Below are 56,622 nucleotides of genomic sequence, written 5' to 3'. Positions count from 1 at the left end.
GCAGTCCGCTGACGTCGGCGCCCAGCACCACACCGTCGGCCTGCATGTCGGCCGCACAATCGCAATGAATGACGAATCGTGAACCGGGCTCTACCGCGGTCACCGACACTCCGGTGTGGAAACGCACACCCCGGTCCTCAAGATAGGATCGCAGCGGGTTCCACAGCGCCGCATCGAAATTGGCGTTCGCCACATCGAAGACAATGCCCTCGCTGGAACCCAGGAAGTAGATGTGAAACATCGTGGCGAGTTCGGCGGCCGACAGCGCGGCGGGTTCGGCGAAGAAGCTGCGGGAGAACACCTCGAAAGCCAGATGTTGGGCGGCGTCGGGAAAATTGATCTCACCCAGAAACGTTTGGGCGTCGATGTGGTCAAGGAGCCGGTAGATGTCGGGCACCGACACCGCCGCCAGCGGCGCCGCGGCCCGTGCGTTGAGCCGGGCCAGGTCGCGCAGCCGAAACGTCGGACTGCGCAGCGCGAACGCCAGCGCGTTCAACGGCGGAGTTTTGGGCAGGCCGCGGAACGTGTCGCATCGGCCGTGCGCGTCGACCAGCGGGTAGTCCGCTAACGGTTGCAACATGCCCAGCCCACGATCGATGCGGCGCAACAGGTTTCGCAGGTTGTAGTACTGGCGAAAGAACGCGTGGAAGCCGCGGTTCATCGCCACCGGGGTGCCGTCCTGGAGTGTTTCGGTCCACCCGCCCACACGTCCGCCCAGATAGGGTTGTCGCTCGATGACGTCGACCGTAACCCCGCGCTCGGCCAAGCCGGTGGCCGCGGCCAGGCCCGCGATGCCCGCGCCGACGACCACGGCTCGGGGCCGTCTGGGCAAGGCGGACGCATCGGCCACGCCCGCTGGCGCGGGATGCGTGACACGGCGCCGATCAGTCATCGCGGCGCCTCCGCGAGAAATGTGTGCACCATGTGCCGTTGCCAGCCCGGCATGGTTTTGCTGCGTACCGCACTGAAGCCGTTGTCGCGCAGCCTTTTCTGAAAGGAAGTCGCGCCGTCGAAGTCGTTGACGCTGCGCCGCAGGTAGCGGTACAGACTTCCGTCTCCACTGGCCAGCCGGCCCGCGGGGATGACCACGGCCCAACACAACAGGTTCCATGCCGCTGTGGCGAGCGGTGAGTCGCGCACCGAGTATTCGTGCACCGCCAACAATCCACCGGGCCGCAGCAGCCCACGCAATGCGCGTAGCCCGACGTCCGGGTCGGCCAGGTTGCGCAGCAGGTAGGCGGCGAAAATGGCGTCGAATGGGCCCTCGATGCCGGCCGCGCCGGGATCTTCGACACGGCCGAGCACGAACCGCACTGTGGCCGGCCACGGCTTGCCAGCTGCCTGCGCCAACATGCCCGCCGACGCGTCGACCGCGACGATCCGGGCGTGCGGGGCGACCGCCAGCAGGGCGGCGGTGGATGCCCCCGTCCCGCAGCCGGCGTCGAGCACCCGCAGTCCCCGGCCATCGTCGGGTAAGCGCATGCGGCGCACCGATATGCGCAGCTGCTCGTGATAGCCCGGACTGGCCGCGACAAGTTTGTCGTACACCGTGGCGGAGGTGTCGAATGCAGCCGGCACGTCGGCATGCGCCAGCTTGCGGAACCGGCAGGTCACGAGGCGTCCTGCCGGTCGCGCCGCCGCTGGTGTTCCCACAGCAGCAGCACCGCGGTCACCAGCGCGAAGCCAAAAATGAAGTCCTCGACCGGAATATCGAAGACAAACCTGATGCCGCTGGTCTGTCGCTCGTCGTAGCTGACGATCGGGGCGCTGCGCTTGGTCAGCCAGCCGTCCACCGGAATCTGAAAGCCCAGCACGATCGCCAGCGAAATCCAATACGCCGGCCGGCGAAACAATCCGGTGTGCAGCGCCGCGAACTCCAGCGCACACACCGCGGCCACCGATGCGACAGCGGGCAGCGTGTATCCCAGGCCGCTCATGACCGCCGCGCTGATCTGGTCCGGATTCGGCGCAGCCGGCCCAGGATCGCGCCGACCGCGTTGTAGGTAAGTAGGCCGCACAGCGGGATGACGACGAAGAACAACACCTCCTCGATCGGAATGCGCCCGGGCAGCACAACGCCCGTGGTGAAACGCGGGCTGTAGGTCCACACATGGGCGGCGATGGCCGCCAGATCCCACGCCACGAACGCGGCCGCGACCGGCAGCACCGCGGCCAGCATCCGCCGGGGCTGCCGGTACACGCCGGCGCCGAATATCTCCAGCGGCGCGGTGAGGGCCAGGCAGCAGCCCAGCACGACGACATATTGCCAGCGGTCCATGGTTAGTCTTGACCCCCGCGCGGCCGCGCCGCCCAGGCCTGCAGCAAGCCCACGCCGGCCACCCGCAGCCGGCGCGCGGTGCCGACGGTAGCGCGCCGGCTGAACACGGCGAAGTCGATGTCTTCGATGCGTTTCAGTATCTCCGAGTACAACGTCAGGGCCACCGCCACACAGGGGCGCGATCGCGGCTGCAGCATCGCGATGCCGCGGCGGGCATAGTCGTAAACCTTTCGGGTGAGCGCCTGCTGCTCGACCAGCGCCGCCCGCACTTTGGGGTCGGTGCGCCGGTGGGTGTGGCACCACATGAGCACGTCGCGGTCGACCTGGTGGGCGGCCAGCTCGTCGGCGGGCAGATAGATCCGCCCCCGCTGCAGATCCTCATCGATGTCACGCAGAAAGTTGGTGAGCTGAAACGCTTTTCCCAGCGCTGCAGCGTAGGGGGCGGCTTCTTCGCGCGGAGCGACGGTGCCGAGGACCGGCAGCAGCTGCAGCCCGATCACCTCGGCCGAGCCGTGCACGTAGCGATCCAGCGCTTCCCGGTCGGGATAGTCGGTAACGGTGAGATCCATCCGCATCGAGGCCAGGAAATCGTCGAACAGCTGCCACGGGATTGCGTAGGCGCGGGCGGTATGCACCACCGCCGTCAACGCCGGGTCGTCTCCGATCCGGTGGCCGTCTTTGAGCCGGTCGGACAACCGAGCGGCCAGAGACTGCAGTCGCCGGGCGCGCTCGGTGGTGCTCAGGCCCGGGTCGAAATCGTCGAGGATGTCGTCGGCCTGCCGGGCAAACCCGTACAGCGCGTGCACCGCGGGCCGCTGATCGGGGGCCAGCAGCCTGGTCGCCAGGAAGAAGGTGCGGCCATAGCGCGCGTTGAGGTGGCGGCAGTGCCGATACGCGGCCCGCAGCGCGGGGTCGCGCACACCGGCGGCGTCGAGTTCGGAACCGATCATCGCGGCCGGCCCGGGATGCGGGCACCGGTGGGCCGGGTGGCCGCCCCGGTGATCCGGTCAGCGGCCAGCCGCCCGGACAGCAGCGCGGTGGGCACACCCACGCCGGGCACGGTCGACGATCCCGCCAGCACGACGTTCTCGACGCCGCGCACGGTGTTGGCCGGACGGAACGGTCCGGTCTGGGTGAATGTGTGCGCCAGCGCGAACGGGGTGCCCGCAGCCATCCCTTCGCGCGCCCAATCGGCGGGAGTCATGACGTGGAGCACTTCCGCGTCGGCCCCAAGTTGGGGCAGCCGATCGGTCACGGTGGCGATCAGCCCGTCGGTGTAGGCCCGCCGGGTGGCGTCCCAATCGACCGTCCCGACGGCGGTGTTGGGGGCCGGCGCCAGGATGTAGAGCAGGTCGCGGCCGGCCGGGGCCAAGGCGGGATCTCCGGCGCTAAGCCGGCTGACCAGCAGCGAGGGGTCGGTCATCGGGTGGCCGTCGTCGATGATGTCTCGAAATGTCTGTTCCCAAGCGTGGCCGAAAAGGATTGTGTGCAGGGCGGTTTCCGGCTTCGCTGCGCGGCATCCGACATGCGCGACAACCGCCGACGGCGCGGGCCGCAGCGCCAGCAGGCGCCGTGGCATTCGACCCAGCAGCCGGTAGGTGTCGGGTAGTTCGGTGGTCAGCACCAGCGCGTCGCACCCGATCCGCTCACCGGTATCGGTGCGCAGCGCAACCACCCGTCCCGCACGGCGTTCCAAGGCGCATGCTGTTGCACCGTAACGGAATTCGACGCCGGCATTCGCCGCCGCCGCGGCCAGCGCGTCCGGCAACGCCCGCACTCCGCCGCGCGGAAAGTACACCCCGGCGACGGTGTCCATGTAGGCGATGACGGCATACACCGCCAGCGCACGCTGCGGAGGCACCCCGGCGTAGAGGGCCTGAAAGGTGAATATGCGCCGCAGTCGCTCGTCGGTGATGAACCGGCGCACCATCGTGTCCCAGCGACGGAAGCCCCCGATCGCGGCCAGTCGTGCCAGCTGCGGGGTGACCAGCGACAACGGCGAGTCGAAGTTCGCGGCGATAAAGCTGTCGAACTCGACTCGATACAGCCGGGTGAGCCAGTCCCGCAACCGCCGGTAGCCGCGGGCCTGATCCGGGCCGGCGAACCGCTCGATCTCGGCGGTCATCGCGGCAGCATCACAGTGCACGTCCAGGCGTGCGCCGTCGGCGAAGACCGCCCGGTAAGCGGGACGTACCGGGCGCAGCTCCAGCCGGTCGGCCGTGGACTCGCCCACGGCCGCGAATACATCGTCGATGACCTCCGGCATGGTCAGCACCGTCGGTCCGGTGTCGAGGCGGTAGCCGTCGATGTCTTTGCGGCCCGCCCGGCCGCCGGGAACGTCGGCGCGTTCGACCAGGGTTACCGCACGGCCCCGACCGGCGAGATGGAGAGCGGCCGACAGCCCGGCCAGACCAGCTCCCACCACCACGACGTGGTCCGTTGCGCCCGCGACCGTGCGCATCATGCCGCCCGCTGCGAGCATGCCACGGCCATGTTGGCCAACGCGTCGCGCACGGAGTGGTCGATCCGGTCGCTGCCGAGCAATTCCAGCGCGGCGGCGACCCGCTCAGCGATCATCTGCTCGATCAACTCCACTGCGCCGGTGGCCGCGATCAGTGTGCGCCACTGGTCGACGCCGCTCTGGTCAAGCTCATCAGAGCCCATCAATTCCGACAACCGGCGCCGTAACCCGTTGTCCGCCAGCTGATAGGCGGCCGCCACGACGGTGGTGGCCTTGCGCTCCAACAGATCGGCGCCCGCGGGCTTACCGGTAACCCGCGGCGAGCCATAGATACCGAGCAGGTCGTCTCGCATCTGAAAGGCCTCTCCCACCGCCTCACCGTAGCCGCTTAGCAGCGTGAGCACATCGTCATCGCAGCCGGCCAGGACGGCCCCGATTTCCAGCGGCCAGCGCACCGTGTAGTTGCCTGACTTGCGGCGCGCGACGTCGAGCACCTCGACCAGGCTGGGCAGGCTCGCCGCGTCGTTGACGATGTCGCCGAGCTGCCCGACCGCGAGCTCGGTCCGCATGGTGTCGTAGCGCGGCCAAGCGCGGTCGAGCGCATCGAGAGCCAGTCCGCTTCCCCGCAGCATCTGCTCGGCCCATACCAGGCACAGATCGCCGAGCAGCATCGCAGCCGACTCCCCGAACCGACGCGACGACCCGGATAACCCGCGGTCACGATGCCACCGGGCGAATTGCACGTGCGCCGAGGCCCGGCCGCGGCGCACTGGCGAATCGTCCATCACGTCGTCTTGCAGCAGCGCGAAGGCGTGCAGCAGCTCGAAGCTGGCGGCCGCCCGCAGCGCCGCGGCGTCGGCGTCGGCCCCACACAGCCAGCCCAGCAAGGCAAAGGTCGAGCGCACGCACTTGCCGCCATCGAAAAATCCCTGCACTATCCCGGCGGCAATGTCGGCACCTGGCCCGCGCAGGTCGACCGCGCAGCGGGTGGCGACGAAACCGGCCACCGACGCCAGCACGGTGTCGCGGACGCCGGCGCGCCAGGTCTCGAAGCCGGCGTGGCCGTCGCTGTGCGCGCACCCCAAAGTGGGTAACGCGAGCATTCGTTCGTCAACGGTGTTCAACGCGCGCCCTCCGGCCCGGCTGCGGCGCAGGTGGCTGCCGGGCCGCAGCTTCTAAGCCGAGTTGCCTCACGGCTGTCGGGGCAGGCGGTTTCCGATGTCGACCACATGCATCGATTGTGCATCGTTTATCTCGGGAGCCGACCGCGGCCCGGCTGGAGGCGGCCGGATGAACCCGTTCCCGCGGCGAGGCGGTAGCGCTGCGCGCGAGCTGGCGAACGTGTCACAGTTGAGTCGAGGACCACGCTGACCCGGGCAACCCCATGAGATTTCTGCACCGCGCCGTCGTCGTCTTTGCGGCCGCTGCCCATTTCGCCTACCTGGTCTACGTGCCGAGCGGAGGATTTTTGGCGTTGCGCTGGCCGCGCACCATCTGGCTGCACCTGGCGGCCGTGCTATGGGGGGTGGCCGTGGTCAGATGGGCCGCCCCGTGCCCGTTGACGTGGCTGGAGAATGTGGCCCGCGAGAAGGCGCAGATGCGTCGGCTGGGCCCGGGCGGATTCATCGACCATTACGTCGAAGGAGTGCTCTACCCGGCCGACGCGACCTGGAGCCTGCAGTTGCTGGCATTCTCAGCGGCCGGCGTGTCCTGGCTGGTATTCGCCCGTGCCGCGGACACGCGCCGAGTGTCGCGGCGCGCCAAGTGCTGACCGTCATCCGGCCCGGAGCCGTCGGTCGAGCTACTGCGCGGTGACCGGCTGGCTGAGCAGACGGCTCTCGATGAGATCGGCGCCGCGGGCGACGCCGCCCGTGGCGGCGAAACCGGCGGCCACCCGCCGCGCCCCGTCGGTCATCGTCATCGCCTTGTACATGCTGGCCCGCAGCCGCGGCGCGGTCAGCTTTTTCGCCGGCAAGCGGGTTCCGCATCCTGCCATTTCGACACGTCGGGCCACCTCGGCCTGATCGCGCGCGAACGGCACGACGCACACCGGAACGCCGCAGTCGAGCGCCTTCTGGGTGGTTCCCATCCCGCCGTGGGTGATCGCGCAGACGGCCCGGGCGAGCACCGCGCGGTGGGAGACGAATCGGCACACGGTGGCGTTCGGTGTTTTCGGCAAGCCCTCGGGTATGCCGGCCGGGAAGGTGGCGACCACATGGACCGGTTCACCGGCCAACGCCTCTAGGGCGGTCCTTGCCAGCACGGTATCGGCCTGCCGGATCGACGATGTGGAAACCAACACAAGGGGCTGTTCGATTCGTGACAGCCACGCCGGAGCGGCCGGCGGTGCCGGCTCGAACGCGCACGCGCCGATCAGATGCACGGTGTCGCCCCAGCCGGGGTGCGGGTATTCCAGCGGCTCGCCACCGACGGCCAGCAGCAGCGGTGCCCGACGCAGAAACTTGTCGACCGACCGGACCGGCGGCGCGCCCAGCCGCGTGCGGATGGCGTTGATCCGCGGCAGGATCCGGCGGTCGAACACGTGCGCCACCACAGGGCGCACGGCGGCGTCGCGGACACGGCCCAGCATGCCGGGCCATGGCCGCAAGCCTGGACCGAACGGTGGCACGCCGGGCGAGCGAAGGAACGGTGTGAAAGGCGAAAAGACAGCCCAGGGAAGGTTTTTCGCGTCAGCGAACGACATCGCGCCCCAGCAGTTGGCGTCCACGATCACCACGTCCGGGCGCACCAGCTCGACCGCCACGCGCACGTCGTCGACCTCGAGCGCTGCGCGCCGACAGAAAACGTCGATCGACATCTGCAACACGTCGAGCGCATTGCGTGTGGTCCAATCCCGTCCCACGATTGCCTCGATGCGCGGGTCAACGGCGTGCGCCTTGACGCCAATCCGCCGCGCCTCGGCGACCCCGGCTGCCATTGTCCGAAGGTGAACCTGGTGGCCGCGCGCGACCAGTTCCGACAGCAGTGCGCACAACGGGAACAGGTGACCCAGCGACGGGGAGCCGTACGCGAGGATGACCGACATTTCGTATCCCGAAACCCGTGTGCGTTTACCCGCTGCCTTGGCCCCAGCGCCCAATGTCGGCGTCGTCCAGCAGGGGAACCTGGGCGGCGGCCCACGGGCTCAGCGGCCAGGAGAGCTCGGCCGCCGCGCGCAACTCGGACCACAAGACCCAGCGCCAGTCCATCACCTCGTCGGCCGCCGGCTGCACCGCTCCGTGCGCGCGGGCGCAAAACACAGGACACAGTTCGTTTTCGACGGTGCCGTCGGTTGCGATGGCGCGATAGCGAAAGCGCGGCAGCACGCACTGCACGTGGTCGATGTGCAACCCCAACTCATGACGGGCGCGGCGCCGCACCGCCTCCGGCAGCGGTTCGTCGGGCAGTGGATGGCCGCAGCACGAGTTCGTCCACACGCCGGGCCAGGTGGGTTTTGTCAATGCTCGTCGGGTCAGCAGGACCCGTCCGCGGCGATCGAACAGGTAACAGGAGAAACCCAGGTGAAGCGGGGTCGACCGGTGATGTACGGCCGCCTTGGGCAGGGTTCCGACCGGCCGGGCGTCGTCGTCGACCAGGACGACGAGTTCTTCGTGTGACGGCGGCGAACTATCGAGCACACCATCAGGCTTACCCGACCGATGCACAGCCGATGCAGAAAGGGTCGAAGAGGGCATCGGATCAGCTGTCTGGGCAAGCCGGGGCCATCGCGGCGGGGTCGGTGTGAGTGGTCAGTTTTTGCACCGCATCACGAAGCGATTTTGGTCGCACCGTCGCCGGTGGCAGGCGCACCGAGTCCCACCCGGGTCCGGCGGCCATCACCTGCGGCGTCGCGTTGCCGACCGTCCTGATCATGGCCGCATCCGCGGTGCCGGCGGTTTGCGACCAGATCACCACCGCCCTCGGCGGTGAGCTACGCGCCAGCGCGTCGATCACCGCCTCGACCGGGACCGCCGCCCCCAGCATCAACACCCCGCGGCCGCGCTCACACAACGCGGCACGAAGTGCTTCCAGAGGCAGGGCATGGGTTTCGTTGGCGGTGCAGGCCAAGATCACCGAGGTCGGGGTCCCGGTGGGCGGCATGGGTATCTGCTGGAACGAGCGCGCAACCGCCCACGACAGCATGTGTTCGATGTCGATGCACTTCTCGCCCTCGCGTTGGCGGCTTTCGATGACCGCGAAGACCGGCCGCACCAGCAAGTCCCAGGTGTCAAGCACCCCGTAGTGGCGCAGATGACGCTCGATGATCAGCGCAGCGTTGACCGCGTCGAGCCCGAATGCGGCGGCCAACAGCGGAGCCGTCTCGGCATAGCCGGGTGTCGCCGACGCCATCGCGGTCCGCGCCGCGCTTTGCGGGCTGGCGCCCTGGTCGATCAGCGTTCGCATGTGGCGCAACATCTGAAGGTCGGTGTCGCTGTAAAGGCGATGGGCACCCGGTCGGTGCTCGGCCGGACCGATGCCGTAGCGGTGGGTCCAGCTGCGCAGTGTCGCGGTCGGCACCCCGAGCAACTGTGCGGCCGCGCGCACGGTGTATCTCGGCCGGGCTTGGTCGCCGGACTGCGGACCGCGTTCGGCAACGGCCGGCCCGTCTGCGGTCATCGCAGCCGACCAGCCGGAACGCAGCTGCCCGCGGCTCGTTCCCGGTGTGCTTCGATTCACGCGCCCTCACAGCCCCCGGACAGTCACCGACGTGCACTGCCTTGACGCGGCCAGGATAGGCGCTGGGGTGTCAGGGCCGCCGGTTTCTCCCGATCTGGGCGCCGGTGTGCGATCCGCGGCGGCCGGTGCTCCGAATGTTCAGAAAGAGCGCACCGGTTTGACGACGAGGGGTGACCGGTGCGCCTGTCGACCACGGTGCCCGCGCCGACTGCCGTGCGCGGACGGCCTGTCCGACCGGCGCGGCGCGGGCGCATTGGTCGATTCCCGGCGCGGGGCTATGACGGCGGCGCCGCCCAGGGGCGGGTCCAGGGCATCGCGGCCTGACCGTCGGCGGTGGGCTTGACCGCCAGAATCTGGTCGACGCCCATCCGGCCCTGCTCGAATGCCAGCGCGCCGCCCACCAGATACAGCCGCCACGCCCGGGCCGCCTGCTCGCCCAGCAGGGCGACGAACTGGTCGTACTGCTCGTCTAATGTTTCGATCCAGTGCCGTGCGGTGCGCGCATAGTGTTCGCGCATGGCCTCGACGTCGCGCACCTCGAAGCCTGCGTTCTGCAGATAGCTCAGCGTGTGTGCCAGCGGGCGCATGTGCATGTCGGGTGCGATGTAGCGCTCGATGAACGGCCCACCGCCCGGCGCGGCATCGCTGCGCCGCGACATCTGCTGCAGCAGGAGCCGCCCGGTCGGCTTGAGCGCCCGAAACAGCATGCGCGCATATTCCGGGTATTGCTGTTCGCCGACATGCTCGCCCATCTCGACCGAGCTGACCGCATCGAAAGACTCGCGGGTAGCAGCCGCCGCGTCGAAATCGCGGTAGTCCGCCAGCCGCACCTCGGCGTTGTCCACTCGGCTTTCGGCCAGCCGGCCGGCGATGAAGTCCCGTTGCTGCCGCGACAGCGTAATACCGGTGGCGTGCACACCGTAATGCACCGCCGCATAACAGATCAGCGAACCCCAGCCGCAGCCGACGTCGAGCAGCCGCATGCCTGGGCGGAGATCCAGCTTGCGGCAGATCAGATCCAGTTTCGCGGTCTGCGCCTCGTCGAGTGACTGTCCGTCGTGGGTGAAATACGCCGACGAGTAGGTCATCTGCTCGTCCAGCAGCAACCGGTAGAACTCGTTGGACAGGTCGTAGTGGTGGGCGATCGCCGCGCGGTCCCGCGTCCGGGAGTGTCGCCGACCGGTCAGCCGAGCCTCAGCAGCGGGCGGGGCGGGCGGCGGTCCGATCACGCCCAAGCTTGCCGCGGCGAACACTGCTCTTATCTTGGTCCGCAACGAGATTCGCGTCCTACGGTGCCGCCCGTTCTGCCGCCGGGCGCTGGCCCAGGCCAGTCGGAAGCCGTCGGCGAGGTCGCCGTCGACGTCGACGTCACCGGACACGTACGCCCGCGCGAGACCCAATTCCCCTGGTGCCCAGAGCAACCTGCGCAGCGCACGGCGTGAGCGGATGACCAGCACAGGCGCGCTGGACGGTCCGGCCTCGCTGTTGTCCCACGCCCGGATCCGCACCGGTAGCGTGAATCCGACGACATCGCAGAACAACTCCGCTAAGCGGTCGGCGATCACGACAGCGCGAATCCGGGCAGGTTTCATGCACCGCCTACATGCCGGGTGGCATCAGCACGGTGTCGATCATGTACACCGTCGCGTTGGCGGTGGGCACTCCGCCGCAGACCAGCCCGGCATTGTTGATCCTCAAATTGTTGCCCTGACCGGTCACCGTCACATTGCCGCCCTGCAGCGTCTTGTGGGTACCGGGAATCTTGGCGGGGCTCAGCTGGCCCTGCACCACGTGGTAGGTCAGGATGCTTTTCAGCAAGTCCGCGTTGGTCTTCAGCTCGTCGATGGTCGACGAGGGCAGCTTGTTGAACGCGTCATCGGTCGGCGCGAACACGGTGTACTGACCGTTGTTGAGGGTGTCGACCAGGTTGACCTGCGGGTTGAGCTGGCCGGAGACCGCCGCGGTCAGCGTGGTCAGCTCCGGGTTGTTCGACGCCGCGGTCGCGACCGGGTCCTGCGACATGCCTTCCACCGACGCGGGACCGCTGGGATGCAGCGCCGCGTAGTCCGCGCATCCCGGGCCGACCAGATCGGCTGCCGCCGCGGTCGGCGACGTGGACACCGCGAGACCCACCATCGTGGCCGCAGCAACACCGGTTGCTGCCAGCGCCTTGTGTGCGATTTTCATTGCCTTCGCTCCTTCGGTGACTCTCCTGTTGACACCAAGACATGGGTACTTCGGAGCCGACCGCCTGTTGGACGGGTCACAGATGTCGCGGATTGCTTTCAGCCGTAGGTGAAGGAGTACACCTGCAGGCCTTTGGTGAGGCGCACCTCGAGTGTTCCAGCTGTCACTCGGTCGCCAGTGACGATCTGATGCGACGTCGGGGCTCCGCTGATCGGCAGCGCCGTCGACTTCCCGTCGCGGATCACCGTGACCGTCCCGGTGCCGCCCGCGACGAGGTAGACGTCCTTGGCGTGGTAGTTGAGTTCGATGCTCGAGTCGTCGCTTCGGGCGGTGGCGCCCTGATAGTCCAGTGACCAGGGGCCACTTAGCGCGAAGCTGTCCGCGGGCAGGCTCGGCGGATAGCTGAATGTGGCGGTGCCCTCGTCATACATCCCGCCGCCGGCGTAGTTGACCACCTTGCCGACCCCGAGGTACGTCTCAGGGGTGGTGTGCTGCTTGGGGGTGAGATCGGGTGAGTCGACCGCCGGGGGCAGCTTGGCCCCGGGATCGGCGTCGGTGAGCAGTTGCCTGATGAGCCGCTCGGTGACGTCGTAGTCGCCCTCGCCGAACTTGATATGCCGCACCACTCCGTGCGCGTCGATCAGGTACTCCGCCGGCCAATACCTGTTGCGGTAGTTGGTCCAGGTGGAGTAGCCGTTGTCCAGCGCGATCGGGTAGGTGATGCCCAAGTCGGCGGCGCCCTTTTCGACGTTGGCGGTGACCTTTTCGAACGCGTACTCGGGGGTGTGCACGCCGATCACCTCGAAACCGCGGCCAGTGTCTTTGTAGGCCCGATACCAGCCCTCGACGTGCGGGATGGCACGTTGGCAGTTGATGCACGAATACGCCCAAAAGTCGATGAGCACCACCTTGCCGCGCAGCGAGCGCAGGTCGACGGGTTTGTTGCCGGGCGTGTTCAGCCATGCGGCGATGTTTTTGAGATCGGGTGCCGGGCCGCAGTTTTCCAGCTGTGAGGCCCCGTTGCTGCAGTTCGACAGCTGCCTGTTCTGGTCGGTGACAATCCCACCCAGATTGAGCTTCTGCCGGACCTGCTCACCGCCGCCGACCTTTTCCTGCAGGGAGTTGGTGTAGTCGGGAATCGCCCGCTGCAGCGCCGCGGGCAGGTTCAAGACCAACGCAACAGCGAGCAGGATCGTCACGACTCCTGCGGCGACACGAATCTCACGCTGACGTCGCCGAAAAGCACTGATCCGTTGCGCTATTCGCTGTCCGGCCAGGGCGAAGAACAGCAACGGCACCGCGGTGCCCACCGCGAACGCCACGGTAAGCACGACGACTCCCACGCCGATGCTCGCGGTGGCCCCGGCGACCACGATCGCGGCCAGCACCGGGCCCGCGCACGGCACATAGAGCACACCGAGCGCCAAACCCAGCCCGAAGCCGTTGCGGCGGGTAGCGATACGTATTTGGGGTATGCGGGTGAACGGGCGCTCCAGCAGCTGTTCGAACCCGGGGAAGATCAGGCCCAACCCGATCGCCACCAACGCCGCCAACGCGACCCAGCGAATCGCGTCTTGCGGCAGGTGCAGCAGCGACAGCAATGCCGAGCCGAGCAGGGTAACCAGGCTGAAGCTCAGCACCAGTCCACCGATCACCAGGTAGGGCCGCAGCGTTTCCGACAGTGATCGCTTCGCTGCGACGACGACGGCGCCACCGGAATCCGGCGCCGGCGCGGGGTCGTCGGGGGCGCTATGCGCGCCGGCGAAAAAGATCACCGGCAAGACCGGGAGGATGCACGGTGAGATACCAGTGATCAGGCCGCCGACGAAGCCGATCAGCGCGAGGGTGAACATACCCGGTATTCGCTGCCGCATCGGCCGCGGATGGGTGGACAAAGCGGCGGATCGGTTGGGCCGCAACAGCATGCACGGCAGTCCGGCAAACCGGACTGCCGTGCATGACGGCCGGGTGCTTACTGGGCGGGCGGCATCAACACCGTGTCGATCATGTACACCGTCGCGTTGGCGGTGTGGACCCCGCCGCAGACCAGTCCCGCGTTGTTGACTTTGAGGTCGTTGCCCTGACCGGCCACCGTCACGTCAGCGCCTTGGAGGGTCTTGTGTGTGCCGTCGACCTTTGCCGGGCTCAGCTGGCCCTGCACCACGTGGTAGGTCAGGATGTTTTTCAGCATCTGCGAGTCGGTCTTGAGCTGGTCGATCGTGCCCGCCGGGAGCTTGTTGAAGGCGTCGTTGGTCGGGGCGAACACCGTGTATTGGCCGTTGTTGAGGGTGTCGACCAGGTTCACGTTCGGATTCAGCTGGCCCGAGAGCGCCGACGTCAGCGTCGAAAGCATCGGGTTGTTCGACGCCGCCGTGGCGACCGGGTCTTGCGCCATGCCGGCCACCGAGGCCGGGCCGCTGGGGTGCAGCGCCGCATAGTCCGAGCACCCGGGACCGACCAGGTCGGCCGCCGGGTCCGCCATCGCCGACGACGTCGCGGGTGCAGCCGTGCTGGTGGCAGGTTTCATGCTTGTGGTCTGCTCCGACTCGGACTTGTGGCTTGAGCAAGCCGCGAAGCCCACGATGGCGGTGGCCGCAAGGCCGGCCGCCGCGAGTGTCTTGGTCGAAATGTTCGTCATCGGGTTGTCACTCCTGCGTCACGGACGGCCTGCTGTCGCCGCCCTTCTGGTCGGACGTGGGGTATTCGGAGCGACCACGATGACGGATGGGTGCCGGGTCCCACTAGGGTGGGCACGGTGAGTTCTCACTACGATGTCGTCGTTCTCGGAGCGGGCCCCGGCGGCTACGTCGCGGCCATTCGTGCCGCGCAACTGGGGCTGAACACCGCAGTTGTCGAACCGAAGTACTGGGGAGGGGTGTGCCTCAACGTCGGCTGCATCCCGTCCAAGTCGCTATTGCGCAACGCCGAACTCGCCCACATTGTCACCAAGCAAGCCAAAACCTTCGGGATCAGCGGCGAGGTGAGCCTCGACTACGGCATCGCCTACGAGCGCAGCCGCAAGGTCGCCGAGGGCCGCGTGGCCGGCGTCCACTTCTTGATGAAAAAGAACAAGATCACCGAGATTCACGGCTACGGCAGCTTCGTCGACGCCAACACCGTTGCGGTCAAGCTCAACGATGGCGGCACCGAAACGGTCACCTTCGACAACGCGATCATCGCCACCGGCAGCAGCACCCGACTGGTGCCGGGCACATCGCTCTCGCGAAACGTCGTCACGTACGAAGAGCTGATCATGACGCGGGAGTTACCCAAATCGATCGTCATCGCCGGGGCCGGCGCGATCGGGATGGAGTTCGGCTACGTACTGTCCAACTACGGTGTCGAGGTGACCATCGTCGAGTTTCTGCCGCGGGCGCTGCCGAACGAAGACGCCGACGTGTCCAAAGAAATCGAAAAGCAGTTCAAGAAACTCGGGGTCAAGATCCTCACCGGGACCAAGGTCGAGGGCATCGACGACAACGGCACCCAGGTGAGCGTCACGGTCAGCCAGGACGGCCGACCTCAAGAGCTCATCGCCGAAAAAGTGTTGCAGGCCATCGGCTTTGCACCCAACGTCGAGGGCTACGGACTGGAGAAGGCCGGCGTGGCGCTGACCGACGGCAAAGCTATCGGTATCAACGACAACATGCGCACCAGCGTGGGCCACATCTACGCGATCGGCGACGTGACCGGTAAGGCAATGCTGGCCCACGTTGCCGAGGCACAGGGCGTAGTCGCAGCCGAAACCATCGGCGGCGCAGAGACTTTCACGCTCGGCGACTATCGTATGCTGCCGCGCGCCACCTTCTGCCAGCCGCAGGTTGCCAGCTTCGGGCTCACCGAGCAGCAGGCGCGTGACGAGGGCTACGACGTCACGGTTGCCAAGTTCCCGTTCACCGCCAACGGAAAAGCCCATGGGCTGGGCGACCCGAGCGGCTTCGTCAAGCTCGTCGCCGACGCCCGCTACGGCGAATTGCTCGGTGGGCATCTCATCGGCCACGACGTGTCCGAGCTGCTGCCCGAGCTCACCTTGGCGCAAAAGTGGGACCTGACGGCAAATGAGTTGGCGCGCAACGTCCACACCCATCCGACCATGTCGGAGGCACTGCAGGAGTGCTTCCACGGTCTGGTCGGCCACATGATCAACTTCTGATGCTGCTGCTGGGCGACGGGCCGCACCACGGCGCGACGATTCTCGGCGCCGTCGCCGGGGTGATCGTGGGCTACATCGGCTGGCTGGTAGCGATTTCGGTCGGCGCTGCCACCACGACGGTGAGCCGTTGGAGCGCGGTGGTGCTGATTTTGTCGGTCGCGGTGGCGGTGTGCTCCGGGTGGTGGGGCTTGCGGCTGCGTCGGCGACGACGTTACCCGTGGGCGGCGTTCGCGTTTGCACTGCCGGTTCTTCCTGTCGTGCTGACGTTGGGTGTGCTCAGCGCGACCTATCTGTGATCCGGGTGGTCCAGCGGAAGTTCGAGGGCTGGCGAAAAAGGCGCCGTATTAGCTTTCCAGCAACATCGAAGCGCGGAGTAGCATTCACCGCCTGCAAACCGGAAAACCCTAGCCAGGAGCGTGCTTACCGATGGCCGCAGTCGATCGAGTCAAAGAGTCGAAACGCGCGCTGGAGGACATCGCCGACGGTGACGATGTCGACCCACGGCGACTGCGATCGCGCGCCCGGTTGCTGGACGCCGCGACGTCGCTGTTGGTCAGCGGTGGTGTGGAAGCGGTCACTGTGGAGGCGGTCACGCGCTTGTCAAAGGTGGCGCGCACGACGCTGTACCGGCACTTCACGAGCTCTACGCACCTGTTGGCGGCGGCGTTCGAGCGGTTGCTGCCCCAGGTGACGCCGCCCCCGCCGTCCGGGGACCTGCGTCAACAGCTGATCGAACTGCTGAACCGTCAGGCCGCGCTGATCGACGAGGCACCCCTGCACCTGACCGCGCTGGCCTGGCTCGCGCTAGGGCCCGGCGATCCGGACAGTGACCGCCGCAAGCCCCTGGCCGGCCTCAGTACACGCGTCATCGAGCAGTACCGGCAACCTTTTGATGCGCTGTTGACCAGCCCCGAGGCCCGCGTCGAACTCGACGATCTCGACATCACCCTGGCCATCATCCAGTTGGTCGGCCCCATCGTTTTCGCCAAGCTCACCGGCATGAAAGTACTTACGCCCCAGGACCGCATCCGCATGGTGGACGATTTCCTGCATGCCCATCGCCGGCAGCGCAGGCAAGGTCGCCCGCGGGCCCGACGCTAGCCACGGGCAGAATCGAGACTAGTAGTATCGGAGCGATACCACTAGTGTCGTTTTGATGCAGCGAAGCGAGCGGCCATGACCGAACAGCGCACACGCCCGGACGGTGCTTGCCCCTCGCGCCGACCGCAAGATAAGCCGCGCCGCCCCGGCGAGCGCGCCGGGGAATACAGTGCCGCGCTCGGCGCGCTGGCACGGTTCACCCTCGACCACAAGGCGGTAGTCATCGGCGCATGGATCGTGCTCGCCGCCGCCTTGGCCCTGCTTTTTCCGCAGCTGGAGACGGTGGTCAAGCAACAATCGGTTGACATGATCCCGCGCGATGTAGCGTCTTTGCGGGCGCTCGACAAAATGAGCGCGGCGTTCGGCGAGCGCGGGTCGAAGACAATGATCGTCGTCGCGATGGAAGATCCCGCGGGTTTGACCCGGTCGGCACGCGCTCGCTACGACACTCTGGTTCTCCGTCTGCGCGCCGACACCCAACACGTGTTGATGGTCCACGATCTGCTGGCTGACCCGGTCACCGCGGCCCAAGCGGTCAGCCGTGACGGCAAAGCGTGGTACCTGCCGGTGGGCATCGCTGGCACACTAGGGGATCCGACCGCGGCCGATTCGGTGCAGGCGGTCCGCGACATCGCCGCCCGAGCATTCGGCGACTCGCCGACACTGGTGCGTGTGACCGGCCCCCCGGCCACCTTCAGCGACCAAATCGCAGCCGCGGAAAAGGATCTCCTCGTTATCTCGATTGCCACGGCAGCATTGATCGCCGGCGTTCTACTAGCGGTATACCGTTCAGTGTTTACCGCCTTACTGCCACTGCTGGTTATTGCATTGAGCCTAGCTGTAGGTCGCGGTGTGCTATCGGCGCTGGGCGAGCTGGGTATGCCGGTGTCGCAGTTCACCATCGCGTTCATGACCGTGATTCTGTTGGGCGCGGGAACCGACTACACGGTGTTCTTGATCAGCCGCTACCACGAGCAGCGCCGGCAGGGCGTGGCCACACAAACCGCGATCATCAACGCGACCGCGACCATTGGGCGGGTAATCCTGGCGTCCGCGGCGACCGTCGCATTCGCTTTCTTGGCAATGATTTTCGCGCGTCTGCCGGTATTCGCAGCATTGGGTCCGGCTTGCGCAGTCGCGGTTTTCGTCGGCTTTTTGGCTACTGTGACACTACTTCCCCCGGTGCTGGCGCTGGCGGCCCAACGGGGCATCGGCGAGCCCAAACCGGATCGGACTCGTCGTTACTGGAACCGCGTAGCGGTGGTAGTGGTACGTCGGCCGGCGCCCTTGCTGGTCGCCAGCCTGGCCATCTTGCTGGCCTTGGGCTCGCTGGTGGCGACCATGCGCATCAGTTACGACGACCGCAAAGGCCAGACCGGTGCCAGCGCTAGCAACGAGGGGTATCGCCTGCTGGACAGGCACTTTCGCAAGGACGTTATTATCACAGAGTTTTTAGTCGTCACCTCGCCAAGGGATTTGCGGACTGGCAAAGGGCTGGCCGACCTTGACCAGATGGCTTCTCGGGTAGCCCAGCTACCAGGCGTGACCAAGGTATCCGGTATTACCCGACCGAACGGGACTCGCCTCGAGCAAGCGCAATTGTCCTGGCAGAATAGCCAGATCGGCGACAAGATGGCGGGAGCGGTCGCCGACGGGCAAGCCCACAAGGACGACCTTGCCGAATTGACGAACGGCGCTGATCAGCTCGCCACCGGATTGTCCCGGCTGGATACCACGTTGCAAGCCGCGCTCACGCCGTTGACCGTCGCGCTCACGCCAGCCCAGCGCGCAGGGCAATCCGTACAGCGGGTGCGACCGCTATTGAGCCAGCTGGGTGTCGCTGCACCCGCCATCGACCAGGCACTGCGCTCTGGACCGGGGCTGCGACCGCTGGCTGAGCAGGCCAAGACGGCGATCAGTGCCATTGATCCCCTGGCGAGCGCGCTCCACACCGCACCATGGTGCGCCGCTACACCGCAATGCGGGCAGCTCCGCGACCACATCCAGGCTCTTGTCACGTTGCGCGATGTTGGATTTTTCGATGAAATCGAAAGCCTTGCAGATCAATTGAGTCAGGATGGAAGTGTCGCTGCCATAGTGGCCGACGTTCAGAACGCCCTAGAATCACTTGATTCAGCCTTCGGTACATTGGGTGGCCCAACCGATTTCGCTGGCAGCATCCGTCGGCTCCAAAACGGCATCAGCCAGCTCGCATCTGGGGCACAAGGACTGGCGACCGGGGTGCACGCCCTCGCGGACAGCAACATCCAACTACTATCCGGGATGAGCCAAATTGCCGCGCAGCTGCAAAACGCCGCTCGCGTCAGCGCCGGATCGGATTCGTCGACTGGATTTTACCTACCGGCTAGCGTTTTCGAAAACCGCCAATTCAGCGACATCGCGCGCCAATTTCTGTCACCTGACGGCAAAACCGCCCGCTTCGCGATCGAATCCACCTGCGACCCATACAGCGGTGAAGCGATGACGCTCGCTCATACGATCACCGAGGTCGCCAACGCGGCGCGCCCCAACACCTCACTAGCCGACGCCAGTGTGGCCATTGCGGGCTTTCCCGCTGTCAACGCCGACATCCAACACCTACTGTCAGCGGACTTCCACCAACTTGGTGCCGCAACCCTCGTCATCGTCGGTGTCATCCTGATCCTGCTGCTGCGCGCCGTGCTCGCTCCGATCTACCTGCTGGGCACCGTCGTGCTCAACTACGCGGCTGCACTCGGCATTGGGGTGCTTTTCTTCCAGTACGGGTTGGGGCAGCAGATCGCCTGGCCCGTGCCCCTGCTGGCATTCATCATTTTGGTGGCCGTCGGCGCGGACTACAACATGTTGCTGGTTTCCCGGCTGCGCGACGAATCAGCCCGCAACATCCGCGTGGGGGTGCTGCGAACCGTGGCCACGACCGGCTCGGTGATCACCTCAGCCGGGCTGATTTTCGCCGCCAGCATGTTTGGACTCATGGCCGGTTCGATCGCGATCATGCTTCAGGCAGGACTGATCATCGGATGTGGCCTCTTGCTGGACACCTTTGTGGTGCGCACGCTCACCGTGCCGGCGATCGCCACCCTGTTACGCGAAGCCAGTTGGTGGCCAAATCGCCCTTGATCCAGTCGGAATCCAGTACTCCTGCGTGGCATCCGGTAGCAAACTCCCGAGGCCAGTCGACAACATCGATGCTGGCGGTACCGACGCCCCGACCTACCTGTGCTCCGGGTGGTCCAGCGGAAGCTCGAGGGCGGACATCGTCGCCGCCAGCCCGTCGTATTGTGCTGCAAGCAAGCAGAATTCGATGATCTCACGACGGTCAAGATGAGCCGACAGCTCTCGCCAGGTTTGATCGCTGATCGAGCGGTGAAGGACGAATTCGTCGGTGGCCTTGAGCAATGCTTGCTGTCGCGCGGTGAGCCGACCGGACGTCGCGGGCCAGTTGAAGATCGCCTCTTGCGTCTGGGTGTCCAGCCCGCGCCGGCGGGCCATGTTGCGGTGATGCTGCAGTTCGTATTCACAGGAGCGCAGATGCGCGACGCGCAGGATCACCAGTTCGGTGTCGGCGCGTGGTAACCGTCCGCGCAGCAGCCCACCCGAATACGGCAGCCACAGCCAGAACAGCCGTTTGTGCTGACCGAGCGTGGTGAACAGGTGCATTTCCGGAGCGCCGACGGTGCGCGCACCGAATTTGGCCAGCACCCAATTGATCAGCCCGAGCTCGCGCACACCCCCCGACGGGATGCGGCCCACCTGCGCCGTCACGCCGGTTTCACCAGGTAGGGAGACACCGTGCTGCGGTGTTCGTCGAGGTCGAGTGCGCGGCCCAGCGCCGGGAAAGCCCGCTGGGGGCAGTTGTCGCGTTCGCAGACGCGGCAGCCCGCACCGATCGGAGTGGCGGCATCCCCAGACAAGTCCAGTCCTTCCGAGTAGACCAGTCGGTGGGCGTGCCGAAGTTCGCAGCCCAGCCCGATCGCGAACGTTTTGCCGGGCTGACCATATCGTGACGCCCGCCGCTCCACGGTGCGGGCCACCCACATGTAGTTGCGGCCGTCGGGCATCTGGGCGATCTGCACCAAGATCTTGCCGGGGTTGGCGAAGGTTTCGTAGACGTTCCACAGCGGGCAGGTGCCGCCGCTGGACGAGAAGTGAAAGCCGGTGGCGGACTGGCGTTTTGACATGTTCCCCGCTCGGTCGACGCGGACGAACGAGAACGGCACGCCACGCATCGACGGCCGCTGCAGGGTCGAAAGCCGATGGCAGATGGTCTCGTAGCTCACACCGTAGAACGCCGAGAGCCGTTCGATGTCGTAGCGGAAGTTCTCGGCGACATCGTGAAACTGCCGATACGGTAACACGGTCGCGGCCGCGAAGTAGTTGGCCAGCCCAAGCCTGGCCAGCTTACGGGACTCCTCGGAGGTGAACTTGCCTTCTTCGACCATGGCATCGATCAGCTCACCGAATTCCAGGTAGGCCAATTCGGCGGCCATCTTGAACACCTGCTGGCCGGGCGACAGGTGGCTGCTGATCTCCAGGGTTTTGGTCTGCGGGTCGTAACGGTGCAACACGGTGTCGCCGAGGTCGATGCGCTTGTTGATGTGCACACCGTGCACATCGGTGAGTCGGCGAGCCAGCTCACGGCCCAGATCGCCGCGGTGCATGCGCATCGCAATGGTGAGGTCCTCGGCGGCGGTGTCGAGCTCGTGCAGGTAATTCTGGCGCTGGTAGAAGTAGTCGCGAACCTCTTCGTGCGGCATGGTGAGTAGCCCGCTGCCGCTGCCGTCGAAGTAGCGCTCCTCGGTCGCGGCCGCCAGTTGCGCGGTGGTGATCCGGTAGCGCCGGTGCAGGTTGACCATCGCGCGGGCCAGCTTCGGGTGGGCACCGACCATTTCGGCGACCTCGGTCATGTCGACGTCGACATCCAGGTCGCGGTCCAATGTCACCTCACGCAATTCGGCCAGCAGCCGGGTGTCGTCCTGGGAGGCGAAGAAGGTCGCGTCCACCCCGAACACCTCGGTGATCCGCAGCAGCACCGCCACCGTCAGCGGCCGTACGTCGTGTTCGATCTGGTTGAGGTAGCTCGGGGAAATGTCGAGCATCTGGGCCAACGCGGCCTGACTGAAGCCGCGCTCCTTGCGCAGCTGACGAACCCGTGAGCCGACAAACGTCTTGGTCACGAGGGTCAGCGTACCGGGTTGCGAAGTTTGGGTTCGCAGACTTGGCACGGCTGGCGTCGATTGGTGCGGAGCCTGCGCGTTTGACATGATTCGCAGGAGTCATTCAGGGGGAGCACACAGGGGAGTCATGCGTTGAGCCTGGACAAAGTGATGATGCCGGTGCCGGACGGCCATCCTGCCGTCTTCGAACGGGAATGGCCGCTGCGGGTCGCCGACATCGACCGCGACGGCCGGCTGCGCCTGGATGCGGCCGCCCGCCACATCCAGGACATCGGCCAGGACCATTTGCGGGAATTGGGCTTTGAGGAAACGCATCCGCTCTGGATCGTCCGCCGCACCATGGTGGACCTGATCAGGCCGATTAGGTTTCAAGACATGCTGCGGCTGCGGCGGTGGTGCTCCGGCACATCCAACCGCTGGTGTGAGATGCGGGTTCGCATCGATGGGCGCAAGGGCGGGTTGATCGAGTCGGAGGCGTTCTGGATCAACATCAACCGTGATACCCAGATGCCCGCGCGTATCGCCGACGACTTTTTGGCCGGCCTGCGCCGCACCACCGACGTTGACCGGTTGCGCTGGAAGCCCTATCTGACGGCGGAAAGCCGCGACGACGCGCTGGAGATCCACGAGTATCCGGTCCGCTTCACCGACATCGACCTGTTCGATCACATGAACAACGCGGTGTACTGGAGCGTGGTCGAGGACTACCTGTCTGGCTATCCCGAGATGCTCAATGCCCCGTTGCGGGTGACCATCGAGCACGATGCGCCGGTGGCGTTGGGCGACAAGCTGGAAATCATGTCGCACGTGCATCCGCCCGGTTCGACCGACCAGTTCGGTCCCGCAATGCGCGATCGCACTGTTACAACGCTCACATACGTCGTCGGCGACGAGGTCAAAGCGATCGCATCGCTCTTCGCTTTGTAGCCCGGCGTGGCGATCGGCCCCGTCGATCAACAAGTGGGTTGACCTGCGGCGTTGTGTTACCGACGGGTAGCTACGGTACTGCGCTCCCGCAGCTTAGCTTCGCAAAATTTGCCAAAACGGGGCGTGGCCGTGGCTGAAGTTGGCATCTGTAAGCGGTGGACCAGCGAAGCTAAGGTATGCCATCGTCGGCTTAACACACCCATGAAGCCGCTGACGGGTTAGCAATCCTGATAAACCGAGGCCTGTCAGCGATCGCATAGAAGGAGCCGTTTGGATGTCGACCGTTGGCGCGCCCCGAAGCGCGGAGCAGATTCAGCACGACTGGGACACCAATCCGCGTTGGAAGGACGTCACCAGGACCTACACCGCTGCCGATGTGGTGGCTTTGCAGGGCAGCGTGGTCGAAGAGCACACGCTGGCTCGCCGCGGCGCCGAGGTGCTCTGGGAGCTGCTGCACGACCTTGAGTGGGTCAACGCGCTGGGCGCGCTGACCGGCAACCAGGCCGTGCAACAGGTGCGTGCCGGCCTGAAGGCGATCTACCTGTCCGGGTGGCAGGTTGCCGGTGATGCGAACCTGGCCGCGCAGACCTATCCCGACCAGAGCCTGTACCCGGCGAATTCGGTGCCGCAAATCGTGCGCCGGATCAACAACGCGCTGCAGCGCGCCGACCAGATCGCGAAGGTCGAGGGCGACAAGTCGGTGGAGAACTGGCTCGCACCGATCGTCGCCGACGCCGAAGCCGGCTTTGGTGGTGCGCTGAACGTCTTCGAGCTGCAGAAGGCGATGATTGCCGCCGGCGCGGCGGGCACCCACTGGGAAGACCAATTGGCGTCGGAGAAAAAGTGCGGGCACCTCGGCGGCAAGGTGCTGATCCCGACCCAGCAGCACATCCGCACGTTGACGGCGGCGCGACTGGCCGCCGACGTCAGCGATGTCCCCACGGTGATCATCGCGCGCACCGACGCCGAGGCGGCCACGCTGATCACCTCCGACATCGACGAGCGCGACCGGCCGTTCATCACCGGTGAGCGCACCCGAGAGGGCTTCTACCGCACGAAGAACGGCATCGAGCCGTGCATCGCGCGGGCCAAGGCCTACGCGCCGTTCGCCGACCTGATCTGGATGGAGACCGGCACTCCCGACTTGGAGCTCGCCAAGCAGTTCGCCGACGCGGTCAAGGCCGAATTCCCCGACCAGATGCTGGCCTACAACTGCTCACCGTCGTTCAACTGGCGCAAGCACCTCGACGACTCGACCATCGCCAAGTTCCAAAAAGAGCTTGCCGCAATGGGATTCAAGTTCCAGTTCATCACGCTGGCCGGTTTCCACGCGCTCAACTACTCGATGTTCGATCTGGCTTACGGTTACGCCCGCAACCAGATGAGCGCCTACGTGGAGCTGCAGGAGCGCGAGTTCGCCGCCGAGGAGCGCGGTTACACCGCGACCAAGCATCAGCGCGAGGTCGGTGCCGGTTACTTCGACCGCGTCGCGACCACCGTCGACCCGAACTCGTCGACGACCGCCCTGACCGGCTCGACCGAAGAAGGCCAGTTCCACTGACCTGTCGCGCCGAGCGGGTAACCGGGGCGGATTTTCGGCCGATCATTCGCCATGACTGCACGTTCGGCGTACAGGCGCGAGTTGACAGCGGCAGCCTCGCCCAGCCATGTTGGGCGAGGCTGCTGCAATGAGAAGGAGTGACGTGGCGATCGAACGGGTAGGTGTCATCGGTGCCGGACAGATGGGTGCCGGAATCGCCGAAGTATCGGCGCGCGCTGGGGTTGACGTACTGGTCTTCGAAACCACCGAGGCGCTCGTCACCGCTGGCCGCAACCGCATCGTGAAATCGCTGGAACGTGGTGTCAGCGCGGGCAAGATCACCGAGCGCGAGCGCGACGGCGCGATCAACAATCTCACCTTCACCACCAATCTCAAAGACTTCGCCGACCGGCAATTGGTGGTCGAGGCCGTCATCGAAGACGAGGCCGTCAAGGCCGACATCTTCGCCGAACTCGACCGGATCCTCACCGATCCCAGCGCGGTGCTGGCATCCAACACGTCCAGCATCCCGATCATGAAGCTCGCCGCGGCGACCAAGAACCCTCAGCGAGTCTTGGGCCTGCATTTCTTCAACCCGGTCCCGGTGTTGCCGTTGGTCGAGTTGGTGTGCACGCTCGTCACCGACGAACAGGCCGCCGCCCGCACCGAGGAATTCGCCAGCGCGGTGCTGGGCAAGCAGGTGGTGCGCTGCTCCGACCGCTCCGGCTTCGTGGTGAACGCGCTGTTGGTGCCGTTTTTGTTGTCCGCGATCCGGATGGTCGAGAACAAGTTCGCCACCGTCGAAGACGTCGACAAGGCGGTGGTCGCCGGGCTCTCGCACCCGATGGGCCCGCTGCGGCTCGCGGACCTGGTCGGCCTGGACACCCTGAAGCTGATCGCGGACAAGATGTTTGAGGAGTTCAAGGAGCAGCAGTACGCGTCGCCGCCACTGTTGGTGCGCATGGTCGAAGCCGGTCTGCTCGGCAAGAAGTCCGGTCAGGGCTTTTACTCGTATTAGGTTCGCCCGCCTGGAACCCGGTGTTGCTTAGGCGGCTTTCTTCTCCATGGTGAATTGGCAGACGTCGGTGTAGCCGTCGCGGAACAGCTCCCGGCAACCGGTCAGGTACTTCATGTAACGCTGGTAGACCTCTTCACCTTGCAGCGCGATGGCTTGGTCCTTGTGCGCTTCGAGTTGCTTTGCCCAGGTGTCGAGGGTCCGCACATAGTTCGAGCCGATGCGGTGGTGGCGGGTGATGGTGAAACCGGCCGCGGTGGCGTATTGGTCGACGATCGAGATCATCGGCAGCCGGCCCCCGGGGAAGATCTCGGTCAAGATGAAGTTGATGAAGCGCATCAGCGACATGGTCACCTGCAGGTTGCGCTGCTTGGCCTCTTCTTCGCTGGGGACCACGATCGTGTGCAAGAGCATCACGCCGTCGTCGGGCAGCACGTTGTAACACATCTTGAAGAAGTCGGTGTAGCGGTCAAAGCGGCCGATGCCGTCGGCGAAGTGCTCGAAGGCACCCAGCGACACGATGCGGTCCACCGGCTCATCGAACTGCTCCCAGCCCTGCAGCCGTACCTCTTTGCGCCGCGGGCTGTCCATCTCGGCGAACTTTTGCTCGTTGTGGGCCACCTGGTTTTCCGAGAGCGTCAAGCCGATCACGTTGACGTCGTATTTCTCGATCGCGCGTCGCATCGTGGACCCCCAGCCGCAACCGATGTCCAGCAGGGTCATGCCCGGCCGCAGCCCCAGCTTGCCCAACGCCAGATCGACCTTGGCCATCTGGGCCTCTTCCAGCGTCATGTCGTCGCGCTCGAAGTAGGCGCAGCTGTACGTCATCGTCGGGTCGAGCCAGAGCCGGAAGAAGTCGTTGGACCGGTCGTAGTGCGACTGGATGTGCTCGACGTTCGGCTTTAGTTCGGTGGTTCCCGGTTTACTGCCCATAGGCGCCGACGATATACGCCGATGCTTGCCGCCTGCAATCACCGAGCACCGGTTATCACTGCCGCTTAAGTTGTGCCCCAGCACAATCGCTGCGTTTAGGCTTGGTTGGTACTGGTCCTGGGTAACCGGGTAAATGGGATGAGCCGTCGACGAAAGGAAGCAGGCAAACGTTATGGCGGCGCTCTCGACCGGAAATGGTTTTCCCGATGTGGTTGTCACCGGCGTCGCGATGTCCACCGCGCTGGCCACGGACGCCGACAGCACATGGAAAAAGCTGCTGGACGGACAGAGCGGGATCCGCAAGCTCGACGATCCGTTCGTCGAGCAGTTCAACCTGCCGGTGCGCATTGGCGGGCATCTGCTCGAGGATTTCGACCAGGAGCTGACGCGCGTCGAATTGCGGCGGATGCTGTTCCTGCAGAAGATCTCCGTGGTGCTGGGCCGCCGCGTCTGGGCGAACGCCGGTTCGCCCGAGGTCGACACCAACCGGTTGATGGTCGCCATCGGCACCGGGATGGGTTCGACCGAGGAGATGGTCTTCGGCTACGACGACATCCGCGCCCGAGGCCTGAAGGCCGTTAACCCGGTGGGCGTGCTGATGTGCATGCCCAACTCGGGAAGTGCCTGGGTCGGGCTGGAACGCGGCGCCAAAGCCGGGGTCATCACACCGGTGTCGGCGGACGCCTCCGGCGCCGAGGCCATTGCCCTGGCCTGGCGCAACCTCGTCCTTGGGGAAGCGGACATCGCGATCTGCGGCGGCATCGAGACCAGAATCGAGGCGATCCCCATCGCGGCGTTTGCGTCGATGGGCTTGCTCTCGGCCAACAACGATAACCCGGCCGGTGCGTGTCGTCCCTTCGACAAAGACCGCGACGGCTTCGTGTTCGGCGAAGCGGGCGCAATGCTGGTCGTCGAGACGGAGGCACACGCGAAGGCCCGCGGGGCCACAATTCTCGGCCGGCTGATGGGCGCCGGCATCACATCGGACGGCTACCACGTCGTGGCGCCCGATCCTCGAGGTGAGCGCGCCGGGCATGCCATGACCCGGGCGATCGAGCTGGCAGGGCTGGCAGCCGCCGACATCGACCACGTCAATGCCCACGCCGCCGGGACCGTCGTCGGCGACCTCGCCGAAAGCAAGGCGATCAACAACGCATTGGGCTCCCACCGGCCTGCGGTCTACGCGCCCAAGGCCGCACTGGGTCAGTCGATTGGCGCGGTGGGTGCGGTGGAGGCGATTCTGACCGTGTTGACGCTACGGGACGGCATCATCCCGCCGACGCTGAACGTGCGCCATCTCGACCCCGAGATCGATCTGGATGTGGTCGCCGGAGAACCGCGAGTGGGTGACTACCGGTACGCGATCAGCAATTCGTTCGGCTTCGGCGGCCTCAACGTCGCCCTGGTGTTCGGCAAATACTGATGGCGGACCGGCAAATGAGCATCGCTATCGACGCCGGTGACCCGTGCGCAGGGCATTGCCCCAGGTTGTGGCCGCGGCAGTACGTAGTCGTATCCTCTATTGCACAGACGTCACCTGAAGTTTCGGGCCCGACGTCTAATTTGTGACCGCTTCACCAGTGCTCAGCAGGACGAACAGTGACTAAGACACCGAGTGAAACGCAAACAACGCAAACATTGACGCCCCCGTTTGAAGACGTACAAGCGCACTACGATCTGTCAGACGAATTCTTCCGGCTATTCCAGGACCCCACTCAGACCTACAGCTGCGCCTACTTCGAGCGCGACGACATGACGCTGGAAGAGGCGCAGATCGCCAAGATCGACCTGGCGTTGGACAAGCTGGGCCTTAAGCCCGGCATGACGCTGCTCGACGTCGGTTGCGGCTGGGGCTCCACGATGCGACGCGCGATCGAGAAATACGACGTCGACGTGATCGGGCTGACGCTGTCGAAAAACCAGTGGGCCCATGTGACACGGCTGTTCGACGCGATGGACAGCCCGCGCAGCAGACGAGTGCTACTGCAGGGCTGGGAGCAGTTCGACGAGCCGGTGGACCGGATTGTGAGCATCGAAGCGTTCGAGGCCTTCGGGAAATCCCGGTGGGCGCCGTTCTTCGAAACGGCATATCGGGTAATGCCCGCCGACGGCCGGATGGTTTTGGAGACCATATTCACTCATCCGCCGAGCTATTGGGTGCCGAATGGGATCAAAATCACGATGAGCGACCTGCGGTTCTGGAAGTTTATCGATCGAGAGATATTCCCCGGCGGCGCATTGCCTGCGGCTGAGGACGTCGTCGAATACTCACACAAAGCTGGATTTTCGACCGAAGATATCCAGCTGATGAATCCGCACTATGTCCGCACACTGGACATCTGGGCGGCGAATCTCCAGGCCCACAAGGACGAGGCCATCGCAGTGCAGTCCGAAGAGGTCTACAACCGCTACATGCACTACCTGACCGGCTGCGCGCAGCTGTTCCGCAAGGGCATCACCGAAGTCGGACAGTTCACGCTGACCAAGGCAGCTGACGGCCAAGCGGGCGGTTGATCGCGGGCCGCCGACGAGGCAGGCGCGACGGCGCCGCGCGGGGCACGAAACTCAGCAGCCTATTTCGCGCTATTTCGCACAGGTGAACTGGCAGACGTCGGTGTAGCCGTCGCGGAACAGCTGCGCGCAGCCGGTCAAATACTTCAGGTAGCGGTCGTACACCTCGTGCGACTGAACAGCGATCGCTCGCTCCTTGTTGGCCTGCAACGCGGCCGCCCACAGGTCGAGAGTGCGCGCATAGTGCGGCTGCAGCGACTGAACCCGGGTGATCTCGAATCCAGCCGTGCGGGCATGTTCTTCGACGGTCGGTTTCGACGGCAGCCAGCCACCGGGAAAGATTTCGTCCAGGATGAATTTGGCGAACTGGACCACTTCCCGGGTCAACGCCAAGCCCATTTTCCTGCCCTCCGAAAAGGTGGGACGCGTGATGGTATGCAGCAGCATCACGCCGCCTGCCGGCAACGCGTCGTAGGCCATCTTGAAAAAGCGGGTGTAGCGCTGGTGGCCGAAGTGTTCGAACGCACCGATCGACACGATCCGGTCGACGGGATCGTGGAATTTTTCCCAGCCTTCGACCAACACCCGGCGGGAGCGCGAGGTGGGCATCTGGTCGAACATCTGCCGGACGTGGGCGGCCTGGTTTTCCGACAAGGTCAGACCCACGACGTTGACGTCGTATTTCTCGACGGCCCGCCGCAGCGTGGCACCCCAGCCGCAGCCGATGTCGAGCAACGTCATCCCGGGTTCCAGACGCAATTTGTCAAGCGCCAGGTCGATCTTGGCGATCTGCGCCTGTTCCAGCGTCATGTCATCGCGCTGGAAGTACGCACAGCTGTACGTCTGGGTGCGGTCCAAGAACAGGCGAAAGAAATCGTCGGAAAGGTCATAGTGGGCCTGCACATCCTCGAAAAACGGCGTCAGCGGCACGGACATACGCGGTGTGCGCCTTTCTGCAGTGGCGAGGATTCACGGTGCTTGCCCAACGCACCGCAATGGCCCTGATGGCTTCGTTGGATGGTACTGACTGCGCGTCGTGGCTAGCGCGTCGACGCGGCCCGCATGCGAGGACCCCGATTCCTTCGGCAACGTCGCTAGACCGCAGCCAGTGTAGCGCCCAGGGCAAGGCCAACGACCAGCAAGCCACCCGCCTGGCGGACATGCACCCAGGCCAGCGCGGCATACCACAGCGGCCAGACCGGATAGTCCGCGGGCGGCTGCTCCGGCGGCGGACGGCGAAAATGGGGCCATACCTTTACCAACCGCGGCAGCGCCGCGCCCACCAGCAATGCCGGCCACGGCATCGCGCCGACGCCGACCGCCACCGTGACCAGAACATAGAAGCCGACCATCATGGCGAGCGTGGCAACGCGGGCGCGGGCAGCACCCAGCAGCACCGGCAGCGTGTGGATGCCCAGCGGCTGGTCGTAGGGAATCTTGTCAATGTGCTTGCCCATCAACACCGTTGTGCACAGCAGCCCGTAGGGCAGCGAAGCCAGCAACACCGCCCAGCCCACCGCACCCACCGCCGAGTAGTAGGTGCCGCACACCATCAGCGGCCCCCAGACGACGAAGACGTCCGGCTCTCCGAGGCCGCGCTTCTTCAGCCGCAGCGGCGGCGCGGTGTAAGCGACGCTCAGCACAAACCCGGTGAGCGCAAAGGCGATTACCGGCCAGCCGCGAACCAACGTCAACACGACCAGAATCGCCAAATCCGCCAGGTTGACGGCGACGATCGCAGTCAGCAGTTTCCCACGGGTGACCAGTCCGGAAAGCACCGGATGCGGGGCGTAAAGCGCCCGCGGATAACTTGCGCTGTCAGTACCGACCTGCGTGTCGTACAGGTCGTTCATCAGGTTATTAGCTATGTGCGCCAACGTGATTCCCGTGATCGCCAGCACCAGCCAGCGCCAGTCCAGCCCCGGCTTGCCGACCGCCAGCAACGCGGCGACCAAACCCGCAAACAGTGTCATGGGCAGCACCGCCGCCCGGGTGACGACGATCCATCGCGTGATGGCGTCGACTGGCCCGTACGCGGGCGGGTTGGTGGTGCGCAGGGCGTACACCCACGACTTCAGCCGCGACCGGGAAATCAGCTCAGGCATCGGCGTTTTCGCGGCGCGGCGGCACAATCGGCGCCGGATGCGGTTGGGCGTTGAACTTCTCCAGTGAGCCTCCGGCTTCCACAATCCCGCACAGCGCGCTCCAACTGAGCATGGTGAGGTAGTCGATCAGCTCCTCCTTGCTCATCCGCGGATCGGAAATCCACGAGTGGGTGGCCAGTTGCACGCCGCCGACGATCATGTAGGCCCACGGTTCCACGCCCCCGGTGTCCATCCCGACCTCTTGCATCCGGCGACGCAGCATGACCGACAGCATGCGGGCGATGATGCGCTCGGAGTCGGCGATCACCTTGTTTTTGCTGGGTGAACTGTTGGCCATCACGAACCGGTAGGGTTCGGGCTCGGCGGAGACCGTATCGACGTAGACCCGGATGATCTCCCGGGTCAGGTCGAAGCCATCCATGTTGGCCGACAACGCCGCGGCCATGTTGGGTATCAGCGTGGTCTGCGCGAAGCGCATCATCACCGCGCTGGTCAGATCGTTCTTGTCGACGAAGTAGCGGTACAGCACGGTTTTGGAGACACCGATCTCGGCGGCGATCTCGTCCATGCTCAGGAACCGGCCGTGCCGGCGAATCGCTTCGATGGTGCCGTCGATGAGCTCGTTGCGGCGCTCAACCTTGTGCCGGTGCCAGCGCCGTTTCCGACCATCAGTCTTCACGGTCCCAGCCGGGACATGCTCTGCCACTATCGCGGATTCCCATTCCCTAGACGCCTCGATACTACGGGTTTCGAGACCGCGTTTCCCGCGCTATCCGGCATGTCGCACCAGGCGCAGTCACAGTAACTGGACGCCGACGGCTGGATCGTTCCCAGCTCCCGCCCGGACCGATAGCGGATGATGGTGTGGTGGCAGCGCAACCGCATCGGCCGGACCTGCCGCCGGACCCGGCGGCATTGCCGGCTCCGGCACGCCGGGCTGGTGTTTCCTTCGCTGAATCGTTCGTCGCCGCCGACCCGCAGGCCGATGCGGCGCGGCGGCGGGCGCTGCGCCGGATGAAGGTGGTGGCGCTGAGTTTCCTGGCCGGTGCCAGCATGGTGTTTGTCGGCTGCCGGTGGGCGCAAGCCGACGGTGTGGCCGCCGCCTGGGTCGGCTACGTCCGGGCAGCCGCTGAGGCGGGCATGGTCGGCGCGCTGGCCGACTGGTTCGCCGTCACCGCGCTGTTCAAGCATCCGCTGGGCATACCGATCCCGCACACCGCGATCATCAAGCGCAAAAAAGACCAGCTCGGCGAGGGTCTGGGAACCTTCGTGCGGGAGAATTTCTTGTCCCCGCCGATCGTCGAATCGAAGTTGCGGGACGCCCAGATCCCCAGCCGCCTCGGCAAGTGGCTCTCCCAGATCGACCACGCCCAGCGGGTGGCCGCCGAGACCGCGACGGTGCTGCGGGTTCTGGTGGAACTGCTGCGCGACGACGACGTCCAGCACGTCATCGACCGCATGATCATCAAGCGTGTCGCCGAACCGCAGTGGGGGCCGCCGGCCGGCCGATTGCTAGCCACGCTGCTGGCCGAAAACCGGCAGGAAGCCCTGCTCCAGCTGCTGGCCGACCGGGCCTTTCATTGGTCGCTGAACGCCGGCGAAGTCATCCAACGCGTGGTCGAGCGGGACTCCCCGAGCTGGTCGCCGCGGTTCATCGACCATCTGGTCGGCGACCGCATCCACCGTGAACTGATGGACTTCACCGACAAGGTGCGCCGCAACCCGGATCACGAACTGCGCCGCTCGGCTACCCGGTTTTTGTTCGACTTCGCCGACGACCTGCAACACGATCCGGCCACCATCGCCCGCGCCGAAGCCGTCAAGGAGCAGCTGATGGCGCGCGACGAGATCACCAATGCCGCGGCCACGGCATGGAAGACGCTCAAAAGGCTGGTGCTCGAGGGTGTCGACGACCCCTCCAGCGCCCTGCGCACGCGCATCGCCGAGACCGTCGTCCGTATTGGTGAATCGCTGCGCGACGACGCCGACCTGCGCGACAAGGTCGACAACTGGATCGTGCGGGCCGCGCAACACCTGGTCTCGCAGTACGGGGTGGAGATCACCGCGATCATTACTGACACCATCGAACGCTGGGACGCCGAGGAGGCCAGCCGGCGCATCGAGCTGCATGTGGGCCGCGACCTGCAGTTCATCCGGATCAACGGCACGGTGGTCGGTGCGCTGGCCGGGCTGGCAATCTACACCGTCGCGCAGCTCTTTTTCTGAAGCACTGCTAACAGTGCTTGCAAAAGTTAGCACTGGGTCGTACCGTGGTTGTCCGTCGCACCGATCAACCAAGGGAGTTCACCAATGCCGCAGGAGGACAAGCTTGCCGCAGTGGTGTCCACGGCTGCGGCCGACATCGGCAGTTTCATCAGGGCACAGCGCGAGGCGGCGCAGGTGTCGGTGCGGCAACTGGCCGAAAAGGCCGGGGTCAGCAACCCGTATCTCTCCCAGATAGAGCGCGGGTTGCGCAAACCGTCCGCCGACGTGTTGAACCAGATCGCCAAGGCGTTGCGAGTCTCCGCCGAAGTTCTCTACGTACGGGCCGGGATTCTGGAGCCCAGTGAGACCAGCGAAGTACGTGACGCCATCATCACCGACACCGCGATCACCGAGCGGCAAAAGCAGGTTCTGCTCGACATCTACACGTCATTCGTCCAGCAAAACGAAGCCCAGCAAAACGACGCTGCCCGTGAGGAGTCCACCCCTGCCTAACTCCCGTTGAGCCGGTCGAAAACCGCACCGAGAAACCACCCCGCAATCAATGCATTGAAAGGAAACACCATGCCCGAAAACCCGACCACCGACGATCTGCGGGCCCCGTTGCTCGCCGCGCTGGGCGCCGCCGACTTGGCCCTGGCCACCGTCAACGACCTGCTCGCCGAGTTGCGTGAACGCGCGGAAGAGGCTCGCACCGACACCCGCAGCCGGGTCGAGGAGCGGCGCGCGCGGCTGGCCAAGCGCCGGGAGGAGCTGCCCGAGCAGCTGCGCGAACAGCTGCGCGACTTGCGTCAGCGGTTCACCGCCGAGGAGCTGCGCTCAGCAGCCGAAGGCTATCTGGAAGCCGCCACCAACCGGTACAACGAGCTGGTCGAACGCGGCGAGCTGGCCCTGGAGCGGTTGCGCAGCCAGGGCCGGTTCGAGGAGGCGTCGGCGCGTGCCGAAGGCTACGTCGACCAGGCCGTCGAGTTGACCCAGGAGGCGCTGGGCACCGTCGCGTCGCAAACCCGTGCGGTCGGCGAGCGCGCCGCCAAGCTGGTCGGCATCGAGCTGCCCAAGAAACAGCCAGCCGCGAAGAAGGCCCCCGCCAAGGGCGCTCCGGCCAAAAAGACCGCCAAAAAGACGCCGGTCAAGAAGGCGCCCGCCAAGAAGTCGCCGGCCAAGAAGGTCACCCAGAAGTAATTCGGTCCGGCCGCTGCCCGCTGCGGCAGCGGCCGGTCAACCAGACACTCGGCTCCGAGTCGCCTCGCCGAGGCGGCTCGGAGTCGACGTCTGGGACATAACCCGCATAGGCTTACGGCGTGATGCTTCAAGGCTTGGCGGGTGACGTCCTCATCATCTTGCAGATCGCGATCGCGCTGACGACGCTGTACGCGTTCGTGCATGCGGCAATGCAGCGGCCCGACGCCTACACCGCCGCGGAGAAGCTGACCAAGCCGGTGTGGCTGATCATCCTCGGCGCGGCGATTGTGCTGACCCTGCTGCTGGGTCCGCTGGGGATGGCGATCGGTGCTTGCGCGGCGGGCGTCTACCTGGTCGATGTGCGGCCGAAACTGCTGGAAATCCAAGGCAAATCGCACTAGCAGCATGCGGGCTCCGGTAAGCGTCGCGGCGGTGGTCGTGGCGCTGCTGGGCGCCGGTCCGGCCTGGGCCGATTCGGGCGCGGGGGCGGTGCCGCCGTTCGTCGACCACACGGAATGGGTGCACTGGGGCAACCTGTCCAGCCTGCGGGTCTACCCGACACCGTCGGGCCGTGCAGCCGCCAGCCGGCAGGCCGACCCTGACGAGGCGTGGACCGAAGTGCTCGCGCTGGCTCCCGACGCCGACGGCCCCGGCATGCGCGCACAATTCGTCTGCCACTGGCAGCTGGCCGAGCTGGCGCAGCCCGGCAAGGCCAGCTGGAATCTCGAGCCGTGGCGGCCGGTCGTCGACGACGCCACGATGGTCGCTTCCGGCTGCAACCCCGGCGGGCCCGAAGAACCGGTGTAGTGCCGGCCCGGCTCACTCGCAACGAGGTGGCGGCTCTCGTCGACCACACCCTGCTCAAACCCGAGGCGACAGCTGCCGACGTGGCTGCCGTCGCCGCCGAAGCCGCCGAGCTTGGTGCCCACGCGGTGTGCGTCTCGCCGTCGATGGTGCCTGTTGCCGTGGGCACCGGTGTGCGGGTCGCCGCGGTCGCGGGTTTTCCGTCGGGCAAGCACCTGCCGGTGGTCAAGGCGCAGGAGGCGGCACTGGCGGTGAGCGCGGGCGCCAGCGAGATCGACATGGTTCTCGACATCGGCGCCGCACTGGCCGGCGACCTGGCCGCGGTGCGCTCCGAGGTTGCCGCGGTGCGCGCCGCCGTGCCCGCGGCGGTGCTGAAGGTGATCGTGGAGTCCGCGGTGCTGCTGGCGCTGCGCGACGCCGACGCCCTGGTGCGAGTGTGCCGCGCCGCCGAGGACGGCGGCGCCGATTTCGTCAAGACCTCCACCGGGTTTCATCCCGCCGGCGGAGCGTCGGTGCGCGCCGTCGCGCTGATGGCCCAAGCCGTCGGCGGGCGGATCGGCATCAAGGCCAGCGGCGGCATCCGCACCGCCGCCGACGCGGTGGCCATGCTGGAGGCGGGTGCGACCCGGCTGGGGTTGTCCGCTACCCGCGCGGTGCTCGACGGACTGGGCTGACCTCAGAGGTTTCCGAAGCAGTCCTGACCGGTCTGCGGCTGCGACGACGACGCCGGGATGGTGGCGTTTTGGCTCGAAAATGTGGCCTCCACACCGGAGTCGGTGACCTTGACGCTGTCGGCATGGATGCCCAGCGGATAGTTTTGGGTCGCCTTGGCAGTGAGGTCGTCGAGGTTTTTTTGCACCGTATTCGTCGACAATTTCGAGCCCAGCGCCCGCAGCTCGACGAGCTGCAGCGACAGCCCGTTGTTGGCGATCTGCGGCTTGACGGTGGCGCTGTCCAACAGGCCCTTGAGCTGCACGGTGCCGTCGCTGGGGCTGGTGGTGACCTTGCTGGTCACCAGGCTGCCCAACACCGGGATGGCATCTTGGATGGACTCCTTAATGCCCTCCGACGACCAGGCGATGGTGCCGTTGAGCGCCCCGATCGTGCCCTTGGAGTTGCCTGAGTTGGCCAGTCGCACATCGTGGATGTCGAGGCTGATCTTCATGCCCTTGGCGCTGCGCACCTGGTTGCCCGCGGTCTGCACCGAAATGTTGGTGTAGTGACCGGTGATGTACTGCCACAACACCGGCGGGGTCACGGCAAAGGACACACTGGCGCTGTCTTGAACCTCGCACTGCACCGCGTTGGTCACCTTGCTGTCCGCGGTGTGGCGGGTGTAGAGCTCGGCGCCGATCAGCCCGGCCAGGACTAGCGCCACCACGGTCACCAGGGCCAGGACGACGGCCGTCGGGTTTCGGAAGAAGCCGCGCTGCGTATTCACGCCAGTGTCCTTCGACGGCGGGAGGGTGGACAGTCGGGTCGTGGCCTGCTCTGTCTGCTGCGGGGGCCCGGGCGGCTGCGGTTGCTGGCCGGGGGAACGACCAACCTGCGGCGGCGGTGCGGCCGGTGGCGGGCCGAGATGTTGCGGTCGCTGAACCGGTGGCGGCGGGCCGGGCTGACGCGGCCGCGGACCGGGCTGGCGGCGCGGCTCCTGGGGACGGCCGGCATATGGGATCCGCTGGGTCGGCGACTGGGACGGCGGCGAGGTGGGCTGCGGCCGGGGAGCGGCCGGGCGCGCCCATTCGGACGGGTCGCCGCGCGAGGGCCCTTGCGGAGTCGTCACCAGCGCGATTGTGCCCTATCGGGCTGATTGACGTCCACGTGGTCTACAGCTTGGCGAAACACGGATCCGAATCACCCGGCGGAATCGATGCGTCACGAGTCGAAAAATGCGCTGTCACACCGTCACTGGTGACCTTCACGCTGTCGGCGTGGATGCCGAGCGGAAAGTCGTTGGTCAGGGTCGAGGCAAAGGTGTCCAACGCCGATTGCGCGGTCTCGTGGGGCACCGGGGTGCCCAGCGCCGTCACCTTGACCACCTGCAGCGACAGCCCGTTGCTTGCCACCTGGGGCTTGATCGTGACACTGCCCAGTCCCATCGCGCCCCGCAATTCGATGGTGCCGTCGCCGGGGTTGGTCCGCACAGTGTTGACCAGACCGCCGAGGAACGGGACCGAGTCGGCCACTGTCTGCTTGATGCCGTCCGATGACCAGGTCACATTGGCGTCCAGCGCGCCGATGGTGCCCTTCGAGTCGGCGCCGCCGTGCAGGTCGACCTTGTCGATGTGAACGTCGGCTTTCATCCCCTTGGCGCCGCGGATTTGGTTGCCTGCGGTCTGAATGGAGATATCGCCGTAGTTGCCGGTGAGGTGCTGTAGCAAGAACGGGGTGGGCCCAAACGACACGCTGACCTTGTCCTGCACCACGCATTCGGTCGCCGCGGCCACCACACTGTCGGCGCGATGGCGGGCATACAGTTCGGCGGCGATGACACCGGCGATCAGCAGCGCCAGCACGATGACGACAACCAGCACAATCGACAGTGGGTCGCGGAACGGGCGGCGCTTGGTCTTCACTGGTGCTGGTGTGCCCTCCGACGGCGGCTGGCCGGGCGGCGGCGCAGCGGGGTATGCCTGCGGGTACGGCGGCGGCACCGCCGGGTAGTCCAGCGTCGGCTGCGCCGGTGCGCCGGGGGGCGCTTCAGCCTGACCGGGCACCGGCTCGGTGCGCTCACCTTCAGGCTGCTGATCGGACGGCATCTGGCCGGTCGGCGCGTCGGACGGCGCCGGGGGTTGTTCGGCCGGGCGCTCACCTTCCGGGCGGGCCCATGGCGACGGGTCCTCCTGCGGCGGCCCTTGCGGATTGGTCACCCGCGCGATTCTGCCTTATCGACCTGAGGGATCGCTGCCTGATTTTGCAGCACGGCGATCGTGTCACGGGCCGCCGCGACGGCGTCGAGGTCGATGTCGGCGAGCACCAGCGCGGGTTGGGCGCCCGCCGACGCCACCACCTCGCCGAACGGCGAGGCCACCAGGCTGCCACCGACGCCCAGCGGCGCCTTGGAATCGGTCCGGCCCGGGTCGGCCTGTCCGGCAGCGGCGACGTAGCTCGCGGAGTCGAGCGCGCGGGCCCGGGCCAGCAGCTTCCACTGCTCAAGCTTGCCGGGGCCGGCGCCCCAGGACGCGCTGACCGTGATCAGCTGCGCACCGCGGCGGGCCAGCTCTACGTAGAGCCCGGGAAACCGGATGTCGTAGCACGTCGTCAACCCGACGTCGACGCCGTCGACGCTGATCGTCACGGGCTCGCGACCCGGGGCGACGGTGCGCGACTCGGTGAAACCGAACGCGTCATAGAGGTGGATCTTGTGATAGTGAGCGTCGACACCTCGCCCCGTCGCGATCAGCGTGTTGGTGACCCGCCCGTCCTCGGCGGGCGTGAACATGCCCGCGATCACGGTGATGCCGGTGTCCGCCGCGATGAGGCGCACGCCGTTGGCCCAGGGCCCGTCGACCGGCTCGGCGATCGGCGCCAACGGGACACCGAACCGGCACATGGCTGCTTCGGGGAACACCACCAGCGTCGCGCCCGCTTCGGCGGCCCGGCTGCTGTACTCGCGCACCAGCTGGAGGTTCGCCGCCGGGTCGGTGCCGCTAAGGATCTGCGCCAACGCAATCCGCACGAGCACAGCCTAATGGGGCCGGTCATGCGTTCTGGCTGATCCACATGGTGGTGAAACGCTGCTCGGCGATCAGCAGCTCGACGAGTTGGCTGCCGATGAAGTTCTCGATTTTGCCGCCCACCAGCGGGATACGCACCTCGACGGTGGCCCGGAAGGTCAGCCGTGCTCCGCCGGACTCCGGCGGCGGCGCCAACACCGCGGTACCGGTGAGTCCTACCGGCGCGTCGAGGATCGATCCGGTGACGGTCGCATGCGCGGTGCCGCCGATGACCGGCCCCCATGTCTCCTCACGCCGAATGCACAAGTCTCGGGGGTGAAACTGGGTGACCAGACCGGGCAGCCGGTCACTGCGCAACACCTGGGTGGTGACCACGTCGATGCTGCCGTCGTCGCTGACGCTCATGGACTCCAGGGCGGCGTCGTCGGCACCGGAATCGGCCAGTCGCGCCAGCCAATAGCTTTCGTCGCTGAATGCCCGATGCACCTGTTCGACAGTCGCGCCGTAGTCCGTGGACATGTCGAATGAACGCGGCATAGCAGGTCAGGCTACCGTTACGGCCCATGAAACGGGGCGGTGTCGGGTCGCGGTTTTCCGGCGCGCACGTCGCGCAGTCGGTGCCCTTGGCGCCGCTGACCACATTGCGGATCGGCCCGATCGCGACCCGCGTCATCACCTGCACCAGTGTCGAGCAGGTGGTCGCCACGATGCGGCAGCTGGACGCCGACCGTGTCGAACCGGTGCTGGTGCTGGCCGGGGGCTCCAACGTGGTCATCGCCGACGACCTGACCGGGCTGACCGTCGTGCGGATGGCCAACGACCGCATCACGATCGACGGCCGCATCGTGCGCGCCGAGGCCGGCGCGGTGTGGGACGACGTCGTGGTCGCAGCCATCGAGCACGGCCTCGGCGGGCTGGAGTGCATGTCCGGTATCCCGGGCTCGGCCGGCGCCACCCCGGTGCAAAACGTCGGCGCGTACGGCGCCGAGGTGGCCGACACCATCACCCGGGTTCGGCTGTTGGACCGGCGCAGCGGTCAGGTGCGTTGGGTACCGGCGAGCGAACTGCGGTTCGGGTATCGGACCAGCATCCTCAAGCACGCCGACGGCGGGCTGCGGGTGCCCGCCGTGGTGTTGGAGGTGGAGTTCGCGCTGGACGACTCGGGCCGCAGCGCGCCGCTGCGCTACGGCGAGCTGACCGCTGCGCTGGGTGTCGACATCGGCGACCGGGCCGACCCCGCAGCGGTCCGCCGGGCGGTGCTGGGGCTGCGCAGACGCAAAGGCATGGTGCTGGACGCCGCCGACCACGACACCTGGAGTGTCGGCTCGTTCTTCACCAATCCCGTTGTGACGCAGGATGTTTACCAGCGAGTGGCCGATCGGGCCGACGGCCCGGTGCCGCACTGGCCAACACCGGGGGGAGTCAAACTGGCCGCGGGCTGGCTGGTCGAGCAGGCCGGATTCAGCAAGGGCTACCCGGCTGAGAGAGGAGCCGCCTGCCGCCTGTCGACCAAGCATGCGCTCGCGTTGACCAACCGCGGGCACGCCAGCGCCGCCGACGTGGTGGCGCTCGCGCGCACCGTCCGCGACGGGGTCCGCGATGTGTTTGGCATCACACTTATCCCAGAACCGGTGCTGGTCGGCTGCGTTCTGTAGCCGCGGCTGTCCGGAGCGGACCGTTACCACCGGTATCTTGGTGTGCCGTGAGCACACCGCGCGCCCTGCCGCCGATCGACCGGCGTCGGGCATTGAGCGTGCTTGCGGCGGGGCTGTTCGCCCCCAGTGTGCTGGCCGCCTGCGCCGGCGGTACCGGCACACAAACCGAAAAGCGCAAAGCTCCGCCGCCACCACGTCTGACGTTTCATCCCGTCAACGCCGCCAGCGGTGTCGTGCCCACCGCGCCGGTCAGCGCCGAGGTCCGCGACGGATGGTTTCAGCATGTGACGCTGACGAATCCGGCAGGCAAGGTCGTTGCGGGCAGGCTCAACCGCGACCGCACGGTCTATACGATTACCGAGCCGCTTGGCTACGACGCCACCTACACCTGGAGCGGTTCGGTGGTCGGTCACGACGGCAAGGCCGTTCCGGTGGTGAGCAAGTTCACCACCGTGACACCCACCAAGGTCATCAACGGCGGATTCCAACTCGCGGACGGCCAGACCGTCGGGATCGCGGCACCGATCATCATCCAATTCGACGCACCGATCGCCGACAAGGCCGCAGTCGAGCGGGCCCTTTCCGTCACCACTGACCCGCCGGTCGAAGGCAGCTGGGCGTGGCTGCCCGACGAAGCGCAGGGATCGCGGGTGCACTGGCGCACCCGCGAGTACTACCCGGCGGGCACCAAGGTCAACGTCGAGGCCAAGCTCTACGGACTGGCGTTCGGGGATGGCGCCTACGGCAAGCAAGACATGAGCCTGAACTTCCAAATCGGGCGTCGCCAGATCGTCAAGGCTGAAGTGTCCTCGCACCGCATCCAGGTGATCCGGGACGAAGGTGTCATCATGGACTTCCCGTGCAGCTACGGCGAGGCCGACCAGCCGCGAAATGTCACCCGCAATGGAATCCACGTCGTCACCGAGAAATACGCCGACTTCTACATGTCCAACCCGGCTGCCGGCTACAGCAATATCCACGAGCGTTGGGCCGTTCGCATTTCCAACAACGGCGAATTCATCCACGCCAATCCGGCGAGTGCTGGCGCGCAAGGCAATACGAATGTCACCAACGGCTGCATCAACCTTTCAACCGCCGACGCCGAACAGTACTTCAACAGCGCGATCTACGGCGACCCGGTCGAAGTGACCGGCAGTTCGATCCAGCTGTCCTACGCCGACGGCGACATCTGGGACTGGGCCGTCGATTGGGACACCTGGCGGGGCATGTCGGCGCTGCCGCAGCCCAGCGGATCCAAACCGGCACCGGCGGCGATGCCCCGCACCGCTCCGGCCACGCCCAGCGACGCCCCCACCTTGTCGGGCACGCCCACCGCGACGCGCCCTAGCGTGCGACCCGGCGGCTAGCGCTGGCCTGGTCGCGGGGCCTGATCACGACCCGGTCAATGTTGACATGCGACGGCCGGGCGGCCACGAACCCGATCACCTCGGCGACGTCTTCGGCCACCAGCGGTGTCATGCCCGCGTAGACGTCGTCGGCGCGCTGCTGATCGCCGGCGAAGCGGACCAACGAGAACTCGGTCCGCACTGCGCCAGGCGCAATCTCGGTGAGCCGCACCGGCTTTCCCAGCAACTCGCCGCGCAGGGTGCGGTGCAGCGCGCTTTGCGCATGCTTGGCCGAGGTGTAGCCGGAGCCGCCGTCGTAGATCTCGAATGCGGCCACCGAGGTGACGGTGACGATCAGCCCGTCGCCGGAGTCGATCAGTTTGGGCAACAGCGCCCGAGTCACCCGCAGCGTGCCCAGCACATTGGTCTCCCACATCCAGCGCCAATGCTCGAGGTCGGCGTCGGCAACCGGTTCGAGTCCCTTGGCCCCGCCGGCATTGTTGACCAGCACGTCTACCCGGCTCAGCCTGCGAGCCAGGGCGTCCACAGCTGTGTCGTCGGTCACATCGGCGACCACGGCGGTGCCGCCGATCTCGTCGGCCAGCGCCGCGACCCGGTCCGCGCGGCGGGCCACCGCGACCACGTGAAAGCCTTGTGCGGCAAGGGTTCTTGCGGTCGCGGCGCCGATTCCGGAGCTGGCACCGGTGACCACCGCAACACGCTTGTCCGCCCGAGCGATCGTCATCGGACCAACTCTAGATAACCGTGCTAAATTCCCTCGTGTGTACCTGAGCGCCGTGCTGGGTCTGTGTCCCATCGCAGACTGTGCGTGTTGTTGCCGCGCAGTCTGCGCCTGCTGAGCGACCAAAAATCCAATAGCTGGTGTGGCCAGGCCCGCCGCAGGAACTCGACAAGGACACCCGTGCGCTCGACCACCCTTCACTCACATACCCGTAAGCCGGTACCGCGTTCCCGCTACCACGTGGTGGCGCCGTCGCTGCACCTCTCCGACGCCGCCGCGGCATCGGTCTTGAGGGCCGTGCGGCTGCGCGGCCCGATCGGTCGCGACGTCATCGCCACCGCCACCTCGCTCAGCATCGCGACGGTCAACCGCCAGGTCATCGCCCTGGTCGAGGCTGGACTGCTGCGTGAGCGCGCGGACCTGGCCGTCGCCGGGGCCATCGGACGGCCCCGCGTTCCCGTCGAAGTCAACCACGAGCCGTTCCTGACCCTCGGCATCCACATCGGCGCGCGGACCACCAACATCGTGGCCACCGACCTGCTGGGCCGCACCCTCGACGCCGTCGAAACCCCGACCCCGCTGTCGGCACCGGGGTCCGCGCTGGCCTCGCTGGCTGACGGCGCCCTTCGGTACCTGCGGCGCTGGCATCGGCGCCGGCCGCTGTGGGTCGGGGTGGCCATCGGCGGCGTGGTCGACGGCACCGCCGGCTACGTCGACCACCCTCGGTTGGGCTGGCGTCAGGCACCGGTGGGCCCGGTGCTGGCCGAAGCGCTGGGCCTGCCGGTGTCGGTGGCGTCTCACGTCGACGCGATGGCCGGCGCCGAGTTGTTGCTCGGGATGCGCCGCTTCGCGCCCAACTCGTCGACCAGCCTGTACGTCTACGCCCGCGAGACCGTGGGATATGCGCTGGTGATCGGCGGTCGGGTGCACAGCCCGGCCAGCGGCCCGGGCACCATCGCCAATCTGCCGGCCCAGTCGGAGTTGCTGGGCGGCTCGGGGCAGCTGGAATCGACGGTCAGCGACGAGGCGGTGCTGGCGGCGGCGCGCCGGCTGCGGATCCTGCCGGCGGTCCGCAACGGCGGGCCCGCCTCCGCGATGACCGAGCTGATCAAGGCGGCGCGCAACGGCAACCAGCAAGCCCGAGAACTCCTGGCCGAGCGCGCGCGAGTGCTCGGCGAGGCAGTGGCGTTGCTGCGTGATCTGCTCAATCCCGACGACCTAGTGGTCGGCGGCCAGGCGTTCACCGAGTACCCGGAGGGTATGGAGCACGTCAAAGCGGCATTCGCCGCGCGTTCGGTGCTGCCCGCGCGCGCTATCCAGCTCACCGCGTTCGGCAACCGGGTGCAGGAAGCCGGGGCGGGGATCGTTTCACTGGGCGGGCTCTACGCCGATCCGCTCGGCGGGATGCGCCGTGCCCTGGGCGGACCCGCCCGTGGCGCGTTCGGGTCGTCGCTGCCTGCCGCGGGCGCCGCTGCTCCCGACACGTCGGCGTGAGCGGCGGCGCTCCGGGCGGTCGCGCGCGGTGCTGTAAAGATGGCGGTGTGCGCAACCGCGAACTGCCCCGGCTCGGCATTTCCCAATGAGGTCCCGTTTGAACGATCCGCGCCGGGTGGCGGTGCTGTCGGTGCACACCTCGCCCCTGGCACAGCCGGGCATCGGCGACGCCGGCGGGATGAACGTCTACGTGCTGCAAACCGCGCTGCATTTGGCTCGTCGCGGCGTCGAGGTGGAGATCTTCACCCGGGCCACCGCGTCGACCGATCCACCGACGGTGCGGGTCGCGCCCGGTGTGCTGGTCCGCAATGTGGTGGCCGGTCCGTTCGAGGGCCTCGACAAATACGACCTGCCTACCCAGCTGTGCGCGTTCGCCGCCGGAGTGTTGCGCGCAGAAGCCGCCCACGAGCCCGGCTATTACGACATCGTGCACTCGCACTACTGGCTGTCCGGGCAGGTCGGCTGGCTGGCCCGAGACCGCTGGGCGGTGCCTCTGGTACACACCGCGCACACGCTGGCCGCGGTGAAGAACGCGGCGCTGGCCGAGGGTGACACGCCCGAACCGCCGCTGCGCACGGTCGGCGAACAACAGGTGGTCGACGAGGCCGACCGGCTGATCGTCAACACCAATGCCGAAGCAGGACAACTGGTTTCGTTGCATAGTGCCGACCCGTCCCGGATTGACGTGGCTCATCCCGGGGTGGACCTCGACGTGTTCCGTCCCGGTGATCGCCGCGCGGCCCGAGCCGCGCTGGGCCTTCCGTTCGACGAGCGTGTGGTGGCCTTCGTCGGCCGGATCCAGCCGCTGAAGGGCCCCGATGTTTTGTTGCGCGCGGCGGCCAAACTGCCGCGGGTGCGCATCGTTGTGGCCGGCGGGCCGTCGGGCAGCGGCATGGTGGCGCCGGACGGTTTGGTTCGCCTGGCCGACGAATTGGGTATCTCCGCGAGGGTGACGTTCCTGCCGCCCCAGGACCGCGAGGAGCTGGCCCGGTTGTTTCAGGCCGCAGACCTGGTCGCGGTGCCCAGTTATTCGGAGTCGTTCGGGTTGGTCGCCGTAGAGGCGCAGGCCTGCGGCACGCCGGTGGTGGCGGCTGCGGTCGGCGGGTTGCCGGTGGCCGTGCGTGACGGGATCAGCGGTACCCTGGTGGCCGGCCACGACGTCGACCGGTGGGCGGATGCCATCGACGAGCTGCTGCGGCTGGGCGCCGGGCCGCGGGCCTGGGCGATGAGCCATTCGGCGGTAAGGCACGCCGCGCGGTTTTCCTGGGAGAACACCGTCGACGCGTTGCTGGCCAGCTACCGTCGCGCGATCAGCGAGTTCGGCGCCGCCCGGCGGCGGCCGGTCCGCGGTCTGGCATCGGCGCGCCGGCCTCGCCACTGGGCGGCGCCGCGGGGGTGGTGCACCAGTGAGCGATGGCGAGCAGCAGCAGCGGAGCGCGGCGGCCATGACCGACGTGCAGCAGGTGATCGAGGACGCGCTTAAAGCCAGCAAGCTGACCTACACCCGGCACGAGGGTGCGCACGGCGGGCTGCCCGGGCTGATCGTGGAACTGCCCGGCGAACGCAAGCTCAAGACCAACACCATCTTGAGCATCGGCGAACACTCGGTGCGCGTCGAGGCGTTCGTCTGCCGCAAACCCGACGAAAACCACGAGGGTGTCTACCGGTTCCTGCTGCAACGCAACCGGCGGCTCTACGGGGTGGCCTACACGCTGGACAATGTGGGCGATATCTACCTGGTGGGCCGGATGTCGTTGGCCTCGGTGGACGCCGACGAGATTGACCGGGTGCTCGGTCAGGTGCTTGAAGCGGTGGATTCGGACTTTAATACCTTGCTGGAGTTGGGTTTTCGTTCGTCGATCCAGAAAGAGTGGGAATGGCGGGTGTCCCGCGGTGCGTCGCTGAAGAACCTGCAGGCGTTCGCCCACCTCATCGACGAAGAAGACCGTCGAGACGGTCGGGCCTGATTTCGTGAGAGACTTGCCGGCATGCGAGACGCTGGCACGCTGGTGCTGCTGCGGCACGGCGAAAGCGACTGGAACGCGCGCAACCTGTTCACCGGGTGGGTCGACGTCGACCTGACCGACAAGGGGCGCGCCGAAGCGGTGCGCAGCGGCGAGTTGCTCGTCGAGCACAACCTGCTGCCCGACGTGGTCTACACCTCGCTGCTGCGCCGTGCGATCACCACCGCGAATCTGGCGTTGGACACCGCCGACCGGCATTGGATTCCGGTGCACCGCAGCTGGCGGCTCAACGAACGCCACTACGGAGCGCTGCAGGGGTTGGACAAGTCCGACATCAAGTCGCGTTACGGCGAACAGCAGTTCATGGCGTGGCGGCGCAGCTATGACACTCGGCCACCGCCGATCGAGAGGGGCAGCCGGTTCAGCCAGGACACCGACCCGCGCTACGCGGACATCGGCGGCGGTCCGCTGACCGAGTGCCTGGCCGACGTGGTCGCGCGGTTCCTGCCGTATTTCACCGACGTCATCGTGCCCGACCTGCGGTTCGGCAAGACCGTGTTGATCGCCGCGCACGGCAACTCGCTGCGAGCCCTGGTGAAGTATTTGGACGGCATGTCCGACGACGAGATCGTCGGGCTGAACATCCCGACCGGCATTCCGCTGCGCTACGACCTCGACGCGAACCTCAAGCCGGTGGTGGCGGGCGGCAGCTATCTCGACCCGGAGGCGGCCGCCGCCGGTGCGGCCGCGGTCGCGAGCCAGGGCGCCAGATGATCCGGCTTTTCAGCGACCGGTCGGCAAACATCGCGTAAACAATGGCCGAATACCTGCGCCGTTAGGTGTGACTTGTCCGATTTTGGCCGCGCGCCGCTAGGGCCGCGTTCACCCGATTTGTAGGATTTTTGTGTGACTGTGTTCTCGGCGCTGGTGCTGGCCGGGGTGTTGTCTTCGATGGCATTGGGCGTCGGTATAACGGCGGGCACCCGGCTGGCAACTCGAGTCGTCGAGCGTCGACGACGGGTGGCCGCCGAATGGACCGGGATCACCATTTCGCAGATGCTGGAGCGCATCGTCGCGCTGTCTCCGGTGGGAACCGCGGTCGTCGACCGGCACCGCGACGTGGTCTATCTCAACGACCAGGCCAGGGAACTGGGGCTGGTGCACGACCGCCAACTTGACGACGAGGCTTGGCGGGCCGCGCAGCGGGTGCTGGGCAGTGGCGACGATTTCGAGTTCGACATCTCGCCGGACAAGCGCACCGCGCCGGGCCGGTCCGGGCTGTCTGTGCACGGAATTGCCCGGCTGCTCAGCGAGGAAGATCGCCGCTTTGCCGTGGTTTTCGTCTACGACCAGTCGGAGTACGCCCGGATGGAGGCGACCCGGCGCGATTTCGTGGCCAACGTCAGCCACGAACTCAAGACACCGGTCGGCGCGATGGCCGTGCTCGCCGAGGCTTTGTTGGCGTCCGCCGATGACCCCGAGACGGTGCGGCGGTTCGCCGAGAAAGTACTGGTGGAGGCCAACCGGCTGGGCGACATGGTCGGCGAACTGATCGAACTGTCCCGCCTGCAGGGCGCGGAGCGGTTGCCCGATCTGTCCGATGTCGATGTCGATACCGTTGTAGCCGAAGCGATTTCACGCCACAAAGTCGCTGCGGACAATGCTGATATTGAGGTGCGAACCGACGAGCCCAGCGGCTTGCGGGTGCTGGGCAACCAGAGCTTGCTCGTCACCGCGCTGGCCAACCTGGTGTCCAACGCGATCGCGTATTCACCGCGCGGATCGCTGGTGTCGATCAGCCGTCGTCGTCGCGGCGACAACGTCGAAATCGCTGTCACCGACCGTGGCATCGGCATCCCGCGCAAAGACCAGGAGCGGGTGTTTGAGCGGTTCTTCCGAGGCGACAAGGCCCGCTCACGTGCGACCGGCGGCAGCGGGCTGGGGTTGGCGATCGTCAAGCATGTCGCGGCCAACCACAACGGAAGCATCGGGCTGTGGAGCCAGCCGGGGACGGGTTCGACGTTCACGTTGTCGATTCCGGCCTACCGCGGCAACGATGAAAAACCGGAGGAACCAGTGCGGCGCGAGATGCGCCCCACGCGAGCCCAACGAGAGGAAGAACTGCGCCGATGACACGCGCCGACGACGATGCAGAGCGCAGCGATGAGGAGGAGTGGCGCCGATGACACGCGCCGACGACGATGCAGAGCGCAGCGATGAGGAGGAGTGGCGCCGATGACACGCGCCGACGACGATGCAGAGCGCAGCGATGAGGAGGAGTGGCGCCGATGACTAGCGTACTGATCGTGGAGGACGAGGAGTCGCTGGCCGATCCCCTCGCATTTTTGTTGCGCCGCGAGGGATTCGAAGCGACCGTCGTCACCGACGGTCCATCGGCACTGGCCGAGTTCGACCGGGCCGGCGCGGACATTGTGCTGCTCGACTTGATGCTGCCGGGCATGTCCGGCACCGACGTGTGCAAGCAGCTGCGGGCCCGTTCCAGCGTGCCGGTGATCATGGTCACCGCCCGCGACAGCGAAATCGACAAGGTAGTGGGGTTGGAGCTGGGTGCGGATGACTACGTGACCAAACCGTATTCGGCGCGCGAGCTGATCGCGCGTATTCGTGCCGTGCTTCGCCGGGGCGGCGACGACGACTCGGAAGTCAGCGACGGCGTCCTGGAAGCCGGACCGGTGCGGATGGATGTTGAGCGGCACATTGTCTCAGTGAATGGCAAGCCAATTACCTTGCCGCTCAAAGAGTTCGACCTGCTCGAGTACCTGATGCGCAACAGTGGCCGCGTGCTGACCCGCGGCCAGCTGATCGATCGGGTGTGGGGCGCGGACTACGTCGGCGACACCAAAACCCTCGATGTCCACGTCAAGCGGCTGCGCTCCAAGATCGAAGCTGATCCGGCCAATCCGGTGCACCTGGTGACGGTGCGCGGCCTGGGTTACAAGCTGGAGGGCTAAGCGCGGGCAGCTCGCGCATGACAACGCCTCGCCAGTGACGGCCAATATGCTGTCTGCCGGGGTCGTAAACCGCTCCGTCAACCACAAAGGGCGTCGCGCAACGCGCCCAATTCACGGTGTGACACGCCTGACGCGCGTTATAGGGATATTTTTAAAAATACCGTAAAGTACCGCGTTACGAAGCGCGATATTTCACGTGATTACAGACGGGACGTGCAATGGCGCTCGCGCACTTTGTTTCACCAGTAATCGTGCGGTGCGCTCCAGATGTGCCACGAAACGAAGTTGCCAGCGGTGGAGGTCCAGCCGAACTGGTCTGCCCGCGTTCCGTCTTTCCGCTCCGAGGAGGTGCCATATGACTTGAGGCACCGGTTTTTACTGTGAAAGGTCAAAGCGGCTCGTCCTGCGAAACAGAGTTCGGATAATCCACGTGACAACACATGTAAGGGGCAGACATGTATGACGACCAAAGCCATCGAATGGGTGCCGAAGACGCAAAGATGTTGCGGGAGTGCGGCGTTCACAAGATCGTCATAGCGGATCATGACGGCGGCTGTTTGGCGTACTTGTTAGCTTGGGGCATGTTCGGGTATGACGCGGAGACCGACACCTACGTGTGCTTCACCGATCGCGACGGCAAGGAGTTGATGACGGTGTACACGGAAGGCGACGTCAAACCAGACCCCACAACGGGCACCTATGCCGTGACGGCGCCGACCGCTGCCACTTCGCCGAGCGAGGTTGCGTTGCGCTGAAGGCCTCAGGCTAGGGCCGGGCTAGTCGATGGCCGTCTGGGTGTAACATAGACCGTCCGTACGGTTAAGTTCAGCGGAGGTCTTAAGTGCCCAGATCGGCTGGCCGGCGTGGTGAGATTCTCGACGCTTTCGTCCGCTATGTCGCCGAGCGTGGCTATGAGAGAACGAATATCGGTGACATTGCCGACGAACTCGGCATGTCAAAGGGCACCATCGTCCACCACTTCGGCACCAAGGCCCAGATGCTGCGTGAACTCGAGGAAACGCACCTGGCGCGCCAACTTTCCGTTACCCGGATGCTGTGGGATCGCCTCGTTACCCCGCAGGAACGGATAGCCGCGGTCATCTTCGCCTCCGTGCTCATGCAGGTGCTGGCGCGCGACGCCACGGTCGCCAGCCAGCGCGAGGTCGTGCAGTTGTCGGACGATCCAGTGATGCGGAAAGTGCGCAAGCAGCGGCGCGATCTTCAGGCGCTCACGGTTGCCGAAATCGACAGGGGCATAGGGGAAGGCGTGTTCCGGCAGGTAGACAGCGAACTCGCGGCGTGGCAGCTGTGGGGGTCGCTGCAGTGGATGTGGGTGTGGTTCGATCGCCGCGACTCGCGCACGCCAGAGCAGGTGGGCGCGGCATTCGTCGACATATTCCTTGGCGGGCTGCTGTTCGACCGCTTGGGCCTTAGCCGATGGACCGATCCGGAAGGCGACATCGTTGCTCTGGTACGAGAATGCCTCGCCACGGTCGCCGGCCAGGGTTAGCAATCCTTGCCGTGCCGTTAGCCCGCTGGGCCTACGACCGGCTACGGCGCACCAGGCGACACGGCAGAACCGCAGTTAAGCCCGTACTTGACTATACGTGCGGTCAGTATCATAGTAGGCGCCGTGGCTCACACGACGGCGCCGACGGCACCGACACGGCTCAGTGACTACGTCCGCGACCAACTTCAGGCACCGTTGGGCGTCGTCGGCGGGTTCGCCCGCATGTGTGTGCTGACCGGAAAGGCATTGTGTAGAACGCCTTTCCAGTGGCGCGAGTTCATTGAGCAGTGCTGGTTCATCATGCGGGTGGCGCTGCTTCCCACCATCGCGGTATCCATCCCGCTGACCGTGCTCATCATCTTCACGCTCAACACCTTGCTGGCTGCGTTTGGCGCCGCTGACGTTTCGGGCGCAGGGGCAGCGCTGGGCGCGGTCACTCAGCTGGGACCGCTGACCACGGTCTTGGTGATCGCCGGTGCCGGATCGACGGCCATCTGCGCCGACTTAGGTGCACGCACGATCCGTGAGGAGATCGACGCGATGGAGGTGCTCGGCATCGACCCCATCTACCGGCTGGTGGCTCCGCGCGTCGTCGCGGCAACCGTCGTCGCCACACTGCTCAACGGCACCGTCATCACCATCGGCTTGGTGGGCGGCTTCTTCTTCGGGGTCGAGATCCAAAACGTGTCCGGCGGCGCTTACCTGGCCACGCTGACCCTCATCACCGGTCTGCCCGAGGTGGTCATCGCGACCATCAAGGCCGCCGTGTTCGGGCTAATCGCCGGACTGGTCGGATGCTATCGCGGGCTGACGACCAAGGGCGGTCCCAAGGGCGTCGGCACCGCGGTCAACGAGACGCTGGTGTTGTGCGTGCTCGCGCTGTTCGCCGTCAATGTCGTGCTCACGACCATCGGCGTGCGCTTCGGGACGGGGCGTTGACATGTCGACCGCGACCGTTCTGCGCGCCCGATACCCCCGCACCGTCGCGGCGATCAACCGCTACGTCGGCGGTGCCTCCCGTGCACTCGACGAGGCAGGGCATCTGGCGCGATTCGCCGCGGCGGGCACCTGGTCAACGGGGTGGGCGCTGCGCCGCTACCGCATCGAGACGCTGCGGCTTATCGCCCAGATCGGCATGGGCACCGGGGCGATGGCAGTCATCGGCGGCACTGTGGCGATCATCGGATTCACGACGCTCTCCGGTGGCTCGCTGATCGCCATCCAGGGCTTCGCGTCGTTGGGCAACATCGGTGTTGAGGCATTCACCGGGTTTTTCGCCGCCCTGGCCAACGTGCGGGTAGTCACCGCGGTCGTCACCGGCATCGCACTCGCGGCCACGGTAGGCGCCGGTGCCACAGCCGAATTGGGTGCCATGCGCATCAGCGAGGAAATCGACGCCCTCGAAGTCATGGGCATTAAATCGATCGCATTCTTGGTGTCGACCCGCGTCGTTGCCGGGTTGGTGGTAATCATCCCGCTGTACGCGATGGCGCTGGTCATGTCGTTCCTGTCGGGCCAGACCGTCACCACGCTGTTCTACGGACAGTCGGTGGGCACCTACGAGCACTACTTCCGCACGTTCTTGCGCACCGAGGACGCGGTGTGGTCGGGCGTAGAAGTCGTCGTCATCGCGCTGATCGTGATGATCACGCACTGCTACTACGGATACAACGCCAGCGGCGGTCCCGTCGGTGTGGGGCAAGCCGTCGGCCGGTCCATGCGCTTCTCGCTGGTCTCGACGGTCATCGTAGTCTTGCTGACCTCGATGGGGCTCTATGGCGTCGACCCGAATTTCAACCTCACGGTGTAGCCCATGACGATCCCGACGACGCACCGGACGCCGCGTACGTGGCCGGACAAACTGGCGGGCTTGGGGCTATTGCTGGCTTGCATGCTCGTCCTTGCGTTGACATACGCGCAGTTTCGTGGCGACTTCAGCGCCAAGACGCGGTTGACGATGCTTGCCCCGCGGGCCGGGCTGGTGATGGATCGCGGGGCGAAGGTTACCTATAACGGCGTGAGCGTCGGTCGGGTAGCCGACATTGCCGAAGTCCAGCACGATGGGCAGCCCGCAGCCAGGTTGTCACTCGACGTGAACCCCAAGTACATCGAACTGATTCCAGCCAACGTGACCGCCAAGGTCGTTGCCACCACAGTATTCGGCAACAAGTATGTCGCTTTCAGCTCGCCGAAAAATCCCTCACCACAACGGATCACGCCCAAGCATGTGATCGACGCAAGATCGGTGACCACCGAATTCAATACGCTGTTCCAGACGATCACCGAGATTTCGGAGAAGGTCGACCCGGTCAAGGTGAACCTGACGCTCAGCGCCGCCGCCGAGGCGCTGAGCGGGTTGGGCGACAAATTCGGAGCATCGATCGTCAACGGCAACACCATCCTCGACGACGTCAATTCGCGGATGCCGACCATCCGCCACGACATCCGGCAACTCGCGGCTTTAGCCGACACCTACGCCCAGGCCGCGCCCGATCTCTTCGACTTCCTCGACAACGCGGTGACCACCGCGCGCACCCTCAACCATCAGCAAAAAGATTTGGACACTGCACTTTTGGCGGCGGCCGGCTTCGGCAACACCGGCGAGCAGATCCTCAAACGAAGCCAGCCCTATCTCGTGCGTGTGGCCGCCGACCTGGTGGCCACGGCCCGGCTGTTGGATACCTACAGCCCCGAGCTGTTCTGCACCATCCGCAACATCGCCGATCTCGTCCCCAAAATCACCGCGGTGGAAAGCGGCAACAGATATGCCGCACAGCTGGGCGCCGCGATCGTCGGCGGCGAAAACCCGTACGTCTATCCCGACAACCTGCCTCGGACAAACGCCAGAGGCGGACCCGGCGGCGCGCCGGGGTGCTGGCAACCCATCACCCGCGACCTGTGGCCAGCGCCGTATCTGGTGATGGACACCGGCAACAGCATTGCTCCCTACAACCACTTCGAGCTCAGCCAGCCTCTCGGCATCGAATACGTGTGGGGACGACAGTACGGGGAGAACACGATCAACCCATGAAACTCACCGGCACAGTTGTCCGACTTGCCGCCATCGCGTCGGTGCAGTTGGCGTTCACCGTCATCATCGTCATCGTCTTCGGGCAGGTGCGCTTCGACAAAACCAGCAGCTATGCGGCGGAGTTCAGCAACGCAAGCGGGCTACGTGTCGGCCAATTCGTCCGCGCCCACGGCGTTGAGGTCGGCAAGGTCAAAAGAGTCGACCTGGTCGACGACGACAGGCGAATACGCGTGGAATTCTCCGTCGACCGCTCGCTGCAGCTGTTTCAGTCGACGACCGCGCACATCCGCTACCAGGATTTGATCGGCAACCGATACGTAGAACTGGATCGCGGCCAGGGGGACGGGGCCGACCGTATCCTGTCGCCAGGCGGACTAATCCCGTTGTCGCATACACAGCCCGCCCTGGACCTCGACGCGTTGATCGGCGGTTTCAAGCCGCTGTTTCGGGCGCTGGATCCGGACAAGGTCAACACGATCGCGTCGGCGATCATCACCGTCTTCCAGGGTCAGGGCGGCACCATCAACGACATCCTTGACCAGACCGCTCAGCTCACTGCGCACTTGGCCGATCGCGACCGGGCCATCGGCGAGGTGATCACCAATTTGAACACCTTGTTGGAAATCACCGTCAAGCACCGAACCGAATTCGACCGCACCGTCGATGATTTCGAAAAGCTGATCACTGGTCTGCAGCAGCGGGCCGATCCGTTGGCCGCCAGCGTCGCGCACATCAGCAATGCCGCCGGAACGGTAGCCGACCTGCTCGCCGACAACCGCGCTCTGGTGCACAGCACTATCGGTTATTTGGAGGCCGTCGCCCAGCCGCTCGTCGACCAGCGAGACCAGCTCGACGACCTGCTGACCAAAACGCCGAAGGCGTTCAACCTCATCGGGCGCACCGGAGGTATTTACGGCGATTTTTTCAACTTCTACCTATGCGACGTGTCGCTCAAGGTCAACGGGCTTCAACCGGGCGGCCCGGTGCGCACGGTCAGGCTCTTCCATCAGCCGACGGGTAGGTGCACTCTGCAATGAGAACACTCGAACCGACCAACCGGGTCCGCGTCGGGGTGATGGCCATCGTGGTGGCGGTCCTCACGGTCGGTGTGGGTCAAAGCCTTACCAGTGTCCCGATGCTCTTCGCCCAGCCCAGCTATTACGGGCAGTTCAGCGATTCCGGGGGCGTGGGCAAGGGCGACAAAGTGCGCATCGCCGGCAAGGACGTCGGCAAAGTGGAAGCGGTCGAGATCGACGGCGACCACATCAAGGTGAAGTTCTCGACCGGGACTCACCTGATCGGAACCGAAAGTCGGCTCGCGATCAAGACCGACACCATCCTGGGCAAGAGGGTGCTCGAAGTCGAACCGCGGGGCACGGCCAGGCTTCGGCCGGGCGCCGCCCTACCGCTCGGCCAAAGCACCACGCCGTATCAGATTTACGACGCCTTCTTCGATGTCACCAAGGCCGCTGCCGGTTGGGATATCGACACCGTCAAACGGTCGCTAAACGTTTTGTCGCACACCATCGATCAGACCTACCCGCACCTTAGCGCCGCGCTGGACGGGGTGGCCAGATTCTCCGACACCCTCGGCAAGCGTGATGAAGAGATCAAACACCTTGTCGCCCAAGCCAGAAAAGTGGCCAAGGTTCTGGGTGATCGCAGTGAGCAGATCGATCGGTTGCTGGTGAACACGCAGACCCTGTTGGCAGCTTTCAACGAACGCGGACGTGCCATCGACACGCTGTTGCGCAACGTCTCCGCGTTCTCAACACAGCTGCAGGGACTGATCACCGACAACCCCAACTTGCACCATGTGCTCGAGCAGCTGCGCGTCGTCACCGACATGCTGGTCAAGCACAAAGACGACCTCGTCGCCGTGCTGATCAGCCTGCGCAACTACACCGCGGCGCTTAGCGAGGCGGTCAGCTCCGGGCCTTACTTCAAAGTGATGATCGCCAACCTGTTGCCCTATCAGATCTTGCAGCCGTGGGTGGACGCGGCGTTCAAGAAGCGGGGCATCGACCCCGAAGAGTTCTGGCGCAACGCCGGATTGCCCGCCTTCCGGTTCCCCGACCCCAACGGCACCCGCTTACCGAACGGGGCGCCGCCACCCGCGCCGCCGGTGCTGGAGGGTACACCAGATCATCCGGGACCCGCCGTCCCGCCTGGGACGCCGTGCTCGTACACGCCGACGCAAGACCTCCTGCCCCGGCCGTGGAATCCGTTGCCGTGCGCAGGCATAGATCAGAACCAGGGTCCCTTTGGTGCGTTGTCGTGGCCGAACTTGGCCCCACCCGATGTCCAGACTTCCGCGCCAAACCCGACCGGCCAGCCGCCGACCCCCGGCATCCCGATTGCCGGACGGCCCGGCGAGGCACCCCCGGACGTGCCCGGCGCAGCGGTGCCGCTTCCACCTAACGCGCCGCCGGGAGCACGCACCGAACCACTGGGACCGGTAGCAGGGCCGGTTCCGCCACCTGTGGTGCCGGCGGCGCCGCTGCCCCCGGGGCCGCCGGCACCACCTGGACCGGGTCCGCAACTCCCTGCTCCGTTCATCACGCCAGACGGCACCGGAGGTAGCAGCCGATGAGCACCATTTTCGATATCCGTCAGCTGCGGCTGCCGAAGCTGTCGCGGACATCGGTGATCGTGGCATCGCTTGTGACAGTGGTCGGCCTGGCGGCGGCATTCTCCGGCTGGCGGCTCTACCACAAACTCACCAACAGCACCGTGGTGGCCTACTTCGCGCAGGCAAACGCGCTCTACGCCGGGGACAAAGTCCAAATCATGGGCGTGCGAATCGGTTCCGTCGACACCATCGAGGCGGCCGGCGACAAGATGAAAGTGACATTTCACTACCAGAACAAGTACAAGGTGCCGGCCAACGCGTCGGCGGTGATCCTCAACCCAAGCCTGGTGGCGTCCCGGACGATCCAACTGGAACCGCCATACCG

Annotated in this window: 55 protein-coding genes and 2 pseudogenes (2 of these 57 only partly in view); 32 read left to right on the top strand and 25 right to left on the bottom strand. The window is 66.1% G+C overall.

Annotated elements, in window-relative coordinates; genetic code table 11:
* From MHEC_RS21310 to MHEC_RS21280, 7 genes and pseudogenes are all read right to left on the bottom strand, one after another.
* Window positions 1-892, bottom strand: a pseudogene (locus MHEC_RS21310) (FAD-dependent oxidoreductase) (it extends 634 nt beyond the left edge of the window).
* Entirely contained in the window at window positions 889-1,614 is a 726-nt protein-coding gene (locus tag MHEC_RS21305; protein WP_082169453.1) for a class I SAM-dependent methyltransferase, read from the bottom strand. Before MHEC_RS21305 ends, MHEC_RS21310 begins: the two are co-directional and overlap by 4 nt.
* Entirely contained in the window at window positions 1,611-1,937 is a 327-nt protein-coding gene (locus MHEC_RS21300; RefSeq protein ID WP_048889536.1) for a lycopene cyclase domain-containing protein, read from the bottom strand. Before MHEC_RS21300 ends, MHEC_RS21305 begins: the two co-directional genes overlap by 4 nt.
* Window positions 1,934-2,278, bottom strand: a complete 345-nt coding sequence (locus tag MHEC_RS21295) for a lycopene cyclase domain-containing protein (protein ID WP_048889537.1) — start codon at window positions 2,276-2,278, stop codon at window positions 1,934-1,936. Before MHEC_RS21295 ends, MHEC_RS21300 begins: the two co-directional genes overlap by 4 nt.
* A gap of 2 nt (window positions 2,279-2,280) precedes the next feature.
* Window positions 2,281-3,228, bottom strand: coding sequence for a phytoene/squalene synthase family protein (locus tag MHEC_RS21290; RefSeq protein ID WP_048889538.1), 948 nt, complete (start codon window positions 3,226-3,228; stop codon window positions 2,281-2,283).
* Window positions 3,225-4,739, bottom strand: a complete 1,515-nt coding sequence (gene crtI, locus MHEC_RS21285) for a phytoene desaturase family protein (protein ID WP_048889667.1) — start codon at window positions 4,737-4,739, stop codon at window positions 3,225-3,227. The genes MHEC_RS21290 and crtI overlap by 4 nt, the downstream gene beginning before the upstream one ends.
* On the bottom strand, window positions 4,739-5,842 hold the full coding sequence (locus MHEC_RS21280; protein ID WP_048889539.1) for a polyprenyl synthetase family protein: 1,104 nt from the start codon (window positions 5,840-5,842) through the stop codon (window positions 4,739-4,741). Before MHEC_RS21280 ends, crtI begins: the two co-directional genes overlap by 1 nt.
* 281 nt (window positions 5,843-6,123) lie before the next feature.
* Here MHEC_RS21280 and MHEC_RS21275 point away from each other — a divergent pair, with 281 nt between their 5' ends.
* On the top strand, window positions 6,124-6,510 hold the full coding sequence (locus MHEC_RS21275; RefSeq protein ID WP_048889540.1) for a DUF2784 domain-containing protein: 387 nt from the start codon (window positions 6,124-6,126) through the stop codon (window positions 6,508-6,510).
* A gap of 30 nt (window positions 6,511-6,540) precedes the next feature.
* Here MHEC_RS21275 and MHEC_RS21270 read toward each other — a convergent pair whose 3' ends face one another.
* The 7 genes from MHEC_RS21270 to MHEC_RS21240 form a co-directional block, all read right to left on the bottom strand.
* A complete protein-coding gene (locus tag MHEC_RS21270; protein ID WP_048889541.1) occupies window positions 6,541-7,785 on the bottom strand; it encodes a glycosyltransferase in 1,245 nt (414 codons plus the stop codon).
* Window positions 7,786-7,810: 25 nt separating this feature from the next.
* The gene (idi, locus tag MHEC_RS21265; RefSeq protein ID WP_048889542.1) at window positions 7,811-8,377 is read right to left on the bottom strand and encodes an isopentenyl-diphosphate Delta-isomerase; all 567 of its coding nucleotides are present in this window, start codon (window positions 8,375-8,377) and stop codon (window positions 7,811-7,813) included.
* Window positions 8,378-8,438: 61 nt separating this feature from the next.
* A complete protein-coding gene (locus MHEC_RS21260; protein ID WP_048889543.1) occupies window positions 8,439-9,356 on the bottom strand; it encodes a MerR family transcriptional regulator in 918 nt (305 codons plus the stop codon).
* 335 nt (window positions 9,357-9,691) lie between these two features.
* Entirely contained in the window at window positions 9,692-11,008 is a 1,317-nt protein-coding gene (locus MHEC_RS21255) for an SAM-dependent methyltransferase (protein WP_048889544.1), read from the bottom strand.
* A 7-nt stretch (window positions 11,009-11,015) separates the two neighbouring features.
* The gene (locus tag MHEC_RS21250; protein ID WP_048889545.1) at window positions 11,016-11,603 is read right to left on the bottom strand and encodes a fasciclin domain-containing protein; all 588 of its coding nucleotides are present in this window, start codon (window positions 11,601-11,603) and stop codon (window positions 11,016-11,018) included.
* A 98-nt stretch (window positions 11,604-11,701) separates the two neighbouring features.
* Entirely contained in the window at window positions 11,702-13,456 is a 1,755-nt protein-coding gene (locus MHEC_RS21245; protein ID WP_048889668.1) for a cytochrome c biogenesis protein DipZ, read from the bottom strand.
* 119 nt (window positions 13,457-13,575) lie between these two features.
* Window positions 13,576-14,241, bottom strand: a complete 666-nt coding sequence (locus MHEC_RS21240; RefSeq protein ID WP_048889546.1) for a fasciclin domain-containing protein — start codon at window positions 14,239-14,241, stop codon at window positions 13,576-13,578.
* Window positions 14,242-14,358: 117 nt separating this feature from the next.
* Here MHEC_RS21240 and lpdA point away from each other — a divergent pair, with 117 nt between their 5' ends.
* From lpdA to MHEC_RS21220, 4 genes are all read left to right on the top strand, one after another.
* On the top strand, window positions 14,359-15,756 hold the full coding sequence (lpdA, locus tag MHEC_RS21235; RefSeq protein WP_048889669.1) for a dihydrolipoyl dehydrogenase: 1,398 nt from the start codon (window positions 14,359-14,361) through the stop codon (window positions 15,754-15,756).
* Window positions 15,756-16,052: a hypothetical protein gene (locus MHEC_RS21230; protein ID WP_048889547.1), complete on the top strand. Its 297-nt coding sequence runs from the start codon at window positions 15,756-15,758 to the stop codon at window positions 16,050-16,052. The genes lpdA and MHEC_RS21230 overlap by 1 nt, the downstream gene beginning before the upstream one ends.
* 130 nt (window positions 16,053-16,182) lie before the next feature.
* Complete coding sequence (locus MHEC_RS21225) at window positions 16,183-16,857, top strand: TetR/AcrR family transcriptional regulator (protein WP_048889548.1); 675 nt, start codon at window positions 16,183-16,185, stop codon at window positions 16,855-16,857.
* A 75-nt stretch (window positions 16,858-16,932) separates the two neighbouring features.
* Window positions 16,933-19,977 (top strand): MMPL/RND family transporter, encoded by a 3,045-nt coding sequence (locus MHEC_RS21220; protein ID WP_048889549.1) that lies wholly within the window; start codon window positions 16,933-16,935, stop codon window positions 19,975-19,977.
* Window positions 19,978-20,070: 93 nt separating this feature from the next.
* Here the strand turns inward: MHEC_RS21220 and MHEC_RS21215 are convergent, their stop codons facing one another.
* Window positions 20,071-20,622, bottom strand: coding sequence for a carboxymuconolactone decarboxylase family protein (locus MHEC_RS21215; protein WP_048889550.1), 552 nt, complete (start codon window positions 20,620-20,622; stop codon window positions 20,071-20,073).
* Entirely contained in the window at window positions 20,619-22,034 is a 1,416-nt protein-coding gene (gene ramB / locus MHEC_RS21210; RefSeq protein WP_048889551.1) for an acetate metabolism transcriptional regulator RamB, read from the bottom strand. Before ramB ends, MHEC_RS21215 begins: the two co-directional genes overlap by 4 nt.
* Window positions 22,035-22,166: 132 nt before the next feature.
* Between ramB and MHEC_RS21205 the strand changes: the two genes are divergently transcribed.
* The 3 genes from MHEC_RS21205 (at window position 22,167) to MHEC_RS21195 (ending at window position 25,519) form a co-directional block, all read left to right on the top strand.
* Window positions 22,167-22,961, top strand: a complete 795-nt coding sequence (locus tag MHEC_RS21205) for an acyl-[acyl-carrier-protein] thioesterase (RefSeq protein ID WP_048889552.1) — start codon at window positions 22,167-22,169, stop codon at window positions 22,959-22,961.
* Between the two features lie 274 nt (window positions 22,962-23,235).
* Window positions 23,236-24,522 carry an isocitrate lyase gene (gene aceA, locus MHEC_RS21200; protein WP_048889553.1) on the top strand — a complete coding sequence of 429 codons (1,287 nt, stop codon included), beginning with the start codon at window positions 23,236-23,238 and terminating at the stop codon, window positions 24,520-24,522.
* A 127-nt stretch (window positions 24,523-24,649) separates the two neighbouring features.
* A complete protein-coding gene (locus MHEC_RS21195; RefSeq protein WP_048889670.1) occupies window positions 24,650-25,519 on the top strand; it encodes a 3-hydroxybutyryl-CoA dehydrogenase in 870 nt (289 codons plus the stop codon).
* A gap of 27 nt (window positions 25,520-25,546) precedes the next feature.
* On the opposite strand, the gene MHEC_RS21190 is transcribed toward MHEC_RS21195, so the two are convergent.
* Complete coding sequence (locus MHEC_RS21190; protein ID WP_048889554.1) at window positions 25,547-26,449, bottom strand: cyclopropane mycolic acid synthase family methyltransferase; 903 nt, start codon at window positions 26,447-26,449, stop codon at window positions 25,547-25,549.
* A gap of 172 nt (window positions 26,450-26,621) precedes the next feature.
* Between MHEC_RS21190 and MHEC_RS21185 the strand changes: the two genes are divergently transcribed.
* Window positions 26,622-27,872 (top strand): KasA/KasB family beta-ketoacyl-ACP synthase, encoded by a 1,251-nt coding sequence (locus MHEC_RS21185; protein WP_048889555.1) that lies wholly within the window; start codon window positions 26,622-26,624, stop codon window positions 27,870-27,872.
* A gap of 215 nt (window positions 27,873-28,087) precedes the next feature.
* Entirely contained in the window at window positions 28,088-28,963 is an 876-nt protein-coding gene (locus MHEC_RS21180; RefSeq protein WP_048889556.1) for a cyclopropane mycolic acid synthase family methyltransferase, read from the top strand.
* Window positions 28,964-29,032: 69 nt separating this feature from the next.
* On the opposite strand, the gene MHEC_RS21175 is transcribed toward MHEC_RS21180, so the two are convergent.
* From MHEC_RS21175 to MHEC_RS21165, 3 genes are all read right to left on the bottom strand, one after another.
* Window positions 29,033-29,896: a cyclopropane mycolic acid synthase family methyltransferase gene (locus MHEC_RS21175; protein WP_048889557.1), complete on the bottom strand. Its 864-nt coding sequence runs from the start codon at window positions 29,894-29,896 to the stop codon at window positions 29,033-29,035.
* 158 nt (window positions 29,897-30,054) lie between these two features.
* Window positions 30,055-31,065: a prenyltransferase gene (locus MHEC_RS21170; RefSeq protein ID WP_048889558.1), complete on the bottom strand. Its 1,011-nt coding sequence runs from the start codon at window positions 31,063-31,065 to the stop codon at window positions 30,055-30,057.
* On the bottom strand, window positions 31,058-31,771 hold the full coding sequence (locus MHEC_RS21165; protein ID WP_048889559.1) for a TetR/AcrR family transcriptional regulator: 714 nt from the start codon (window positions 31,769-31,771) through the stop codon (window positions 31,058-31,060). The genes MHEC_RS21170 and MHEC_RS21165 overlap by 8 nt, the downstream gene beginning before the upstream one ends.
* Before the next feature lie 158 nt (window positions 31,772-31,929).
* Here MHEC_RS21165 and MHEC_RS21160 point away from each other — a divergent pair, with 158 nt between their 5' ends.
* The 6 genes from MHEC_RS21160 to deoC all read left to right on the top strand — a co-directional run bounded on the left by MHEC_RS21160 (window position 31,930) and on the right by deoC (window position 35,948).
* A complete protein-coding gene (locus MHEC_RS21160) occupies window positions 31,930-33,291 on the top strand; it encodes a DUF445 domain-containing protein (protein WP_372507359.1) in 1,362 nt (453 codons plus the stop codon).
* An 84-nt stretch (window positions 33,292-33,375) separates the two neighbouring features.
* Window positions 33,376-33,783 carry a helix-turn-helix domain-containing protein gene (locus MHEC_RS21155; protein WP_003919718.1) on the top strand — a complete coding sequence of 136 codons (408 nt, stop codon included), beginning with the start codon at window positions 33,376-33,378 and terminating at the stop codon, window positions 33,781-33,783.
* Between the two features lie 69 nt (window positions 33,784-33,852).
* Window positions 33,853-34,470, top strand: coding sequence for a hypothetical protein (locus MHEC_RS21150; protein WP_048889560.1), 618 nt, complete (start codon window positions 33,853-33,855; stop codon window positions 34,468-34,470).
* A 122-nt stretch (window positions 34,471-34,592) separates the two neighbouring features.
* The gene (locus MHEC_RS21145) at window positions 34,593-34,871 is read left to right on the top strand and encodes a DUF2516 family protein (protein ID WP_082169461.1); all 279 of its coding nucleotides are present in this window, start codon (window positions 34,593-34,595) and stop codon (window positions 34,869-34,871) included.
* Between the two features lie 4 nt (window positions 34,872-34,875).
* On the top strand, window positions 34,876-35,277 hold the full coding sequence (locus MHEC_RS21140; protein WP_048889562.1) for a DUF2599 domain-containing protein: 402 nt from the start codon (window positions 34,876-34,878) through the stop codon (window positions 35,275-35,277).
* On the top strand, window positions 35,277-35,948 hold the full coding sequence (deoC, locus tag MHEC_RS21135) for a deoxyribose-phosphate aldolase (protein WP_048889563.1): 672 nt from the start codon (window positions 35,277-35,279) through the stop codon (window positions 35,946-35,948). Before MHEC_RS21140 ends, deoC begins: the two co-directional genes overlap by 1 nt.
* A gap of 2 nt (window positions 35,949-35,950) precedes the next feature.
* On the opposite strand, the gene MHEC_RS21130 is transcribed toward deoC, so the two are convergent.
* From MHEC_RS21130 to MHEC_RS21115, 4 genes are read right to left on the bottom strand one after another with little or no spacing between them, the layout of a single operon-like run.
* Window positions 35,951-37,057, bottom strand: coding sequence for an LmeA family phospholipid-binding protein (locus MHEC_RS21130; protein WP_048889564.1), 1,107 nt, complete (start codon window positions 37,055-37,057; stop codon window positions 35,951-35,953).
* Between the two features lie 43 nt (window positions 37,058-37,100).
* Window positions 37,101-38,144, bottom strand: a complete 1,044-nt coding sequence (locus tag MHEC_RS21125; RefSeq protein WP_048889565.1) for an LmeA family phospholipid-binding protein — start codon at window positions 38,142-38,144, stop codon at window positions 37,101-37,103.
* Entirely contained in the window at window positions 38,141-38,953 is an 813-nt protein-coding gene (locus MHEC_RS21120) for a carbon-nitrogen hydrolase family protein (protein WP_048889672.1), read from the bottom strand. The genes MHEC_RS21125 and MHEC_RS21120 overlap by 4 nt, the downstream gene beginning before the upstream one ends.
* 22 nt (window positions 38,954-38,975) lie before the next feature.
* Window positions 38,976-39,488 carry a DUF2505 domain-containing protein gene (locus tag MHEC_RS21115; RefSeq protein ID WP_048889566.1) on the bottom strand — a complete coding sequence of 171 codons (513 nt, stop codon included), beginning with the start codon at window positions 39,486-39,488 and terminating at the stop codon, window positions 38,976-38,978.
* A 26-nt stretch (window positions 39,489-39,514) separates the two neighbouring features.
* Between MHEC_RS21115 and MHEC_RS21110 the strand changes: the two genes are divergently transcribed.
* The gene (locus MHEC_RS21110; RefSeq protein WP_048889567.1) at window positions 39,515-40,606 is read left to right on the top strand and encodes a UDP-N-acetylmuramate dehydrogenase; all 1,092 of its coding nucleotides are present in this window, start codon (window positions 39,515-39,517) and stop codon (window positions 40,604-40,606) included.
* Window positions 40,594-41,973 carry a L,D-transpeptidase gene (locus MHEC_RS21105; RefSeq protein WP_372507362.1) on the top strand — a complete coding sequence of 460 codons (1,380 nt, stop codon included), beginning with the start codon at window positions 40,594-40,596 and terminating at the stop codon, window positions 41,971-41,973. The genes MHEC_RS21110 and MHEC_RS21105 overlap by 13 nt, the downstream gene beginning before the upstream one ends.
* On the opposite strand, the gene MHEC_RS21100 is transcribed toward MHEC_RS21105, so the two are convergent.
* Entirely contained in the window at window positions 41,951-42,697 is a 747-nt protein-coding gene (locus MHEC_RS21100) for an SDR family NAD(P)-dependent oxidoreductase (RefSeq protein ID WP_048889569.1), read from the bottom strand. The genes MHEC_RS21105 and MHEC_RS21100 overlap by 23 nt on opposite strands.
* A gap of 177 nt (window positions 42,698-42,874) precedes the next feature.
* Between MHEC_RS21100 and MHEC_RS21095 the strand changes: the two genes are divergently transcribed.
* The 14 genes and pseudogenes from MHEC_RS21095 to MHEC_RS21030 form a co-directional block, all read left to right on the top strand.
* Window positions 42,875-44,188: an ROK family transcriptional regulator gene (locus MHEC_RS21095; protein WP_048889570.1), complete on the top strand. Its 1,314-nt coding sequence runs from the start codon at window positions 42,875-42,877 to the stop codon at window positions 44,186-44,188.
* 85 nt (window positions 44,189-44,273) lie between these two features.
* Window positions 44,274-45,584 (top strand): annotated as a pseudogene (mshA, locus tag MHEC_RS21090) (D-inositol-3-phosphate glycosyltransferase); the annotation flags it as partial.
* A gap of 49 nt (window positions 45,585-45,633) precedes the next feature.
* A complete protein-coding gene (locus MHEC_RS21085) occupies window positions 45,634-46,155 on the top strand; it encodes a type III secretion system chaperone family protein (RefSeq protein ID WP_048889674.1) in 522 nt (173 codons plus the stop codon).
* Between the two features lie 21 nt (window positions 46,156-46,176).
* Complete coding sequence (locus tag MHEC_RS21080) at window positions 46,177-46,926, top strand: phosphoglyceromutase (protein WP_048889571.1); 750 nt, start codon at window positions 46,177-46,179, stop codon at window positions 46,924-46,926.
* A gap of 132 nt (window positions 46,927-47,058) precedes the next feature.
* The gene (locus MHEC_RS21075) at window positions 47,059-48,285 is read left to right on the top strand and encodes a sensor histidine kinase (RefSeq protein WP_099868759.1); all 1,227 of its coding nucleotides are present in this window, start codon (window positions 47,059-47,061) and stop codon (window positions 48,283-48,285) included.
* Between the two features lie 155 nt (window positions 48,286-48,440).
* Window positions 48,441-49,124, top strand: a complete 684-nt coding sequence (gene regX, locus MHEC_RS21070) for a two-component sensory transduction protein RegX (protein ID WP_048889573.1) — start codon at window positions 48,441-48,443, stop codon at window positions 49,122-49,124.
* Between the two features lie 455 nt (window positions 49,125-49,579).
* Window positions 49,580-49,879, top strand: a complete 300-nt coding sequence (locus tag MHEC_RS21065; RefSeq protein WP_048889574.1) for a hypothetical protein — start codon at window positions 49,580-49,582, stop codon at window positions 49,877-49,879.
* Between the two features lie 86 nt (window positions 49,880-49,965).
* Complete coding sequence (locus tag MHEC_RS21060; RefSeq protein ID WP_048889575.1) at window positions 49,966-50,634, top strand: TetR/AcrR family transcriptional regulator; 669 nt, start codon at window positions 49,966-49,968, stop codon at window positions 50,632-50,634.
* Between the two features lie 222 nt (window positions 50,635-50,856).
* The gene (locus MHEC_RS21055) at window positions 50,857-51,573 is read left to right on the top strand and encodes an MlaE family ABC transporter permease (protein WP_372507363.1); all 717 of its coding nucleotides are present in this window, start codon (window positions 50,857-50,859) and stop codon (window positions 51,571-51,573) included.
* A 1-nt stretch (window position 51,574) separates the two neighbouring features.
* Window positions 51,575-52,444 (top strand): ABC transporter permease, encoded by an 870-nt coding sequence (locus MHEC_RS21050; protein WP_048889577.1) that lies wholly within the window; start codon window positions 51,575-51,577, stop codon window positions 52,442-52,444.
* A gap of 3 nt (window positions 52,445-52,447) precedes the next feature.
* Window positions 52,448-53,665: an MCE family protein gene (locus MHEC_RS21045; protein ID WP_048889578.1), complete on the top strand. Its 1,218-nt coding sequence runs from the start codon at window positions 52,448-52,450 to the stop codon at window positions 53,663-53,665.
* A complete protein-coding gene (locus tag MHEC_RS21040) occupies window positions 53,662-54,702 on the top strand; it encodes a virulence factor Mce family protein (RefSeq protein WP_048889579.1) in 1,041 nt (346 codons plus the stop codon). Before MHEC_RS21045 ends, MHEC_RS21040 begins: the two co-directional genes overlap by 4 nt.
* Window positions 54,699-56,258 (top strand): virulence factor Mce family protein, encoded by a 1,560-nt coding sequence (locus tag MHEC_RS21035; RefSeq protein ID WP_048889580.1) that lies wholly within the window; start codon window positions 54,699-54,701, stop codon window positions 56,256-56,258. Before MHEC_RS21040 ends, MHEC_RS21035 begins: the two co-directional genes overlap by 4 nt.
* Window positions 56,255-56,622, top strand: the start of a protein-coding gene (locus MHEC_RS21030) for a virulence factor Mce family protein (RefSeq protein WP_048889581.1). It continues 1,159 nt past the right edge of the window; 368 of the gene's 1,527 nt are visible here — the first part of the coding sequence; the start codon lies at window positions 56,255-56,257; its stop codon lies beyond the right edge, outside the window. Before MHEC_RS21035 ends, MHEC_RS21030 begins: the two co-directional genes overlap by 4 nt.

The sequence above is a fragment of the Mycobacterium heckeshornense genome (assembly GCF_016592155.1).
Taxonomy (GTDB): Bacteria; Actinomycetota; Actinomycetes; order Mycobacteriales; family Mycobacteriaceae; genus Mycobacterium; species Mycobacterium heckeshornense.
Note: the sequence above shows the minus strand (reverse complement) of the source record. Positions and strands in the feature narration are given on the sequence as shown.

Bases quoted from the DNA above. Each gene is read 5' to 3' on its own strand.
- MHEC_RS21300 (WP_048889536.1), bottom strand. From the start codon at position 1,937: ATGAGCGGCCTGGGATACACGCTGCCCGCTGTCGCATCGGTGGCCGCG.
- MHEC_RS21295 (WP_048889537.1), bottom strand. From the start codon at position 2,278: ATGGACCGCTGGCAATATGTCGTCGTGCTGGGCTGCTGCCTGGCCCTC.
- MHEC_RS21290 (WP_048889538.1), bottom strand. From the start codon at position 3,228: ATGATCGGTTCCGAACTCGACGCCGCCGGTGTGCGCGACCCCGCGCTG.
- crtI (WP_048889667.1), bottom strand. From the start codon at position 4,739: ATGCGCACGGTCGCGGGCGCAACGGACCACGTCGTGGTGGTGGGAGCT.
- MHEC_RS21280 (WP_048889539.1), bottom strand. From the start codon at position 5,842: ATGCTCGCGTTACCCACTTTGGGGTGCGCGCACAGCGACGGCCACGCC.
- MHEC_RS21275 (WP_048889540.1), top strand. From the start codon at position 6,124: ATGAGATTTCTGCACCGCGCCGTCGTCGTCTTTGCGGCCGCTGCCCAT.
- MHEC_RS21270 (WP_048889541.1), bottom strand. From the start codon at position 7,785: ATGTCGGTCATCCTCGCGTACGGCTCCCCGTCGCTGGGTCACCTGTTC.
- MHEC_RS21260 (WP_048889543.1), bottom strand. From the start codon at position 9,356: ATGACCGCAGACGGGCCGGCCGTTGCCGAACGCGGTCCGCAGTCCGGC.
- MHEC_RS21255 (WP_048889544.1), bottom strand. From the start codon at position 11,008: ATGAAACCTGCCCGGATTCGCGCTGTCGTGATCGCCGACCGCTTAGCG.
- MHEC_RS21250 (WP_048889545.1), bottom strand. From the start codon at position 11,603: ATGAAAATCGCACACAAGGCGCTGGCAGCAACCGGTGTTGCTGCGGCC.
- MHEC_RS21245 (WP_048889668.1), bottom strand. From the start codon at position 13,456: ATGTTCACCCTCGCGCTGATCGGCTTCGTCGGCGGCCTGATCACTGGT.
- MHEC_RS21240 (WP_048889546.1), bottom strand. From the start codon at position 14,241: ATGACGAACATTTCGACCAAGACACTCGCGGCGGCCGGCCTTGCGGCC.
- MHEC_RS21230 (WP_048889547.1), top strand. From the start codon at position 15,756: ATGCTGCTGCTGGGCGACGGGCCGCACCACGGCGCGACGATTCTCGGC.
- MHEC_RS21225 (WP_048889548.1), top strand. From the start codon at position 16,183: ATGGCCGCAGTCGATCGAGTCAAAGAGTCGAAACGCGCGCTGGAGGAC.
- MHEC_RS21220 (WP_048889549.1), top strand. From the start codon at position 16,933: ATGACCGAACAGCGCACACGCCCGGACGGTGCTTGCCCCTCGCGCCGA.
- aceA (WP_048889553.1), top strand. From the start codon at position 23,236: ATGTCGACCGTTGGCGCGCCCCGAAGCGCGGAGCAGATTCAGCACGAC.
- MHEC_RS21195 (WP_048889670.1), top strand. From the start codon at position 24,650: ATGAGAAGGAGTGACGTGGCGATCGAACGGGTAGGTGTCATCGGTGCC.
- MHEC_RS21190 (WP_048889554.1), bottom strand. From the start codon at position 26,449: ATGGGCAGTAAACCGGGAACCACCGAACTAAAGCCGAACGTCGAGCAC.
- MHEC_RS21185 (WP_048889555.1), top strand. From the start codon at position 26,622: ATGGCGGCGCTCTCGACCGGAAATGGTTTTCCCGATGTGGTTGTCACC.
- MHEC_RS21175 (WP_048889557.1), bottom strand. From the start codon at position 29,896: ATGTCCGTGCCGCTGACGCCGTTTTTCGAGGATGTGCAGGCCCACTAT.
- MHEC_RS21170 (WP_048889558.1), bottom strand. From the start codon at position 31,065: ATGCCTGAGCTGATTTCCCGGTCGCGGCTGAAGTCGTGGGTGTACGCC.
- MHEC_RS21155 (WP_003919718.1), top strand. From the start codon at position 33,376: ATGCCGCAGGAGGACAAGCTTGCCGCAGTGGTGTCCACGGCTGCGGCC.
- MHEC_RS21150 (WP_048889560.1), top strand. From the start codon at position 33,853: ATGCCCGAAAACCCGACCACCGACGATCTGCGGGCCCCGTTGCTCGCC.
- MHEC_RS21145 (WP_082169461.1), top strand. From the start codon at position 34,593: ATGCTTCAAGGCTTGGCGGGTGACGTCCTCATCATCTTGCAGATCGCG.
- MHEC_RS21140 (WP_048889562.1), top strand. From the start codon at position 34,876: ATGCGGGCTCCGGTAAGCGTCGCGGCGGTGGTCGTGGCGCTGCTGGGC.
- MHEC_RS21115 (WP_048889566.1), bottom strand. From the start codon at position 39,488: ATGCCGCGTTCATTCGACATGTCCACGGACTACGGCGCGACTGTCGAA.
- MHEC_RS21110 (WP_048889567.1), top strand. From the start codon at position 39,515: ATGAAACGGGGCGGTGTCGGGTCGCGGTTTTCCGGCGCGCACGTCGCG.
- MHEC_RS21100 (WP_048889569.1), bottom strand. From the start codon at position 42,697: ATGACGATCGCTCGGGCGGACAAGCGTGTTGCGGTGGTCACCGGTGCC.
- MHEC_RS21085 (WP_048889674.1), top strand. From the start codon at position 45,634: ATGACCGACGTGCAGCAGGTGATCGAGGACGCGCTTAAAGCCAGCAAG.
- MHEC_RS21080 (WP_048889571.1), top strand. From the start codon at position 46,177: ATGCGAGACGCTGGCACGCTGGTGCTGCTGCGGCACGGCGAAAGCGAC.
- regX (WP_048889573.1), top strand. From the start codon at position 48,441: ATGACTAGCGTACTGATCGTGGAGGACGAGGAGTCGCTGGCCGATCCC.
- MHEC_RS21065 (WP_048889574.1), top strand. From the start codon at position 49,580: ATGTATGACGACCAAAGCCATCGAATGGGTGCCGAAGACGCAAAGATG.
- MHEC_RS21055 (WP_372507363.1), top strand. From the start codon at position 50,857: ATGTGTGTGCTGACCGGAAAGGCATTGTGTAGAACGCCTTTCCAGTGG.
- MHEC_RS21050 (WP_048889577.1), top strand. From the start codon at position 51,575: ATGTCGACCGCGACCGTTCTGCGCGCCCGATACCCCCGCACCGTCGCG.
- MHEC_RS21045 (WP_048889578.1), top strand. From the start codon at position 52,448: ATGACGATCCCGACGACGCACCGGACGCCGCGTACGTGGCCGGACAAA.
- MHEC_RS21040 (WP_048889579.1), top strand. From the start codon at position 53,662: ATGAAACTCACCGGCACAGTTGTCCGACTTGCCGCCATCGCGTCGGTG.
- MHEC_RS21035 (WP_048889580.1), top strand. From the start codon at position 54,699: ATGAGAACACTCGAACCGACCAACCGGGTCCGCGTCGGGGTGATGGCC.